A 57671-nucleotide genomic window follows, 5' to 3' on the forward strand; every position below is an offset into this window, starting at 1 on the left:
GTCCTGTGTTCGTCGAGGGGATTCAACGACCGGCCGGCCACCATCATTCCAGGGCCTGGGCACCCGCGGCCGGAGGCTGCGTGTCCTACTCGATCGTCCGCCTGATGTAACGACCCCCGGCCAGCCATGATTCCGCCGCCACGATGCCCCCGGTCACACCCGGAACCGGACATCCGGGCCGTGACCGGATGCCGCAACCAGGGGGCCGGGTGGAAGTCCACTCGACATCACTGAAACCGGGCCATCGACCCGACCCGGACACCCCGACTTCACCGAACCCGAGTCGATCAAGGAAACGGACATTCCGCGTACGCCGGGAAAGCCGGCGGCGGACGGCGGCGGTTTGTGTGGGCGGACGGCCGGGAACCCGGCTTGCCCGGCAGCGCGGCGCCCGGCGCGCCGCCCGACGAACGGACGCGACACCCCATGAACGACCGTCCGACCGTGGCCACCACCGTCCCCGACCTCAGCCTGCTCACCCTCGGGGTGGAGGAGGAGTACCTGCTGCTGGATCCGGACACCGGGGAGAGCCTGGCGGTCGCCGACCAGGTGCTCGCCGCCCTGTCCGGGTCCGCCCGCGACCAGAGCCGGCAGGAGTTCCGGCACAGCATGGTCGAGATGGTCACTCCCGTCTCGTGCGACCTCGGTGAGGTACGGGAGCACCTGGTGGCGCTGCGCCGGTCGGCGGCGCAGGCGGCGGAGGCGGCGGGCGCCCGGCTCGTCGCGGTGGGGGCGACCCCGGTGCACGAGCGGCACCGCAGCGTTCCGGACGAACCGCGCTACCACGCGATGTCGCGCCGCTTCGGGCCGGTCGCGCACGACCCGGCCGTGTGCGGGTGCCACGTACACGTCGGCCTGCCGGACCGCGAACTGGCCGTGCAGGTGTCCAACCACCTGCGGCCGTGGCTGCCGGTGGTGCAGGCGATCACCGCGAACTCGCCGCTGCACGACGGGCGGGACACCGGCCATGCCAGCTGGCGCTCGATGCAGCTGGAGCGCTGGCCGAGCATCGGCCCGACCCCGCACTTCGAGTCCGTGGCGGACTACGACGAGACGGTCTCCGACCTCATCGCCGCCGGCATCATGCTCGACGCCGCGATGGTCTACTGGTACGCCCGGCCGTCGGCCGCGTACCCGACGGTGGAGGTCCGGGTCGGGGACGTGTGCCCGACGGTGGACGACACCGTGCTGGTCGCCGGTCTGGTGCGGGCCCTGGTGGCCACCATGGTCGACCAGGTGCGGGCCGGGGTGGTGGCTCCCCGGATCCGGGACTGCCTGGTGTCCGCCGCGCACTGGCGGGCCGCCCACGACGGTCTCGACGGTGACCTGATCGACCTGCGCTCCGGCGGCGCGAAGCCGGCCTGGACCCTCGTCGACGAGCTGTTCGATACGGTCACGCCGGCCCTGGTGCGCCACGGCGACCTGGACTACGTACGGGCCCAGCTCGCCCGGATCCACGCCGAGGGCAACGGCGCGACGCGCCAGCGCCGGATCATGGCCCGGACGGCCGGCGACGTCCGCGCGGTCCTCGACCACCTCGCCGCGCAGACCCGGGCGACGTGACGCGTCAGCGGACGCCGTGCGACTGGAGCCAGAGCTCCAGCAGGCCGAGCTGCCACAGCTTGTTGCTGCCGGCCGCCGCCTGCGCCTGGTCGGGCGCGGCGAGCAGTTCCTCGACGTACGCCTGACGGAAGAGCCCGCGCTCCCGCGCGGCCGGCGCCCGCAGCGCCTCGACGACCAGGTCGCGGACCGGCCCGTCCACGTTGCGCAGTGCGGGCACCGGGAAGTAGCCCTTCGGCCGGTCGATGACCTCGGCGGGCAGCACCTCCCGGGCCACCTCCTTGAGCACGCCCTTGCCGCCCTGCGCGACCTTGTGCTCGGGCGGGCAGGCGGCGGCGAGCGTGACGAGGTCCTGGTCCAGGAACGGGGTGCGGACCTCCAACCCCCACGCCATGCTCATGCTGTCCACCCGTTTGACCGGGTCGTCGGGCAGCATGAGGTGGGTGTCCAGGCGCAGCACCGCGTCCAGCGCCGTGTCCGCGCCGGGGGCGGCGAGGTCCGCGACGACCAGCTCGCGACTGGCGTCGGAGTCGGCGGCGTACGCGGGGCTGACCACCCGGCTCAGCTCGGCGTGGTCGCGGTCGAAGAACGCGGACGTGAACACCGGCGCCGCGTCGTCGCGAGGGATCCCGGCCAGGGGCTGGTGATAGCCGTAGCCGGCGAACACCTCGTCCGCGCCCTGCCCGGACTGCGCCACCTTCACGTGCTGCGCGACCTGCTCGGAGAGCAGGTGGAAGGCGACCACGTCGTGGCTGCCCATCGGCTCGGTCATCGCCTCGACCGTCCGTCGGACGGCGGGCACCAGGTCGTCGTCGGCGAGTTGGATGCGCTGGTGGTCGGTGTCGTACGCGCGGGCGACCAGGTCGGAGTAGTGGAACTCGTCGCCGGTCTCGCCGCCCCGGCTGTCGAAGCCGATGCTGAACGTCCGCAGGTGCTCCTGTCCGGCCTCGGCGAGCAGCGCGACGATGAGGCTGGAGTCCAGCCCGCCGGAGAGCAGGACGCCGACCGGCACGTCGGAGACCAACCGCCGCCGTACGGCGGCGCGCAGCGCGTCGCCCACCGCGGCCCGCCAGTCGTCGGCGTTCCAGGCGGCGTGGGCGGGGTCACGGACGTAGTCGGGCCGCCAGTAGACGCGCTCGCGGCTGCGCCCGTCGGCCTCGACGACCCGTACGGTGGCTGGCGGCAGTTTCCGTACGCCGCGCAGAATGGTCCGCGGCGCCGGCACGATCGAGTGCCACGAAAGGTAGTGGTGCAATGCCACCGGGTCCACGTCGGTGTCCACGTCACCAGCGGCCAGCAGCGCCGGCAGCGTCGAGGCGAATCGTAGCCGGCCCGGCGTCTCGGCCAGGTAGAGGGGCTTGATGCCGAGCCGGTCACGGGCCAGCACGAGCCGTCGCCGGGCCCGGTCGACCAGACCGACGGTGAACATGCCGACCAGGTGGTCGACGAAGTCCTCACCCCACTGCGCGTACGCCACCAGGATGACCTCGGTGTCGCTGGTGGAGTGGAAGGTGTGCCCGGCGGCGCGCAGCTCCTCGCGCAGCTCCGGATAGTTATAGACGCAACCGTTGAAGACCAGCGCCAGCCCGAGGTCCTCGCGCACCATCGGCTGCCCGCCCGCGTCAGACAGGTCGATGATGGTCAGCCGCCGGTGCCCGAAGGTCACCCAGCCGTCGCTCCACAGCCCCTCGCCGTCGGGGCCTCGGGACCGCATCGCCTCGCTCATCCGGGTCACCGCGTCGGCGTCGGGGGTCGTTCCGTCGAACCTCGCCTCACCGCTGATGCCGCACATCGTCAGCGATCACCGGGCCTTGCGCAGCACGGCCTCACCGTCACACCACTCACTCCCCGTCGCACGTCGGCCCTCGTCGCGGACCGCCCGCGCGGGGGTCCGGTCCCGTCAATCGGACGGGCCGCGCGGGTACCCGCGGTCATCGCCGGCAAACGCGGCCACCGTCTCGGAACCTTCGCAATACCCGTCGCATTATTCGGCGGCGTCGCGGTCCAGGTGCCGGTAGACGGTGGCCCGGGAGACGCCCAGGCGGGCGGCGATCTCGTCCACCGAGTGCGTGCCCGTCGCGTGCAGCCGCCGCGCGAGCCCGACCTGCTCCGGGCTCATCGCGCGGGGCCGCCCCGGCCGTCGCCGGGTCGCCGGGCCGGCCCCGGGCGCGCCCCCGCCGGCCGGTTCCGCTCCGGCGTACGACCCTTCCCACAGCCGGCGTACGCCGTCGAGCATGCGGGCCCGCAGCACCTCGTCCGGCACGTCGAGGAAGAACACGATGGGGTCGCTGCACATCGCGATCGCCTGGACGGCGCGGACCCGCTCGGGCAGCCCGGCGTCCGGGCCGGCGGCGAGCTCGTTCGCGCGCATCATCACCCGCATCAACCGGTGGTACGTGTCGCCCCGGGTCATCAGCGCGAGGTCGTGGAAGAGCATGCCCAGCGGCCGGCGGTGCGTGAGCATAGTGTCCACCCAGCCCTCGACCACCGCCCAGCGGGCGCGTTCCGGTGCGAGCCTGTCGGCGGCGCCCAGCAACCCCTCCAGGTCGGTGAGCAGCGGCTCGACCAGCGCGGTGAGCAGGTGCTCCTTGGTGGGGAAGTGGTACAGGATCGCCGTCTTGGTCAGCCGCAGCCGCTCGGCGATCTGGCGCAGGGAGGTGCGCTGGTAGCCGTGCTCGGCGAAGAGGTCGAGCGCGGTGCGCAGGATGCGGCTGCGGGTGTCGTCGCCAGGTTCACCGGGCATGGCACCCAGGGTAGACCGTCCTGACCATCGGTCAGTACAGTGAGGGGTGTCGGCACCCGCATCGGCAGGAGGCGCCATGTCCGTCATCTCGATCGAGCACCTGGTCAAGACCTTCGGCGCGGTTCGCGCCCTCGACGGGCTCGACCTGCGGGTGGAAGCGGGGGAGGTGCACGGCTTCCTCGGGCCCAACGGCGCCGGGAAGTCCACCACCATCCGGGTCCTGCTCGGCCTGCTGCGTCGCGACGCCGGCGAGGTGCGGGTGCTCGACGCCGACCCGTGGCGGGACGCGGTGGCCCTGCACCGCCGGCTCGCGTACGTGCCGGGCGACGTCAGCCTGTGGCCCAACCTCTCCGGCGGCGAGGCGATCGACCTGTTCGGCGCGCTGCGCGGCGGGCTGGACCGACGCCGCCGCGACCACCTGCTGGAACGCTTCGCGCTGGACCCGACGAAGAAGTGCCGCGCGTACTCCAAGGGCAACCGGCAGAAGGTGGCCATCGTCGCGGCCCTCGCCACGCCCGTGGAGCTGTACGTGCTGGACGAGCCCACCTCCGGCCTGGATCCACTGATGGAGGCGGTCTTCCAGGACGAGGTCCGGCAGCTCGCCCACGCTGGGGCCACCGTGCTGCTCTCCAGCCACGTGCTCGCCGAGGTCGAGGCGCTCTGCGACCGGGTGAGCATCATCCGCGAGGGGCGCACCGTCGAGTCCGGCACCCTGACCGAGCTGCGCCACCTGGCCCGCACCACGGTGACCGTGGAGACCGCCCGACCGCTCACCGGCGTCGAGGCGCTGCCCGGGGTGCACGAGGTCCGGGCCGTCGACGGCCGCACCAGCCTGGAGGTGGAGCCGGCCCACCTGGACACGCTGCTCGCCCACCTCGTCGCGTTCGGCGTGACCGCCCTGACCAGCGCCCCACCCACTCTCGAGGAGCTGTTCCTGCGGCACTACGGCGACGCGTCGGCGAACGGGCACCGGGCCGAGGCGGGTGTCCGGTGAACGGCCTCGCCGGCACCGGCCGACTCGCCCGGCTCGCCCTGCGCCGCGACCGGATCCGCCTCGCCCTGTGGGTGCTGGGCACCCCCCTGCTCGGCCTCGCGCTCGCCGCCAGCGTCACCGGCGTCTACCCCGACGACGAGAGCCGCCTCGGGTACGCCCGCACCGCCGCCAGCAGCGTGGTCGCCCGCGCCTTCAACGGCACGATCGTCGGTCCCGACCTCGGCGCGGTGGTGGTGGCCGAGACGTACGTGACCCTCGCCGTGCTCGCCGCCCTGCTGAGCACGTTCGCCGTGGTCCGGCACACCCGGCAGAACGAGGAGACCGGGCGCGCCGAGCTGCTCGGCGCCGCCGTCGTCGGCCGGTACGCGCTGCTCGCCGCCGCCCTGCTGGTCGTCGTCGGCGCGAACGTGGTGACCGCCGCGCTGCTGGCCGTGGGCTTCGTCGCCTCCGGCCTGCCGGTCGCCGGGTCGGTCGCCGCCGCGCTGGCGATCGGTGGCGTCGGGGTGGCCTTCACCGCCGTCGCCGCCGTCACCGCACAGCTCTCGGTCACCTCCCGGGGCGCCAACGCCCTGGCCGCCGCGGCCGTCGGCGTCGCCTTCGCGCTGCGCGCCGCCGGGGACGTACTCGGGCGGCAGACCGACGACGGGCTACGGGTGCAGAGCGCCTGGCCGTCCTGGCTGTCCCCGTTCGGCTGGGGCAACCAGGTGCGGGCCTTCGGCGGGGAGCGCTGGTGGGTGCTGGCCCTGCCGGTGGCGCTGCTGGTCGCCGGGGTGGCGCTCGCCGTCCTCCTCGCCGGGCGGCGCGACCTGGGTGCCGGCCTGTTCGCGGCCCGCCGCGGCCCGGCGCGGGCGGCACCCGGGCTGCTCAGCCCGGCCGGACTGCTGTGGCGGCTGCACCGGGGGGCGCTGCTCGGCTGGGCGGTCGCGGTGGCGGTGCTCGGCTTCTCGATGGGCGTCGCCGCGGACGAGGTCAACGACATGATCGGCGAGAACCCGGCGGCCGCCGAGGCGATCGCCCAGCTCGGCGGCGGGGCGGACCTGGTCGACGCCTTCCTCGCCGCGATGCTCGGGCTGTTCGCGCTGACCATCGGCGCGTACGTCGTGCAGGCGCTGCTGCGGACGCGCAACGACGAGACCGACGGACTGCTGGAGGCGATCCTCGCGGCAGCGGTCGACCGGGTGCGGTGGTTGGCCACGCAGGTCCTCGGCGCGATCCTCGGCGCGGCCGCCCTGCTGCTGCTCGCCGGGGCCACCCTCGGCCTCGGCTACGGCGTGGTGGCCGGCGACCCGCTGGGCCGGACGGCCTCGCTGGGCGGTGCCGCCCTGCTGCGGCTGCCCGCGCTGCTGGTCGTCGCCGGCGTGGTGACCCTGCTGGTCGGGCTGGCACCGCGCTGGTCGGTGGCGCTGTCCTGGTCGGCGCTGATCGGGTTCCTGCTGCTCGGGCAGCTCGGCGCGGTGCTCGACCTGCCGCAGGCCGCACTGGACCTCTCGCCGTACACCCACGTGCCGTCGGTGCCGGCGGTCGACCCGACGGTGCTGCCGCTGGCCGCGCTGACCGGGGTGGCGATGCTGCTGCTGGCCGCCGGCGTCACCGGCTTCCGCCACCGCGACGTCCCCACCTGAGCGCGCGTTTTCGGCCTGCGCCTCTCGACTGGTGACGCTGTGGCGACTCGACACGCCGAGGATTCTCCTGCTGAGCCGTCACCGATCGGTGTGCCCTTGCAGATCCGCGCGCCTCATGGGGCTTGTCCACAGTAGGGTTGCTCGTCCACAGCTGCCCCGGTCGTCGTGGCGCGCGCCAGCGTCGCCGGGAACGCTGCGAGGCGTGAACCCGGTGCTGCGCGACCTCGTCGATCGGCAGGGCGGACTGGTGACGCGGAGGACGGCCTGCCAGGTCGTACCGGAGTGGACACTGGAGCAGGCCTGCTCGAGCGGTCGTCTGCTCCGGGTGCTGCCCGAGGTGTTCGTGGACCCGCGTCTGCTGGAGGTCCGACCCGCCAGCATCGACGGCGTGCCACTGATCGGCCGGCTGGCTCCGGAGGTGGCGCACCGCGCGGCGCTCGCCTGGGCGGACGGGCGTGCCGTCCTCAGTCATGTGACCGCGCTTCACGTGTGGGGGCTGCTCACGCCGGCCGCCGATGCTCCGCTGCACCTGAGCGCGCCGGTGGCCTCCGGCATCCGCAGCCGCCCGGGCGTCCGGGTGCACCGGTACCACGATCTGCTGCTCGAGCCGCCGTGCGTGGTGGAGCGACGTGGTCTGCCGGTGACGCGGCTGGAGCGGACGCTCGTCGACTCCTGGCCGCTGCTCGCGTCCGCCGATCGACGTGCGCCGGTGATCCGGGCCGTCAACGACCGGCTGACCACCGCCGAGCGACTGGGTGCGGCACTGACCCTCGCGCCGAGGCTGACCGGCCGTGCCGAGCTGCGGACCCTGCTGACGCGGCTCGCCGAGGGATGTCGCAGTCCCCTGGAGATCTGGGGCCACGAGCGCGTCTTCACCGGCCCCGACATGCCGGCGTTCCGTCGCCAGGCGGCGGTCCGGGTCGGTCGACGCACCATGTACCTCGACCTGTTCGCCGAGCGGGAACGGGTCGACATCGAACTCGACGGTGCGACGACGCACGGGGACCCACGTCAGCGCGAGATCGACCTGCGCCGCGACGCCCTGCTCGCCTCCGTCGGGATCCTCACGGTCCGCTTCGCCCACCGCCGCCTGGTGCACGAGCCGGACGAGGTACGCCGGGAGACCCGGGCGATCCTCGCCAGCCGGCGGTGATCAGGGCAGGCACCGCATCGGCTCAGCCGGGCTCGGAGTCCGGCTCGGCCGCCGACGACGTGTCCGACGGGCGGGGCGACGGCTGGCGCGGCAGCACGTCGGCGTCGGTCAGCGGCTCGAACAGGTCCTGGTGGCTGCGCCGCTGGCGCAGCAGCTCGGCGGTCCACTTGGCGGCGGACCGCTCCTCGGCCCGCACGTGCTCCCGGGCGCGGCGATGCTCCTCGTCGACCGTTGCCGACCCCGCGCCGCCGGGAGCATCGGCGACCTCGTCCAGGATCGACGCCCACCGCCGGGTGAGCTGCTCGGCGTACCGGGCCCGGCGCAGGTACTCCTCGTACTGGCACTCCAGCCGGACCCGCCGCTCCCAGTACGGCTGGAGGGTCCGCCGGACCCGCTCGTCGAGCCGTACCCAGGCGTCGGGCCGGCACGTCAGCACCACGTCGCCCCGCTCGTACCGCCAGGGATCCTGGCTTCGCAGGGCCCGCTGCAGCGCCACCTCCAGATCCGCCGCACGCGCCGGCGGGGTGCTGCGTGACCGTTCCGTCGCGAGGTGGGTCAGCCGCTCCACCGCCTGAGGCGTGAAGTACCGCGCGTACCAGGCCAGGACGTCCGGGCGTACGCCCTGGGCGGACCAGGTGAAGGCGGCGTGCACGGTGAAGGTGAACACGTGACCCTGCGCCGGCACGGTAATCGGGTTGCCCACCTCCCGCCGTTCGGTCAGCTCCTCGGGCGGGGCAGGGGACGTCTGGGCGGCCTGCACCTTCCCGACCGCGGCGGCCAGCTGGCGCCGGAGGAAGGTCAGCGCCTTCAACGCGCCGGCGCCCGTCGCCCGCGCGGCTGTCCGGCCGCGGTCGATCCAGAGTTGGTGACGCTTCGGCGGTGGCGGCTCCGCGGCGTCGGTCATGTCCCCTCCTGGTCGCGGAACTCCGGTCACCTCCCGTCGGGAGGCGGGGTTTCCTCGGCGCGGTAGTGCCGGCGGGCGATGTGTGAGGGGACGCCCATCAGTGCGGCGGCGGTGGGGTGGTACGTCGTCGACGTGCCGCCGGTGGTGCGCGCTCACGGTAACAAGGTGGAGGCGCCGAGACCGGCAGCCGCGCGGGACGGGTACCGCGAACGGCCACCTATCGTCCAGCTTCGATGCGCGACACCACCGGCAGGGAAGCAGATGCGGCCCCGGGCCGTCCGGTACGCCAACGACCGCTGTCGTCACCCTAGGATCTGCTGCATGCAAGAGGGCCGGTGGACGACGATCACCCCGTCGCAGTTCGCGCACGAGCGCGAGGCGCTGGCGCACGTCCAGGCGCTGCTGCACGACACCGAGCCCTACCGGGCCTGGTCGAACTTCACCTTCACCGCCCAGACCGGCCACCCGTACGAGGTCGACCTGCTCGTCGCCGGGCCGGGTGGGCTCTACCTGATCGAGATCAAGAGCCTGAACGGCCGACTGGTCTCCAGCGGCTCCAACTGGATCCAGCACGCTCCGAACGGCCACATCCGGACGTTCGACAACCCGCTGCACCTGGCCGACTTGAAGGCCAAGAAGCTCAAGTCGCTACTCCAGGCCGCCGCCGCGAAGCGGCCGGGGGTAAAGGTCAAGATCCCGTTCGTGCAGGCGGCGGTCTTCCTGTCGAAGCCCGGCCTGCAGATCGGGCTCTCCGAGCACCACCTGCACGGCATCTACGGCCCGGAGCCGAAGGCTGGTCACCAGCCGGGCCCGCTGCCGACGATCACCTCCCTGATCGAGCGTCCGCCGCAGGACGAACAGCAGCGGGTCACCAAGGAGATGTCCGCGGCGCTGCCGGGTCTCCTCGAGGCAGTGGGCATCGCCCGAAGCCGCAAGCACTACCAGATCGGGTCGTGGGAGCTGGAGCCCCGCCCGTTCGACCTCGGACCGACGTGGCAGGACCACCTGGCTCGGCACCGTGACCTGGAGCGCGAGCGCCGTCGGATCCGGATCTACCTGGTCGAGCGGAACGCCGTCCAGGCCGAGCGGGCCAGCATCGAACGCGCCGCCAAGCGCGAGATGCAGGTGCTGCACGGCATCAACCACCCCGGCATCGTCCGGGTCGACTCGATGGAGTCGCACGAGGCCGGTCCGGCGCTGATCTTCCGGTACGACCCCCACTCGATCCGCCTCGACCACTACATGGCCCAGTACGGCGACCGGCTCGACGCGCTGAGCCGACTCGCGATGATCCGCCAGCTCGCCGAGACGGTGGCGTACGCGCACCGGCGGCGGTTGCACCATCGCGCCCTGTCGGCGCGCAGCGTGCTGGTCAGCCCGGGACGTCGGCGGCGGGGTGGCAGCGAGGACGAGGCGTGGCTGACCCCTCAGCTGCAGATCAGCGACTGGCAGGCGGCGACCCGCGGTGTCGACGGGAGCGGCGGGGGCAGCAGCGGCGACCCCGTCACCCTGTCCACGCACGCGGCCTCGCACATCGAGCTTTCCGCCGAGGCGTACCTGGCTCCGGAGCTGACCGCGCCGAAGCCGGACGCAGTGGCGATGGACATCTTCGGCCTCGGCGCGTTGAGTTACCTGATCCTGACCGGCCAGCCCCCGGCGGCGAAGCGTGCCGAGCTGCTCACCCGGCTGACCCGGGACAACGGGTTGCGCGCCTCCGCGATCGCCGACGGGATCACCGAGTTCGCCGACGAGCTGATCCAGGCGGCCACCGCCCCGGTGCCGACCCAGCGCCTGACCACCGTCGCCGAGTTCGTCGAGATGCTCCAGGTGGTCGAGGAGGAGCTGACCGCCCCGCCGACGTCGGTGCACCCGGAGGAGCCGGAGCCCGAGCAAGTCGACCCCCTCGAGGCGCGCGGAGGCGACCAGGTCGGCGAGTGGAAGATCGTCCGCAGCCTCGGCACCGGCTCGACCTGCCGGGCGTTCCTCGGCTTCAACGAGCGCACCCGCCGTGAGGAGGTGCTCAAGGTCGGGCTCTCCGACGAGAAGGGCGCCCGGCTCGCGCACGAGGCGAGGGTGCTCGGCCCGCTCACCGACTCGCGGGTGATCCGGCTGGCCCGGCCGGAGCCGCTGCAGATCGGCAACCGCACGGTCGTCGTGCTGGAGCACGCCGGTGACCGGACCCTGGCCCGCAAGCTGCGCGACGACGGTCGGCTCACCGTCGACGAGCTGGAAACCTACAGCGACTACCTGTTCGGCGCCTTGGACTACCTGGAGGGGGAGGGCGTCTATCACCGGGACATCAAGCCGGACAACATCGCCATCCGGGTGCGCCCCAACCGCACCAAGCAGCTCGTGCTCTTCGACTTCTCGCTGGCCGGCGTCTCGGTCAAGGAGGTCACCGCCGGCACTCCCCGCTACCTCGACCCGTTCCTCGGCACCGCGAACCGGCCCGGCTACGACAAGCACGCCGAGTGGTACGCCCTCGGGGTCACCCTGCACGAGATGGCCTCCGGCGAGCTGCCCGTGTGGGGTGACGGCGGCACCGAGCCGCAGCTGACCGAGGGCCCGCCGGTGCTGGCCGTCGAGGCGTTCGACCCGGCGATCCGCGACGGCCTGGTGGACTTCCTCCAGCGCGCCCTGCACCGCGACCACCGCCAGCGGTTCGCCTCGCTCAAGGACATGCGCGACGCCTGGCAGCAGGTGTTCCGCCGCTCCGACGCGAGCGCCCCGGTCGGCACCGACCATCCGGAGATCGAGGCCGACGAACCGGACGAGAAGGCCGCCGAGGCCGCTCGTGACGAGGCGGCCACCAAGGCGACCCGGGCCACGGCTCTGGAGGCCGCCGGGCTCACCCCGCGCGCGGTCTCCGCCGCGCACCGGCTCGATGCCAGCACCGTCGGCGAGCTGCTCACCGTCGCCAACAAGCTCGCGCACCTGCCCGGTCTGGGGGCCAAGACCCGCCAGGAGCTGCAGCGCCGGGTGAAGGAGTGGCGCGGCCGGCTGGGGGAGCGGGAGACCATTCCCACCACGCCCGCCGCCCGCAGGGCCGCGACGGAGGAGGTCGCCACCGAGGCCGCCGCCGGCGACGGGGACCCTGATTTGGTACGCGTCGGGCTGGACGCGATCGCCACCCTGCTCGTTCCTGCCAGCCGGAACCCCAACGACGTCGAGGCGACCCGGCTGGCGCTGCACCTGCCCGACGCCACCGGCGCCCTGCCGGACCTGCCGCTGTGGCCGCAGCACCCGCAGGTGGCGAAGCCGCTGGGCGTCACCCCGGCCCGGATCGCGCAGATCATCGGCAAGCAGCGCAAGCGCTGGTACGACATCCCGGTGGTCGGCAGCGTGCGTACGCAGATCATCGACCTGTTGCGCGACGGTGGCCGGGTGATGGGCGTCGCCGAGCTGGCCGCGGCCCTGCTGAGCAGCCGCGGCTCGGTGCGTACCGGGGATGCGCTGCGCCTCGCAGTGGCGGTCGCTGCGGTGCGGGCCGCCGTGGAGGTCGACGCGCTCGCCGACGAGCCGCGCCTGCTGCTGCGCCGGCACGCCCGCGCCGACATCAACGGCAAGCCGCACCCGCGCGGTGACCGGCTGCTGGTGGCCCTCGAAGCCGGCGAGGACGACGCGCCGGACACCCCGGCCGCGCCGGCGCTGCTCGACTACGCCGACGCGCTCGGCAAGGCCGCCGACAAGCTCGCCGCCAGCGAGGTGCTGCCCAGCCCGGCGACGGTGCTGCGTACCCTCGCGGCGGTGACCGCGCCCGGCGGCGCGGCCGACGCGATCGACGAGCGGCGACGGGTGCTGCTCGCTGCGGTGGCCTCGGAGCGGGCCGCCGCGACCGCGCGGCTGGAGCTCTACCCGCGCGACCTCGATCCGGTACGCGCGCTGCGGTTGGCCCAGGCCGGCGTGGTGCCTCCGGCGACGTCCCCGGATGGGGGTCGCGGGCTGACGCCGGAGCAGGTGATCCAACGGGTGCGGACGCGCTTCCCGGAGCTGGACCCGCTGCCCCCACACCCGAAGCTGGACCGACTGCTCGCCGAGGCCGGCTTCGAGCTGCGCTGGGACCGCGACAAGTACGTCCCGCCGCCGCCCCGCAACGCCTCGTCCTCCATGTCGATCATGCAGCGGCGTCCGTCGGTGACCGTCGCGCCGACCCGGTGGACGGCCGAGTCGCCGGAACTGGCGGCGGCGATGCGGGCCGAGGAGCGGCTGACCGGGGCGCGGTCCGCGGGCGGGTTTCGGGCGCTGACGGTACGACTGTCCCGGTACGGCCTGGCGCTGGAGGAGCTGGTGCGGCGCTTCGACGCCCGGCCGGTCAACGTGGCGGCGCGTTTCCTTGATCACCTGCACGCCCTGGTCGACGCGCACCCCAAGCCGACGTGGGAGACGGTGGTCGGGGCGGACATCGCGCCGCCCGGCTCCCGGGGGGCGATCAAGCTGGGGGAGTACGTGGAGCGGGCCTGGCAGTTGACTGCGCCATCGCTGCGCGCGTCGTTGTCTGCGGACGCCGGGCCGGTGCTGCTGCACGACGCGGCGGTGCTGACGCGGTACCGGGCGATGGACCGGCTCTACGAGCTGGCCGACGCGGCGCGTAGTGGAGCGGGGGACGTGTGGGTGCTCTGTCCGATGGAGGATCCGGCGCTGCTGCCCAAGCTGGACGGTGCGGTGGTGCGGGTGGGCGACAACGAGTGGATCGCCCTACCGGACGCCTGGGTGGTCAACGCCCACCGCAGCGCCGTCACGGCGTGATTCGCAGACTGAATCGCGGGCGAATGTCAGCCCGTCGAGCCAGGATTTCAGGCGGTCGCGTCGTAGTCCGCAACGGGCCACGGGAGCGTGTAGTACCGCTGCTCCTTCGCCCGTACCAGGAGCTTCTGTAGGCGTTCGCCGCCGAGCATCTTGAGTGTGAACTGGCTGGGATCGCCCTGACGGACGTTCTCCACCACGTAGATCCAGAAGTCGGGGTTCTGAAGGGCCTCCTCGATCTGGCGGACTTCGAGCCACAGGTCGGTGCCCCTGGCCGACTTCCCGTAAGCCTTCACCTCGATCATCAGAGGTGGACTGGCTACGTCACCTGCGGCTCCGGTTCCCCGCACGTCGTGTGCCGTCCGTCCGGCTTCACCCTCTTTCATGATGACGTACCTGATCGCAGCTGTCTCAATTGCTCGGTTGCCCACGATCTCCATCGCTCGCTCCCATAAGAACCGTTGTGCAGGCACGGTAGTTCGCGGTCGCCGCCAATGGAAGGAGGCCAAGGATTTCGGCAGCAGGCCGCGACGTAGAGTTGACGTAGTCCCTCGCCACTTCCCTGAAGTCGTGGCGCTGCGCACCCGCCCTCGCCCAGATCCACCGATAGCATTCCGTCATGACGACGTCGGCGCGGCAGCGTGTTGCGGCTTTCTGGGACACCCACATCGCGGCGTGGCTGAGCGGTGAGGATCTGATGCCTTCGCCGCTTCCGGAGTGGTTCGAGTCCTACAAGGGCACTGGTCCGGGAAAGCCGACCCTCGATGGCTTCCCGGAGCCGTACCACGGCGATCTTCTCGGGTTGAAGCGCACGCCCCGGGTGGTGGTGCTCGGGCTGAACCCGGGGGAGTACCAGCGCCAGTTCCAGTCAAGGAACGGCATCTTCGCCAAGGAGATCGAGAAGCACGGCTCCTACAGCAACTGGGCGACGACCGGCCCCTACAACAGGTCGCCCTGGGAAGACGAGATGGGCATCAACCGCTACTACCAGGCGCGGCTGCGGTTCACCCGCAACTGGCTCCAGGACCCAAGCGCTGGTCACCCCGATCTGCTGATCTTTGAGAGCTACCCGTGGCATTCCACGTCGTTCAGGGGTCGTTTTCAGCCACCGCGGGAGGCCATCGAGCAGTTCGTCTGGCAGCCGATCGCCGAATTGCCGGTGCGTGACGTCTTCGCGTTCGGCAGATCGTGGCACGTTCTCGCCAAGAGGCTCGAGCTGACCGAGATGGGGGCCTTCGATGCAGGCGGCCCGGGATACGGCTCCTCGGCTGTGGGCCGGAAGGTGCGGACGCATGCGCTCCCCTCCGGCCAACGGCTGGTCGTCGTTTGGCAGCCCGGGTACGCCGGGCCGCCGAGCGCGGAGGAGACCGACCTCCTTCGCGATGCGCTCCGCGGGGCGCCGAGCGTTGTCGGTGGCGAAACTCGCCCCGTCCCAGGGGCGAGAGCGTCCAGTCATTCGACCCTCGATCCCACCTCGGCTGGCTAGCCATCATCATGACCCTCGCCAGCGACACTGCCGCGACCGCCAGACGTATCGACGAACTCGGTCAGTACATGGGTGAGCATGTCCTGTCGCCGTCCGGGGCATGCGTCTGCCGGAGGCTCGACAGCTGTCGACGGAGCGTGCTGGGCGACCGAGGTGGGGCGCCACGATCGGAGGCGGCGTTCACCGCCGCCCAGTTGTCGCACGTCGGCCACCACTACGACCTCGTGCTGGACGGGGTGCCGACGCGCACCCTGGTCATCGCCATGGAGACCGGGCGGGCGCGTGAGGGCGTCACGCTCAAGGAGCGCCACGCCGAGGTGATGAAGTCGGCGAGTCTTACCTTCACCGCGCGAAACCCGCACATGCGCGGTGTCACCAGTGCACTGCGGCTCGCCGTCGGCCGTGAACCCGGGGCCGATCGGGATGGTGAGCATCTCGATCTCGGTGGAACCCGTACCCCGGTGCACCTCTTCGACGCCTACGCCATGGCCAACATGCGGTTGTGCTCCGCGGTGGTCAGCGGCACCAGCAAGTCGCTGGGCAACCCGACGATGAGCCAGAACTGTGCCCCGCACATGGCGGCCACAATCAAGATCCTTCAGCCCACCCTCTGCATCGTGCAGGGCGTCGAGGTCTACAAGGCGCTCACCACACTCATGAGCCGCCGTCACCAGCTCGCGCCGCACCTGGAGCAGGCGCGGATCGCCGGCGTCGACACGCTCATCGCCGCGTTCACTCATCCGTCCGCCATGAGGTTGATCGCCCACTGGGGGCGGGTGACCAGCGCGCCGTACCTGTACGACACGGTCGCGCCGACCATCAAAACCGCGCACCGGCTGATCACGTCGAGATGACGCACCTCGACCAGCAGTACAAGCGGGCAGTGAGGATGGCACGGCGACCGTAGTCGCGGATGGGCTACCAGCCCGGGTAGCGCTCCCACCAGTGCGGGTCAGTCGGCGGTGCATAGCCGTTGCCGGACGGGCCGTCGACGAACTGGGTCATGAGGTCTCGCGCGAGAGTGTCGGCAACCCAGACCAGTTCCAGTCGGGAGACCAGGTCGACCGGTAGCGCGCCCACGCCGTGCGCCGCGCCAAGGATCGCACCTGCGGTGGCCGCGACGTGGCGGCCCTGCGGGACGGATGCGGCACACAGGAGGGCCTCTCGGACCTGCTCGCGTGCAGGGAACGAGGCAGCCACGTAAACGGCCCCGGCAAGCGCGGATGCCGCGCGGGCATCGGGGGCGAGACGGGCCAACTCAGTGGCCTCGGCCGGCTTCATCCGGGCGGCGGCCAACGCTTCGGACAGCAACGGTAGCCGAGCAGGCCGCTCAGGCCACGCCCCGCACTCGCGCTGGGCCCGTTCCACCGCCTCCTCGACCCGTTGCCCGGTACGGCAGTGCGCTACGATCGTGGCACCAACGGCGGCAGCGTCCATCGCCTCGGCGGCGTGGGTGATCGCAGCGACATCTGCCGCAAACGGGCCGGGCGGTGAACCCCACCAGTCGCAGAGGCCCGCTGGCAGGCTTCGGGTCAATCCGTGCGCGCCCATACTGGTGCCGACCGGTGTGTCAACCCGGCCCATTTGCTGGCCCTGTAGGGCGGCGACGGTGGCGGGTGCCGAACCGCGCCGAACTGACAGGACCGGCACCTGGGCCAACCAGCCGTCCGGCCAGGACTCCTCCTGCCACCGCTTAATGCCGGGGATGCCCTGCATCGCTGCCCAGCGCGTGTAGGCATGCCAGACCATGCCGGCCGGGTGCGTGTTGCCCTTATGCGCATCTCGAACGTGACCGCGGATGATGCCTTCCACGGTGAAGCAGGCGAGTTGACCGGCACTGGTGGCCCGCAGCGTGCCGCTCGCCGGCACGGCGCCGCCCGTTGCGCCGATCGCGTCACCGAGCATCAGCCCGAGCATGCAGCCCCGAGCGGTCGCGAGCTGCTCGGCCGTCACTTTGGTCATTCCGGGAAGCATAGGGGCGGGTAGCGCGGGACCGTCTCGGGGCCGGGGTGCTGGTGGCGGGGTGGAGGCCGGCGAGTTGGACGTAGACCTCGCGCTTGGCGGTCGCCTGACCGCGCCGGTTGAGCACGTAGCCGGTCAGCCAGATCCAGCCGTGGTACGTCGGCTGGTCGGACACCGAGACGACGCGGAAGGTCAGGGCGCGGCCCCCGGCGAACTGCACCGAGGCGCGGCCGTCGATCGTGAGCAGGTCGCCGGGAGAGGGGCGCGTGGTCACCAGTGGCCGGCGTTCGGTGGCCGGCACTCGCGGGCGTGCAGGGTCTGCCAGTCGCGCAGCGCCCGCTTGATCCGGTCGTTCTCCTGGCTGAGCATGCGTACCTGCTGGTGGAGGTCGGTCAGCTCGTCGGCCACCCGGGCCTGGAACTCGCGTACCTGATCGGGGTCAACGCCGCGCGGACGCGGGTCGAACGCGCGGGTCCGCACCTCGTGCGGGGTCAACCGGGCGGGGCGACCGGTCCCGTAGGGCTGGCCACCTCGATACACCTGGGCCACGTCGGTCCTTTCTTGAGCAGGCGGGGGCGCGGGAGGTCCCTGTGGTGGGTCTGGAAGGGCGGGCCGTCCGCATGCCGGCCGCGGGCGGCCCGCCCGCTCCGCCGCCGCAGCTCTGATCAGCGGTACGACAGCGGAGCAGTCCGAAGGGTCGGGACGGGCACGCGCACCCGCCCCGACCAGGGGGATGAGCCGAACTCGTTGCCACGCGAGGACCGGCCCGGGATCAACCATATATGCCTAAGTTGCCAGTGGCAACGCTTGGTTGTCTCGTGGCTGCGTGTCGTGATCAAATTGGCGTGCCACGCGAGGAGTGCCATGCCACAGACACCGGACTACATCCGGATCTCGGACGAGATCATCGGGGACCTGCGCAGCGGGAAGGTCAAGCCGGGGGACAAGTTGCCCTCGATTGCTGACATGTCTGACCGCTTCGAGGTCAGCTCATCGACCATCCAGATGGTCTACGTCCGACTGGAAGCGCTGCGAGTGATCCGGCGGCATCAAGGTAAGGGCATCTTCGTCACCGATCCAAAGACCTGGATGCGGGAACCATAGGTAGCGACCCGTCGGCCAGAACGGGCCTTACGGGTACCTCCGTCCCGTCCACGGGACGACTAGAGTCGTCGCGTGATCGACCGGAAGCTGCTCTTGTCCGACCTGCAGAAGCAGGTCAAGAACCTGGAAAAGGACCTGCGGGAGCAGGCCGAGTCGGTCGAGGAGGTGCGCCTCCGCCTGCGTGGTGAGTACGACCACGCCTTCAAGGTCGGGCGTACCGCCGCCACCTGGGCGGCCTGGCGGGACGAGCGGGTGACCCAGGTCGCCGTCGCGTGGGTGCTCGGCACTGTGTTCGTACGCTTCAGCGAGGACAACGGCCTGCTGCCCGACCCGTACCTAGCAGGTCCGGGGGACCGGCTGGTGCTGGCAGAGGAGGCCGAGGCGCAGTTCTTCCGTGACCGGCCCGAGGAAACCCTGCGCGGCTGGCTGGAGCAGGGCTTCGACGCCATCGCCGGCACCCAGGCCGGCAAGTCGCTGTTCGACAAGCGGCACAACCCGCTCTACCAGATCCCGCTGTCTCACGACGCGGCCAAGGAACTGATCGGCTTCTGGCGGCGGCGCGGCGAGACCGGTGGCCTGGTCCACGACTTCGCCGACCCGGAGTGGGACACCCGCTTCCTCGGCGACCTCTACCAGGACCTCTCCGAGGCGGCCCGCAAGACCTACGCACTGCTGCAGACGCCGGAGTTCGTCGAGGAGTTCATCCTCGACCTGACCCTCACCCCGGCGATCGCCGAATTCGGCCACGATGTGGTCAAAATGATCGACCCGACCTGCGGCTCGGGTCACTTCGTCCTCGGCGCCTTCCACCGTCTGCTGAAGGAGTGGGAGCGGCACGCCCCCAACCGCGACCCCCACGAGCGGGTACGCCTCGCCCTCGACGCCGTTCACGGCGTCGACATCAACCCCTTCGCGGTAGCCATCGCCCGCTTCCGCCTCCTGGTCGCCGCTCTCCGCGCCAGCGGCGTCAAGACCCTCGCCGACTCAGCCGGGTACGTATTCCCGATGCACCTCGCGGTCGGCGACTCCCTCATCAAGGCGCGTCAACTCCTACTCTTCGATGACCTTGAGGTGGCCGATCTTCAGTACAGCACGGAGGACATGCAAGACCACCCGAGCATTGTTGCGGACGGCCGGTATCACGTCGTCGTCGGCAACCCGCCCTACATCACCGTCAAGGACAAGGCCCTTAACGAGCTCTACCGCGAGATCTATACAGCCTGTGCCGGGACCTACGCGCTGTCGGTCCCGTTCGCGCAGCGGTTCTTCCAACTGGCGAAGTCGGCGGACGAAAACGGCAGGGGTGCCGGCTTTGTTGGCCAGATTACGTCGAACTCCTTCGCTAGACGTGAATTTGGGAAGAAGCTCATCGAGTCATTCTTCGCGCACGAGATCGACCTGACGCACCTAGTTGACACCTCCGGCGCCTATATCCCAGGACACGGGACGCCGACCGTCATCCTGGTTGGCCGGCAGCGAAAACGACAGGCTTCCCAGACAGTACGGGCCGTCATGGGCATCCGGGCAGAGCCGAGCGCACCAGCGGATCCTCGGCTGGGCGTCGTGTGGCAAGCGATTGTCGACCAGCTAGATCGGCCTGGCTCGGAGAGCGAATGGGTCAGCGTCGACGACATGGACCGGTCCCGCTTCGAGCGTCACCCCTGGAGCCTTGGGGGTGGTGGAGCCGCAGCACTGACAGAAGCGATTCAGGGTGCCACTGGCGAGATCCTCGTGCAGGAAATAGACGCGCCAGTTGGACGAGCGATCCGGGCAGGTGCCGACGAAGCCTTCATGCGGCCCTTGAATCGTGTACGAAGAACTGTCGCTAACCCTGCTGCGCTGCGGCCGTTGATGATCGGCGAAGCTGTGCGCGATTGGGACGCCAGTCCGGAGGACGGGATCTGGTACCCCTACGACGCGTCCCTTCGGGAAGACGGCCTCGCTGACGAACTGTGGCCTTGGCGGCGCCTACTCCAAGAGCGGCGGACCTTCCATGGCAACATGGCTGATGCCGGGCTCCGATGGTGGGACTACATGCAGCATACTGCCTCGGCCTATCGCACTCCTTTGTCGATCTCTTTCGCCGAAGTGGCGACACACAACCACTTCGTGATGGACCGAGGGGGGACGGTCTTCAAGCAGACAGCGCCGGTGATTAAGCTACCGGAAAGTGCGTCGGAGGAGGAGCACCTCCGATTGCTGGGCTTGCTCAACAGTTCGACCGCGTGCTTCTGGTTGAAGCAGGTCAGCCATAACAAGGGTCGGCCGGGCGCCGAGCAGGCGGGCGCCGACGAGCCTTGGGAGCACCGGTATCAGTTCGGCGGCGGCAAAATCGAACAGCTTCCGCTGCCGTCTGCGTACCCGCTTGAACTGAGCCGGGAGATTGACGGCCTGGCGCAGCGGCTTGCCACGGCGCGCCCGGCGGCGGTCGCGGCCTCCGGCGTGCCCACCCGGGAGCGGCTCTACGCTGCCGAGAGCGAATGGCATTCGGTACGGACGCGGATGATCGGGTTGCAGGAGGAGCTGGACTGGCAGGTCTACTCGCTTTACGGGCTGCTGGACGAGGAGTTGAATGCCCCGGTCGGCTCGGTGCCGGCGTTGACGCCAGGGGAGCGGGCATTCGAGATCCTGCTGGCCCGGCAGATCAAGGCGGGTGAGGTTGAGACGACGTGGTTCACGCATCACAACCACAAGTTCCAGCCGATCACGGAGCTGCCGGCGCACTGGTCGGATGAGTACCGGGCGGTCGTGGAGCGGCGGATCGCGGTCATCGAGGGCAACCGCAACATCGGGTTGATCGAGCGGCCGGAGTGCAAGCGGCGCTGGGCCAGCGAGGGCTGGGACGCGATGCAGGCGAAGGCGCTGCGCGACTGGCTGCTGGACCGGTGCGAGGCGCGGGAGCTGTGGTACCAGCACGTCGACGGGCTGGAGCAGCCGCGCCCGCTGACCACCGCCCAGCTCGCCGACGAGCTGCGCCGCGACGACGACGTGCTCACCGTCGCCAACCTCTACGCGCCCGGTCAGGATCTCGGCAAGGTGATCGCCGACCTGGTCGCCGACGAGCACGTGCCGCACCTGGCCGCGCTGCGCTACAAGGACTCCGGGCTGGCCAAGCGCGCCGACTGGGAGCAGGTGTGGGACCTGCAACGGCAGGAGGACGCGCTGCCCGACGAGGCGGCGAAGCGGGAGTTCCGCAAGGGCATCCCCGTGCCGCCGAAGTACACCTCGGCGGACTTCCTCAAGACCAGCTTCTGGAGGCATCGGGGCAAGCTCGACGTACCCAAGGAGCGGTTCGTCTCGTACCCGGGTGCCAGTCGCGACGGAGACCCGTCGCTGCTGGTCGGCTGGGCCGGCTGGGACCACCGCGAGCAGGCCCAGGCCCTGGCCACCCTGATCGTCGCCCGCGAGCAGGAGGACGGCTGGGCCGCCGACCGGCTGTTACCGCTGGTCGCGGGGCTGCGCGAGAACATGCCCTGGGTACACCAGTGGCACGGCGAGTTCGACCCGGAGTGGGGTGCCTCGCCGGCCGACATCTACGCCGGCTTCCTCGCCGAGACCACCAACCGCCTGCACCTCACCGACGAGGCGCTGACGTCGTGGCGGCCGGCGAAGGCCACCCGTGGCCGTAAGGCGAAGCAGTGAACAGAGCAGAGGGCATCGCCGTTCACCCTGCCCGCAGGTCAGGAGCCGACAATGGATAACGAGATCCAGCTGATCAGTGACGGCGACGGGCTGGCGGTCATCGGCGATCCGACGGCCGTCGAACGCTTCCTGGTATCTGAGGGTCTGCCGTCGAAGGACCTCGGACTGCACCGGCATGGATCTGTCCTCAGTGCCGGGGCTGCAGCCGCACAGGTAGGTTCCGAGATTGCCGCCAACTCGGGTCGCTGGGTGCAGCTGACCAAGGAGTCCGCGCAGCTCGTCCAGAAGTATGGGCTGATGCAGAGCAAGACTCCGGGCGTCAGCCATGCGATGGTGGGGCAGCCGGGCTCGATTACGTCGTGGCTCCAGATCGCGAAGGGGCCGGGGGCGATCGCGGGCAACCCGGCGATGCTGGCCGGCGCTGCGGGAATCATGGCGCAGGTCGCGATGCAGCAGAGCATGAAGGAGATCACCGACTATCTCGCCACAATCGACGAGAAGGTCGACGATGTGCTGCGCGCCCAGAAGGACGCGGTGCTGGCGCGCATGATCGGCGTGGGCTTCGTCATCGAGGAGGCCATGACGATCCGCGAGACGAGGGGTCGGGTCGACGAGATCACCTGGTCGAAGGTCCAGGGGGCGCCGACGACGATCGCGGAGACCCAGGCGTACGCGTTGCGCCAACTCGACGCGCTCGCGGAGAAGCTGGAGCGCAAGTCCGCGATCGGTGATCTCGCCAAGGCGGCCAAGGAAGCAGAGGCGAAGACACAGGAGTGGCTCGCTGTCCTGGCTCGCTGCTTCCAACTGCAGGACGCGATCGCCGTGCTCGAACTCGACCGGGTGCTGGACGCGTCACCGGGAGAGTTGGACGGGCACCGTCTCGGGCTGAAGACCGCCCGGCAGAACAGGCTGGAACTCATCTCACGGTGCACCGAGCGCCTGATGGCCCGCATGGATGCGGCTGCCAGCAGGGCCAACACGAAGGTGCTGCTGAATCCGATGGACTCCCCGGCCGTGGTGAAGTCGAGCAACCACGTCTCGATCGCCGTCGTCGACTTCCACGGGCGGCTCGGGATCGAGGGTGCTCGCCAGTCGTCGGAGGCGAGGCGATGGGCGGACGCGGCCAAGGAGGTGAGGGACAAGGCGCTGGAAACCGGAGCAGACGGTGTCGGTGCCGCCAGGCGCCTTGGTAACGACACCGTCGACCGGGCCAAGTCGGCGAAGGGCAAGCTCTCCGGCCTGATCGCTGAGCGAGCGCTCCGTCGGCGCGGCGACGACGAGGAACGCGACGAGGGTGGGCGGGTCAGGGACACCCGTGGGTGACGAGTCTCGACGCCGAGGAAGGCAGGATGGCATCACGACCCCCCTCCGGATACCAGATCAGGAAAGTGCACGCCACGCTGGGCAGGCTGCAGCGGTACACGCTCAACAAGCCGCTGAGGTTCCGCTGTGTCACCTGCCGGCGCACCACCATGTCCAGCTCCGTCGTGACGGTCTCGGGCGACTGGTCGCAGCTGCTCTGCGGCGGTTGTTACGGACGGCAGGCAGCACCGCAGTCCAGCACGGTTCGGACGCCCGCCCCTCGGGAACGGCGTGGACGGGCACAACCGGAGACGGAGGGGACCGCCGCCAGCCCACTGCCGCGAGACATGCTCTGGCTCGCCGCCATGCACCGGTCCGTTGCCGAGGGCAAGCAGCTCTCCCCAGCCGAGCAGGAGCTCCATCGCCGACGTGTCGGTGAGCCTTCGTCCATCGCTGCCATCCGGTATGCCGAGCTGCTTGTCGACGTGGAGGCCCGGGTCGCTCAGCTCGGCGGGGGTGCCGCCGATGAACTGGTCGCGACCCGCGAAGAGCTCGCACTCCGCCGGGCAGAAGCCGTCGACACTTTCCGTGCCGCCTGTCATGCCCGAAGTCAGCCGGCACCCGGTGGATCGTCCGAGGAACCGGTGGAGGCACGGGTCATCCGTGAAGTTGCCCCGCACACCTTCGAGAAGGCGTTCACGAAGGCGCTGCGTCGCCGGGGCGTGCGGGTCGATGCGCTCGAACCTCCGACATCCAACCTGTGGTCGTGGCTGCAGGCGCAGGACAAGCACCCACCCGAGCTGCCTGCTGAGGTGAAGCGCCTCAGGAAGCTCGACCTGGCCGACTTCACCCGTGAGGCCATGGCAGAGCTCAACCGGTGGGAATGTGACCAGTCGATGGCGCATCCCGCGGTGGCGGAGCAGTGGGCGGCGAGCACGGAGGAGATCGTCACGGAACTTGCGCACGCCCGCCGCTCGCTGGAGGCCGACCTGTCCGCCGGAAGGGACAAGGGCGTCGTGCCACGCCTTCGCCGAGCCGGCGAGGCGTACGCCCGGGGCAGCGCCCGCTGCCTGGAAGCCCAGCTCATGGTGGCCGACCTGCGGGCGCAGGCGAGTCACCTGCACCGGACCCGGAGAGTGCCGAAGGCGCGCGCCGACTCCGTAGCTGAGGCGACCATGGTCGTGGGGCAGGCCGACCCTACGCTGGCCAGGTACGTCGATCGGGAGATCGCACAGCACCGGCAGAGTTGCCCGAAGGAGGGCCACGGCGGGTGCGCGTCTTCAATAGCCCGAGTGGTGCGCTCACGCCTTCAGCCACTGGACCTGTCCGAGACTGCCACAGGCGAGCTTCGGGAGCGCGACGCCCACGGAGGGCCCGCCGAGGAGAATCGCGCGATTCTACCGCCGCAGGGTGCCCATGAGGCTGCTGCCGCCTTCTACCCAGAAGAGCCTGAACAGGTACCGGCCGGCGGCGTGGGTGTCGTCGACGCGATTCACACCCCCCACAGCAACGCCGACGATCGGTCCGAGGCGTTTGTCTGCGAAGCGGTCCGGCGGCAGGCTCCCCGCGACTCCGCTCATCTTGCGGCGGTGACGGCGGTCGACTTCGACAAGAGGACCGGAATCTTCGGGTACGCCTGGCTGACCGAGGAGGGGGAACTCCGCACCGGCACCGACCGTGCGGTCGACGCGCAGGACTGCGGCGTACAGGCCATCTGCCGCACCGCGCTCGACCTTGTCACTGCGACGTCATATGCCCAGGTCGTTAGTCGGGATGACCGGGCTGCGAACGTCGTTCGTCACGTCCTACGCGCGGGTCTCGTGCCTCAGGATCTCGGGTTCCCGGTCGCGGGACACACGCGACTCCTGCTGGCGGAAGTGATCAGGCACCGGAAGCGGCTCTTGATTTCCGTCGACTCCTGCCCGGAGCGTCACCGTGGGGCGGCCGCCGCCGCGCGCCTTGCCGACCTCGCGTCGAGGGCGGGTCGCGGTTCGGAGCCGCGCTCGGCTGTCCGGGCCGAGGCCGACCGGATCTCTCAGATTTTCGGGCGAGCGTTGGGCCCCCGACTGACGGCCCCCGCCGATGAAGATGATCACGCCTGGTGGCTGCCGGACGGACAAAAGGACGAGGATCTGGTGTGGCAGACGGCCCTGTACCGGATGCATCTCGAGGGTGGTTGGTGCGTACTTCCCCCCGGGGAGCTTCAACCCATTGAGGACCGACGACGACTGAAGCTTCGGATCGAACATCGGGAGCGAGGGCCGGCCCCGACCGCTGCTGTGCAAGACGTGACCTTGCGTCGGCGCGGCGGGCAGTGGGAGATAGGCGGCATCCAGTGGCCGGCGGATCTGCTGCCAGGGACGGTGGTCACCTTCAGGTGGCGGCGGGGCACCGCCCGCATCAACGCCCGCACTGCTCTATTGCCGCAGCCCGAGCGTGTGGACGACCTGGAGTACCAGCACCGCTACGACCGTCAGGTCGTCACCCGCGAGACAGCCCCCGGTGCCGACCAGGACCGGGATATTCCGGATCTCTCCGATGCGAGTTGGGTGATGCGGACGCTGCGCAAGTTGGGCTACCTCAGCGTGGACGGGGAAGCCATCCTCGCCGAGGACGCCTTGGTGCGGAACTGTCTGGAACTCGGGCTGCCGCCGCATCGCAAGGAGCGGATAAGTCCCGCCGTGGAACAGCTCCTCCGGACCGGCCGTCTGCACCGGGTGGAAGGCAGCGTCGACTACGACGGCCGCCCCTGGTATCCGCCCAGACCCGGCCATGTCCACACCCTGCTGCTGCGGTACGTCCCGCAGGTTCAGTCCGTGACGCCGCAGCGAAACACCGCCGGCGAATGGCACCCGCACCGCCGAGGTCACTGGGTGACGGGCTTCGTGCGGCGCCTCCCACCCGGCGCGCAGGCGTCGGCCGAGCAGATCGACGCCCACCGGGACGCCGTTCGTGCCTCGGAACTGGTGGACCGGGAGCTTCCCGAGGGCTTCACCTACGTGCGGCGGCACCGCCGCGCGCGCTGAAGGACGAGTCTCGCAGGTGGCCGTGTCGTCCGGGATGACCGGGCAAGCGGTCTGGACGAGTCCGGACGTGGTCGCCGGGTCAGTCGTTGCCGGCGCTAGGGGTGGAACCGTTGGAGGCCGGCCTTCTCGCCTCCGCCGACGCTGCTTGCCCTTGGGATGTAAACCGATCGAGCAGGATCTCGAAGGTGGTCGCCTTCTCGTATTCGTCGTCGCTACGCAGTTTCTCGGCGAACAGGTCATGTAGCCGCTGATTGTTCGCCTGCTGCTGGGCGATGAGTTCCTGCACGACGGCGGCGAGGCTCTCGTTGGTCATCTTGGCCGCACCTCCGGCCGCCGGGTTCTTCGTCAGCTCCTCCAGAATCGACAACCACTGCCGGCTGAGCCGATCGGCGTACTGAGCCCGCTTCATGTCGACGTCGTACTCACAGTCGAGCTTGATGAGTTGCTCCCAGTAGGGCCGGACGGCTCGCTTGACGCTCTCGTCGAGCTCCACCCACACGTACGGCTGGCAGGTGACCTGCGCACCACCGCGCTCGTAGCGCCACGGTCCTTTCTCGGCCAGCGCCCGCTGCAACTCCACCTCGAGATCCCTCGCCCGGTGGGCGGCGAAGTTGCGGGCGCGGGCAGCAGCCATACGGGTCAGCGCGCGAACGGCGTACGGCATGAAGTACTGCGCTGACCCGGTCAACATCTCCCGCGGTATCCCCTCGGATGACCAGACGAACGCGGCGCGGACGTGGAAGGTGAAGACGTAGCCGCGGGCCGGCACGATGATCGGCGCCGACACGTCTCGGCGCTCCGTCAACCGGCCGGGCGGTGGTGGTGCCGGCGGGATCGGCGCAAGGACCGGCTCCGGCCCCTGCAACGCCACGATCAGGCGACGCCATAGCGCCAGCACCCACGCCCCGAACCGGCGCCACAGTCCGACCCGCGGCTCCTCCGTGTTGAAGGGGTCCGTCATGTCACTGCTCCCTCATTGCGGTCTCGAGCCAGTCAGGAAGGCCGTTCGGGAACTCGGCCAGCCGTACGAGATGGAACTGCAGTCGGCGTCGTAGAGCCGGAACGGCCGCCAGGTCGGCCACCAGCGCACTGATCGACTTCCGGAAGGTGTCATCGGACTCGGCCTGGTGCAGCCACCGGCCGAAGATCGGCCACGTCTGGTGAGAGGTGGGTGAGCCGAACAACGACCCGCGCCAGAGCCGAGCGAGGTCGTTCGCGTCGACCTGGTTCGACGCGAGCTTCGTCATCAGGTCGAAGGGCGCGCGACGACGGTCGTCTAGGGTCCGTTGCGCCAGGCTCAGCAGGGCGTTACCGGCATGCCGTCGTAACTGACGGTCGTCCAACCACCGTGCCAGCTCGGAGACGATTTCGCCCTCCCAGCCCGGCGAGAGGGCATAGAGTTGATGGATACCTTCCGCGACCGCGTGGCTGTGCTGCTGCATGCGATCTCTGGCGATGCGGCGCAGATCTGCCAGGCTCCAGTTCAGGTCCGGCTGCTGCAGTCCGCTGGCGTAGACGAGAGCGGCCGCGTCCCGCTGGTAGTTGCGGTGGCCGCCGCTCCAGGCCCGCACCCGGCGGCGGACGAGGTGGTGCACCTGTCCACCCATGTCTGCGGCGACGACTGCCCGGGCTGCGGCTCGACGGGTTAGAGGCCGCGGTGAGGCCGCCCATCCGTCTATCAGGTCTGCACAGACCCGGTCGAAGTCGTGGTGCGCGAGCAGGCCGGCTGCCTCGGCGGCCGCACGGCGCACCGGCTCGTCGTCGGAGGCCACCAGGGTGTCGAGCCACTTGAGTAGCGCCGGTCGGGTGCTGTCGAATTCGTGCCATGCCTCGTCGATGATCGCCCCCCGCATGGCCCCGTCACGCAGCCAGGCCGAGCGGGAAACGCCACCGAGTGCACGCGCGGCCTTCTGGCCTTCCCGCCAGTCGACGTCGAGTGGTCCGAGCAACTCGGACACGGTGTACTGCAACGCCATCCGCCCCCAGTCCGGCCGCTTGGCCTGTCCGTCGATCTCCTCGAGCAGCAGGCTCGCGGCCTCGAAGACGTGGTGCAGAGGTTGCCGCGCGAAGACGGCGTACGCGATGCGGAAGGCGCGTTCGTGCTGGTCGGCCCGGCGCGGACGCCGATCTCCGCCGGTGGCCCGGCAACGGAGGATCTCGGCTGCGCGATCCCTGCGGTTTGGCTGGGACACCTGGACGATCTCGGCAAGTGCCGTGTGATCGGCGGGATGGTGATCCGCGACAGCCTTCGCCAGCCGTACCACCTCGTGGGGCCGGTAGGTGTGCTTGATGGCCGCGGTGAGGCCTCCGTCCTGAAGGTAGATCTCGACGTGCCGCTCCGTCTCCTCGTCGTTCAGGTCCGCGCGATCGCACAACTGGTGCCGCAAATGTTTGCGGAAGACCTCCACCGGGTCGGGGCCGTGGTGCGGCACCTCCGCGGGGTGCCTGTCACCGGCGCGTGACTCGTCGTCCCGGATCAGGAGCAGGCTGGCCGAGCGTCGCCGAAAGACGTCGGTCAGCAGACGCATGGCCTCAACGTGTCCGTCGCCGGGCAGGCGGAGGAGGTAACCATGATCTTCCTCGAGCCGGTTCGCCGTCTGCCGGAGGGCATCCGCCCTGATCTCGTCGGGGAGCAGCACCTCGTGCAGGCGGCTCACGTCGTGTCGTCGCGCCAGCGCGGCGCATGCCGTGCTGAACCTGCCGGTGTGCGGTCGGCCGGTCAAACAGGCGATCGGTCCCTCAGCGAGCAATGCCGAGAGCGCGCTGTCCGCCTCCGTCCCGGCGTAGACCTCGAGGAAGTGCGTTTCCTCAACTCTCCGGATCACCGGCTTGACGTCCGGTTGGCCGTGGTAGGTGATGTGGACGATGGTGTTGTGGCTGCCGAAGGCGTTCACCCCGGTGGCGCTGACGTGGGCGTAGCTGGCCGCGATGTTGGTGCCGTACAGGTCCTCGCCAACTCGTGGGTCCACCCGGAGCGAGCCGGGAGGGATCTCCTCCTCCTGCTCGCTGTCCGACTGGCGGCTAGCCTCCGCTTGTGCAGGCGGGTTGTTCACCGGATCCTGTGGTGGGGTGGTGGACGCACTTTCGCCGCTGGCCTGGGGTGCCGGCGCGCTGGCGGCATCTTCGGGCACCGATCCGCTCACGAGTTCAGCCGCCATGGATCGGTGTTGCCGGGCCCGCCCGGTGGGGAAATGATGTTGCCGTTTCCGTACGCCGTCACCCCGTGTGAGGTGATGTTGTGGAAGACCTGGCCGCCGCTCAATGGCTGCGGAGGAGGGACCCGGCGCCGCCGGTCGGCGGCGTCACCACCGTCCTCCTCCGGCCCTTCCGGACGGTGGCTCTCCTCGCGGTCGTCCAGCACCGTGTCGGCGATGTTCTCTCCGGGCACGTAGATCCAGGCGGTGGCCTCGAAATCCTTTCCCGGCACCTTCGCCGACACCCGCCTGAAGTGCTCCAACGTCAGATCCTGGTAGTGGCGGACGATGTCCTGATGGATCCGGTCCGAGACGATCAGAGCAACCGCAGCGCGGGGGAACAGCCGCAACGCCTCCTTGATCTGCGGTGAATCGATCAACCGGCAGACGGTCACGACCGCGCCGCCGGGGTAACCGTTCGCGCCGTCAAGATGAACCAACCCTTCGTGGATGCCGATCCGTAGTCGGATCCGCGCTTCCGGAACCAGGCCGCGATTGTGCTCACGCAGAAGGCGATCAACCGTTGGTGTCAGCCGGGACACCACCGTCCGCTCGCTCGTTCCAGCAGGCAGGATCGCAAGTTCTCCATCGCCGCCCTGCTGGATGAGCCAGTTGGCCCGATCAAAGCCCAGTTCCTCACAGGCTTCCGTCATGATCTTCTGAAAAGCCAGCTGAGCCCGGTACTGCAGGACGTTGTCCCGTCCGCTGTAACGCTCCATGTCCACGGCGACGAGCATGCGGCGATCCGGATCCGCGAAGTCAGGCACGCGATCCACCCTTCAACGACGACAGCGAGTTGTTCACCGTCATCTCTATCGGCTCGGCGCGCTGGAAATTCCATAGAAATACGGGTTGGGGCTTCATCATCGGGTGGACGACAACCCGTACTTAGACTCCTTTACCGCCCCGACGTCGACCTTCACTGGTGGCATGGGAAACCTTCGGCGTACGGGCAGAAAGTCTCACCTCGACCCGTGGCGTGACCTCCAAGTCGGCCTCGCCACGGCGGCTTCACTCCAGACCTCCATTCGTCATGCGGACACCAAGGCCCTCGCGCTGTTGGCGATCGAGGGCGGGGTGGCCACCGCGGTCGTGGACAGGGCTCTGCCACACCTGATCGGCCGTGCACCGATCGCCGTCCTACCGGCGGCGCTGCTGGTGATCCTCTTCGTCGTCGGGCTTGCGCCGGCCGCCTGGCTGCTCGTCCTGGCCCTTCGGCCCCGTATCGACGGTGCCGGTAGCGCCAACCGATTCGCCTTCCCGGATCTCGTCCGCGCAAAGGGAAGCCCGTCCGTGGCGTCGATCCGACGGCACAGGGACGATGTCTGGGGTCTCGTCACCGTGCTCGCTCGCATCGCGATGGAGAAGCACCTGCAGGTACGCCGGAGCCTGCCATGGCTCATGGTGGCGACGGCGTCTGCTGCGGGACTGATGCTCCTCTCGACCTGCTCGTCACCGGGCGCGCCATGAGCGAAGACAGCGATCAGTAGCGATCTTGAGGCACAATGTGAATGATGATCTCGTAGGTGGGACGGAGGCGGTGCGTGGACGACACGACCTGGCTGCCTGGAACCTTCCTCGGCCGACTCGACAAGACCGCTCGGGACCGTCTCCTGGCCGTCACGATCCGTCGCTCCGTCAAGGAGTCCCAGGTTGTGCTGCGGGAGGGTGCTCTCGAGTCCCATGTCATCCTGCTAGACGATGCCCTCGCCAAGGTCACCGTCGAGATGGCCGACGGTCGACAGGCGTTGCTGGCGATAAGGATGTCCGGCGACATCGTCGGTGAGATCTCCGCGCTGAACGGCACTCCGCGGACCGCGACGGTTACCGCCTGTCGATTTTCGATCGTTCGGATCATCCACCGTAACGAGTTCCGCGCCTTCCTGCGAGCCAATCCGGACGCCGCCATGGAGGTTGCCGGCATTGTGGCGGACCGGCTGCGCTGGGCGAACCGTCGACGGGTCGACTTCGCCTCCTACCCGGTCAAGGTTCGACTTGCGCGCGTGCTGTGGGAGATCGCCGCAGCGTACGGCCGGCGGAGCCGTGAGGGGCTCGTCATCAACGTGCGGCTCACCCAGAGTGAACTGGCCACTCTCTGTGGAGCCGCCGAGATCAGTCTGCACAAAGCGCTCGGAGGGCTGCGGGGAGCCGGCATCATCGCCACGGGCTATCGCGAGATTGTCATCCGAGACACCGATGGCCTACGCGCCGTCGCTGATCTTGAGGGCTTCGCCTGACGGTATAAGGCCTGTTTTAGCCAATCACGTGTCCAGCAGCATCCCGCCAGCCGTCGCCCGGCCTGCCGCAGGCCAACCAGTTCTTAGGAAACACTCCCCTGAGTCGCATAGGAAGCATTGCCCTGCCGTGGCAACCTGCTGACTGTGGGAACCTTCGTCGCGCAGCTTCCGGCCCTCATCGGCGTACTGGTCGGAACCCTGGGGACGATCCTGGCCACCACGCTCGCCGACCGTGCCCGATGGAAGCGAAGCCAAGACGTCCGCTGGGACGAACGGCGGCTTGACGCCTACGTCGAGTACGCCCGGACGATCAAGGAGATCCACGCGATCGCATTGCGAATGACCGCCGCTGACAGGCCCGCATCGCGTAGCCATCGCATTGATCGAGAGGTGGGCGTCGCGATGCTGGCCGAGGCGGACGTCCGCCGTACGCTGGTATGGGAGAGCATGCTCCTACTCGGCGATGAGCAGACGGTAGCTGCAGCTCGGACCTGGCGAGATGCCGTCTGGCAGGTGGAGCACTGCGCACGGGGGTTCGCGGACCAGCAGGTCGATGTTGCGAGCCTGCTCAACCGCGCTGATGAGGCGCGAGATGGCTTCTACCGTGCGGCTCGTTCGAGTCTCGGTGTGCGTGGTGGCTCAGTCGCGCAGTCGTCGATGCTGAGGAGAGAGTTCGCGTCCGGATGGCTGGCCGCGTCACCGACATCGGCGGGCCGTCAGGTATCCGACAACAAGGGCGCCTGGAACTAGCGCATCAGGTGCTCGTCCGTCACTTAAGGCCGCGCGGGCGATGCGATCGGGCGGTGATCGGTACGGTATGCAGCGTGTCTTCGCCCACTCCCGCGCCGCTGCTCCGGCAGTCCAGCGACATTCCGGAGCGCACGAGCACGAGCGTCGTGCTCGGGCTCGCCGCGGTGCTGACATCGTTGCGGCCGGCCAGAGCCGCCCGCGGCCGAAAGGCGAAGGCATGACGACCGTCGAACCGACCCCCGCCGCGCCCACCGCATGGTTGTTGCCGGACGACGTCGGCGAGCTGACCGATGGTCTGACGCAGCGGCAGTCCCGCCTCTGGCAGCTCACCAGCCCGGGCGAGTTGGCCGCGTGGGCGCTCGCCGAACCCGAGCCGGCGCCGCTCGACCAGGGGCCGCCCGCCTTCGAGGGTGACTGGAGGGAGGGACTTGACGGAAGCCAGCAGGCCGCGTGGGCGCTCGCCGGCTGGGTCACTCGGATGACCGTGCCTGAGGCCGCGGCCACCGCCGGTAGGCATTGGCTGCTGTCCCGGATTGACCAGGGCGGTGGATCACTGCTGCGGCTGACGGTGGGCGTCCTGGAGACCTTCGGCGTCTTGGAGCACGGCGCGGAGGTGTGGTTCCGGGTCCTGGCCGCGCCGCTCGACAGCGCCCTCGATGCCGGCGCGCTCGACGAGGAGGAGTGGGAGCGGCGCGGTGTCGAACTCCTACGGGACGGCACCAAAACCCTCGCCGAAGGCAAGTACCTGCTGCGCTGCCCGGACATCCGTACCGCGCAGTGGTTGCTGCGGCAGCCGCCGGTTATGGCCGGCGCGCGGATGCTCAACGGGTGGGTGGCCGCCGGGCCGTTCCCCTTTGCGAGCAGGTACCGGCCGGAAACCGCGGCACGCGCCTGGCTGGCGGCCGAGACGCTGCTCGATGCTGAGCCGCAGGCGGCGTCCCCCATCGGTGGCCGGGGCTTCGACCGGCCGTACGCTGGCTCGGCCTTACCCGTCGAACTGCCCGCGCAGCGGTTGTTCGACGCAGCGGCCTACCGGGCCGGGGTGATCGAACACGACCGACTCTGCCGAGCGTTGGTCGACCACCTCGCTGCGTCAGGGATACGGGTCGGGGCCGGACTCGCCGGGGTGAACGTCGACCTGGCTTGGCGGGACACCGGCGGGCGGCAGTTCATCGCCGAGGTCAAGAGCGTGGTCGGCGGCAACAAGGTCGAGCAGCTCCGGCTCGGCCTCGGCCAGGTCCTCGAATACCGGTACCGGCTGGCGGCGCGCGGCCTGCTGGTGACGCCCGTCCTGCTGGTGTCGGGCAACGAGGACCTGACATGGCGGGACATCTGCGCCGGCAGCGGCGTCACCCTGCTGTCCGGCGACACGAAGGCGAGATGGACGGTCGATCTTGAGGGTGCGGCCGTCAACTGACCTCGCGTTGCTGCGGAACCGCGCAGCGGTCGCAGTCCTCGCGGCCCGACCAACTCGTCATGCCGAAGTGCTCGGGTCCCACGATCTGGTGGCCAAAGTGTCGCCCGACCGACATCCGGAAGCTCCAGATCGCTTCGGCGTAGCGGTGGTAGGCGTCGTGGTAGTCGTTGGAACGGATGGTCGCGCCGGCACGGATGACGTCACGGATGCCGATAAGGCGGCGGAAGGCTGTCTCGCCCGCCGTTACCAGATCCGGCGTGCCGGACATCAGCAGTCGCTCGCGGGCCTGGTAGAGCCTGGCCTCCACGAGAGCGCGCCCGGCGGCCTGCTGGAGAGCTTCGGCGCTGGCCCCGGACTGCGCCACGTCGCGGAGGAGACCGTGCGCAGAGTCCAGCGCCAGCGCGAAGTCGATGCTGTTCCGCCACGAATCCACCTCGCGGTCCCGAGAGCGGCCGTCCTTCTCCCGTCGCAGATCGACCAGCAGTGTGCCGGACAGCGCGATGATCGCGCCCGCTGCCGTGCTCGCCAACGGCACCGAATCCATGGAGGACATCCTCACACCAAGCGTGATCGGATCTGAAGTGACGGGTACCTGACGATATCGACGCTCATGCGCGTCTCTTGTCGGACCTGGCCGCGAGACTGAGGCTCCCTCGACCCGGGAGGTGCCTCGTGCCGTACGTCAGGTCCCACACCAGGAAGAACGGAGCCCGGGTCCGGGCGCACTACCGTAGGCGGCGCCCCGGCAATGTTCGACGGAGGTCGACGGTGCGCCGAGTGTCCGGTGGTGGCGGGTCCTCCAACGGCCTGGGTCTGGTGCTGGGTGCCCTGGCCGTCCTCGTGGTGCTCGGGATGGTCGTCGAGTTCGTGACTCGGCATCCGTACTGGTCGGCCTTCCTGGCGACCCTCGTCGTCGCGGGGGCGGTCGCGGTGGGTTTTGCCGTGTCGAAGCAGCGTGCCCGCGAGCGGGCCGACCAGGCCCAGCGGGACAGGCTCATCGCGGTGACCGATGCGATGAGCGGGCCCGAGTTCGAGCAGTGGTTCGCACGCATCCTGGTCGCGTCCGGGTTCCGGCAGGTGACGGTGTGCGGGGGCTCCAGCGACCGGGGAGCGGACGTCACGGCGACCGCTCCCGACGGCCGCCGCGTGGTGGTGCAGTGTAAGCGGCAGAGCACCAGCAACCGGGTGGGGAGTGCCGCGATCCAGCGGTTCGCCGGCACCTGCCGCGACATCCACGGTGGCGAGATCTGCATGATCGTGACGAACAGTTTCTTCACCGCCGGCGACGGCATCGAGTTGGCCCGGCAGCTCAACATCACGCTGGTCGACCGGCACGCCCTGGAGATGTGGGCGTGGACGGGGGCGCCACCGAGGGTTCCATGACGTACGAGGGGATGCGACGTGGACAATCCCGGCAGGGTGTTCGGCGTAGAGGGTGAGTGGGACGACGACCTGACCGAACGCGGCTCTGTGTTGCCGACGCTGGAGTTGTTGGAGCGACTGAACCGGATTCGCTTCCTCCACCGGGATGTGGCCAGCCGTGGCGAGCTGCGCTACTACCTCGATCAGTGGCTGTCCGAGAAGTACACCGCCCACAGAGTCGGCATCTTCGCGATAGACAGCGGCCCCGGCAGCCTGTGACTGTCGCGGAACCAGCAGCTCGACCTGGCCGAGGTGGTCAGTTGGCTGGCGGGTCGATGCGCCGGTAAGCAGCTCTACTTCGACTGCAGCGCCATTCTCCGGATCTCCGACGCTGCCCTCACCGAGATTTTGGAGGGGACCGGAGCGACGATGGTGTGTGGTTTCATCAGGACCATCGACTGGGTGGACTCGGCCGCGTTCGACACGGTTCTCGTCGACCGCTCGCCAACGCTCGTAAGGCCAACAGCACCGAAGAGTTGGTGCGGACGGCCCACTGGATGCCGTTGGCCCAGCACCTCGGCTCCCGCATGATCTACCGGAGCGGTCACGGCCCGCGCATCCCGGCGATCAGGCGATCCGACCCAGCCGGGGGCTTGCGGCTCACCTCGAGGCCGCCAAACTGTACCGGTGAAGATGGCAACGTACCTCAGGACCACGACCGCGCGGTTTGAGGAGGTGGCCCCGACGTTGTGGGGCCCGCCCAGCGACGGGGACGAGCACGGCAGCCCCACCGGCGGCCAGCAGAGTGTGATCCTGGAGCAGTACAAGATCTATGTGGAGATGGCGGACCGGGTCAGTGCCAGACGCGGTTTGACGAACACCTTCTTCCTGAGTCTCAACACGCTGATCGCCACGGTGGCCGGGATCGTCTGGAGCGACCGTGCGAACGTCGACGTCTGGTACCTGTCCGTTCCAGTGGCCGCGCTGCTGCTCCAATGTGCGGCCTGGTTCTGGCTGCTTCGGTCCCACCGCCAACTCAACTCGGCCAAATACATTGTGATCGGAGCGCTGGAGGAGCGGTTGCCGGCGTCGCCGTACTGGCGGGCGGAGTGGAAGGCGCTCGGCGAGGGCCGCGATCTGTCCAGATACTGGCCCCTGACCCACCTCGAGCAGTGGATTCCCGTTTCGTTCGCCTTGGTGTACGTGACCGGCTTCATCCTCGCGATCCTTGCCTGACCTCCGCCGTCCGGCGCATTCCCCCGATGCTGTCGGCTTTTCGACAATTGCCTCAAGGTCGTCTCGTCGGTCAGACTGGCAGCCGACTCAGGGCGAGGGTGAGCAGCGGATGCCTTACCTGTTCTTTTTGAGCTATTGCGGCGACGACGGACGCGGTGGATACGTCACTGACTTCTACGGCGACCTCTGCGACGAGATCAGGAGGCGCACCACCGAGCCCGAAGAGGACATCGGCTTCCAGTACGTGGGCATGCGGGACGGGACGCTGTGGCGCCCCACCGTCTCCGACAGCCTCGGCACCTGTCGAGTCTTCGTCCCCCTCTACTCGCCGCGCTACTTCCGCGCCCGGTTCTGCGGGCAGGAATGGGGGATCTTCGCCGAGCGGCAGCGACTCTACGAGCAGCAGCACGGCCACGTCCCGGAACTGATCGTCCCGGTGCTCTGGGAGGACGTCTTCGCGAGCGGCCCCGGACGGATACCGAAGGTCGCCGAGGACATCTGGACCAAGAACGAGGACCTGGCCGCACCGTATCGGACCTCCGGGCTGCGTAAACTCGTTCAGCACAAGACCCGGTACCGCGACGCCTACCACGACGTGGTCGACCGCATCGCCGAAGTGATCATCAGCGTGGCCGAGCAGTACCCATTGCCGGTCAGTACGGGACCGATCGACTTCGACACCGCTCCCGACGTCTTCCAGCCGGACGGTTGCGAGCCGGGCAGTGCCGTTCCCGACCAGCGGCTGGGGGAGCCGTCCGGCGGTGGACCACGCCACGTCCACCTGGTGGTGGCGGCGCCGACGGCGGCCGAGGCCGCACAGGAGCGCACGAACGTCGACCGCTACGGAAGGCGCTCGGAGGACTGGACGCCCTATCTTCCCGCGGCTGCGAAGCCCGTGGTGCGTTACGCGATGGCGGTGGCCGACGAGCAGGATCTGACTCCGCACCCGGTCGGCGCCGACGACGGGCTGTCCACGTTGCTCGAGGAGGCAGAGTCGGAGGGCGAACTGGTGGTCCTGCTGGTGGACGCCTGGGCGACCCGCATCCCCGCCTACGCCGAAGCGCTGAGGCCCTACGACGACCACCTGTACGGAAACTGTGCGGTGCTGCTGCCGTGGAACCCGACGGACGAGGAGTCGGAGTCGCAGGCCCCGGCGCTCGGGGCGTCGGTGCTCTCACTGTTCAAGAAGAACGCCCGCATCCCCCATCCGACGTTCCGTGGCTCGCTGCACTCGGTCGACGAGTTCAAGCAGGCTCTCCGTGAGGTGCTCATCAAGACGCAGAGCTTCGTGTTCGAGCAGCACGCAGTCCCGGAGCTGGTGAACGCGGGAGCGTTCGTTGCGCGGCCGCAGCTCGAAGGGCCGGGTGGGGCGTGATGGGAACGGAGTCGGCCGACGGTCGGATCATCACCTTCTACTCCTACAAGGGCGGAACCGGCCGATCGATGGCACTGGCGAATGTCGCCTGGATTCTTGCCAGCAACGGTCATCGCGTCCTCGCCGTCGACTGGGACCTGGAGGCACCCGGTCTGCACCGATACTTCCACCCCTTCCTGCCGGACCGTGAACTCAGCTCCACGCCCGGACTGATGGACATGCTGTGGAGCTATTCCACCGCGATGATGGACACCTCCCGGGGCGACAACGAGCAGTGGCGAGAGGCCCACGCCGACGTGCTGGACCACGCCGTCTCCCTGCGATGGGCCTTTGCCCGCGGTGGGGTCGTGGACCTATTGCCCGCGGGCCAGCAGGACCGTTCCTACGCCACCCGCGTGATGTCGTTCGACTGGGACAACTTCTACAACCGGCTGCATGGCGGGTCCTTCGTGGAGGAAATGAAGCGCAGCATGCGTCGGCACTACGACTACATACTCATCGACAGTCGGACCGGCCTGAACGACACCTCGGGGATCTGCACGGTTCAGCTCCCTGACACTCTGGTCGTCTGTTTCACCCTGAACAACCAGAGCATCGCCGGCTCGCTCGCGGTCGCCGACTCGGTCCGCCGGCAACGTGACGCGTCCGACCTGCGGATCCTGCCGGTGCCCATGCGGGTCGAGGATGGCGAGTCGAAGCGGCTGGAGGCGGCGCGCAGCTACGTGCGATCCGGATTCCGGCGTCTGCTGAGCGGTTCCAGCGCGGAAGAGCGGGATCGCTACTGGGGTGACGTCGAAATCCCATACAAGATCTTCTACGCCTACGAAGAGATCCTGGCGACCGTCGGCGACCGCGCGCACCAGGAGGGTTCGCTGCTGGCAGCCTACGAGAGGCTCACCAGCCATGTGACCGACGGGCGGGTCGGGGCGGTCGTGCCGCTGGACGACGCCGAGCGGGAAGCGTTGACCAAGCGTTTCTGGCGACAGGCCGTCGGCGGCGGGCTCTACGACTTCTTCATCAGCCATGTGCGGTCCGACCAGCGATGGGCCGAATGGATCGCGGCGCATCTGGAGCAGGCGGGCTACCGGGTGTGGGTGCGGTCGTGGGATGTGCGGCCGGGGGCACGCTGGCACGAGGAGATCGAGAAGGCAATCCTGTCCAGCGACGTGACGCTCGCACTGCTGTCTCCCGCATCGGTCCGGTCGGCCGAGGTCCAGCAGGAGTGGCAGCTTGCCCGGGAGGTCGATCCGGGCGGCGAGGCCGCCCGACTGGTGCCCGTCCAGGTCGTCGAATGCGTGCCGCCGCTGGCGCTCCGGGAGCTGACCGGCATCGAACTCGTGGGTAGCGACGGGGGCACGGCTCGGCGGCGCCTGCTCTCGGCGGTCAAGCGGATCCAACCCCCGTCCGGCGGCCATCGCTATCACCGCGAGCACCGCTCACCCGACGGCTTTCCCGGGCGACTGCCCGAAGTCTCGAACCTGCCGCCGAGACCACGGGACATGGTCGGACGGGACGACGAGATCTTCGAATTGTGGGCCGGCTTCCAGGAATCCCGGGGCACCGTCCAGGCGGTCTGCGGGCTGGCTGGCGTCGGCAAGACCGCACTGGTGCTGGAGTACGCACACCGCTTCGCGCACGAATACGACCTGGTGTGGTGGATGCGCTCCGGCGAGGCGGGCGGCGTTCCGGCCGGGCTGACGGAGTTGTCCGTGACACTCGACCTGCATGCCGGGCGCGACCTGACCAGACCCTCCGCAGAGCTCCTGTCCGAGCTCCGGCGCCGTAGGTCGCTCCTTATCCTCGACGACGTCGAAGATGATCCCGACTGGCTCACCTCTCTGTCGTACGGGCCGGATATCCTCCTCACGTCCCGGCGCCGTGGCTGGGGCCGGGACGTCATCGAGCGCGATCTGCCCCTGCTGTCGACCGGTGAGGCGGTAGCGCTGCTCCGGGGAACGCTGCCAGCCCTGTCGGACGGCGATGCCGGGGTGATCGCCCGGTTGGTGGGAGGGCTGCCGCTCGCGCTCGCCATGGTGGCGTCGGCGCTGAGCGCCGGAACGCCCGTCGCAAGCATCATCCAGTCATTCAGCTCACCGGGATGGGGCGCCCCCTACGAATCGGTGCTCGCGTCGTACTGGAGGTGGGCGCGGGATCGATTGAGGAGCGAGTCGACGGCGGCGACCGAACTCCTGCGCATCGTCGCCTTCTTCGCGCCCGATCCCGTCCCGTACAGCGTCCTCACCAAGACCCCGGCCACCGTGGATGACCCGGAGCTGCGGAAGGCACTGACGCGGGACTCGGGGTTCGCCGACATCCTCACCGCCCTGCACCGTTACAGCCTGATCGAGCGGACGGACGAGAGCCTGCGGGTGCACCCGCTGGTCCAGGCCGCCGTCCGTGCCGACATGACGTCCACGGAGGCGGAGTCCTGCCGACGGCAAAGTGAGCGCCTCCTTGCCTCGGCCCGGCTCGGGGATCCCAGCGATCCGGGTAGCTGGCCCCGCTACGGACAGCTCTCCGCGCACGTGCTCGCCGCCGACTGGGTCAACGGGGCGGCGCTGCGTGCGCTGGTGCTGCTCCTGTGCGGATACCTGTCCGCCAGCGGTCAGATCGAAAACGCTCGGGCATTGGCCAACACCGTCGTGCGGCGTTTCACCGAGCTGTTGGGCGCGGAGCACCGGGACACCGCTTCCGGCATGCACGTCCTGGCCACCCTGGCCTGGGAGGCCGGCGATCAGGAGGAAGCCTGCGACCTGGCCAGCCGGACCTGGGAGTTGCGGCGTCGGCTACTCGGCACGCAACACCGCGAAACGCTCGCCACGTTGAACAACCTCGCCGTCATGTTGTGGAGCATCGGGAAGCAGGACGAGGCGCTGGCCCACAACGGCATGGTCCTGCACGATCGACGCGAGTTGCTCGGTGCCGACCACCCGGACACCGTGGTGGCGCTGGGCAACCGGGCCAGCATGCTGTACTGGCTGGGCCGCGTCGACGAGGCACTCCGTTGCGAACTGACGGTGTACGAGAAGCGCGCGTCAGCCCTCGGTGAGCGACACCCGGCCACTCTCGCGTCGCTGGGCAACATCGCCAGCCTGCAGGAGCGCATGGGGCGAACGGTCGAGGCCACGTCGACATACCAGCGGCACGCCGAGCGTTCCGCCGAGTCTCTCGGTGGCGAGCACCCCGATACGCTGCGGGCACAATTCTGTCTGAGCCGCACCAGATTCCACCTGGGAGAAGTGCTCGGCGCGCGGCAGCTGCTCACCGACACCCTGGAACGGCAGCTCCGGGTGCTCGGCTCGCACCACCCGCAGGTGAAAGCGTCCCGAGCGCTGCTGGCCGAGATCGCGACGAGGCAGCGTGAGCGAGCTTGACCGAGGAGGAATCCGGTGGATACGACCATGATCGCCCTGGCAAGCCAGGCGGGGCAGGCTCTGGTGCGGACCATGGCCTCGGAGGCCTGGCCGCTGATCCTCCAGAGACTGACCACCTTGTACGCGCGCATTGGTGAGAGCCGGGCGAACGAGGTGATCGACGCCCTTGAGGACTCACGCCGGTCCGTACTCAACGGGGGATCGACGCCTGAAATGGTGGCGAACCGCTGGCAGGGGCGGTTCGAGGCGCTTCTGGAGGTGTATCCCGAGCAGGCGGAGGAACTGCGCGAGGTGGTCGTTCGCGCCACCTCGGCGGTCGACGCCGAGTCCGGCCGGCCGTTCACCGTCGGAGGTGGAGTGATCCTCGGCAACAGCCAAATCATCGCGCGCAACTCCGGTGGCGGCACGATCTGGCCCTGATCTGGCCATTGACCGGTAGGTCAGCAACTACTGCTCAGACTCACCAGCGTGCGGCGGACGCTCAATGACAACCGCTCATGGCGTAGCCGACAGCGCGCCTTCCGGGCCGCCTCGGAATCGGCGGTCAGGCAGCGTGCGAGGCGTGCACACACCTCATCAACCACCACCGGATCGCTGAGATCCTGCTCGTCGGCCCCAAGCGACTACGCCAACCGGCGACGGGCACCCGACTCGACCAGTTCCAGCGTGCTGACGCGCGGACGCAACATCAGCGGTCGGTTCGATACCAGCACGATCAGGCCGATTTTCATAGGTACGTCAAGGCTGAGCGGATCGAGGACGCGCACCCTCGCCCTCTGACGGGTTTGGCATACCGCTGCGCCACCTACCGCCGGTTGTCCTCGTGCCAGACATGCCGTCCAGCCGCATCGGCCTTGTCGAAGATGACGTCCTCCTTGCGCGCGGCGAACTCCGTCTCCATACCGAAGAGGTCGTGGGCACGCTTGCGTTGCACCTGAACCGCCCCTGTACGACTGATGAAGACGCTCTCCCCGACGGACGCGAGGAGATCCACGCCGGGGAAGCCAGGCACCGGATAGATGTTCTCCGGCGCGATCGGGTACAACCGGTCGGTGCGCACGCCCGGCCCCACGTGGCGAGGTGGTGACCAGTGGTCGTCTCCCCAGTGGAGGTCCTCGATTCGGTTCAGCGCATCCGACATTTGGCGATATGCCTCCAGTCCGGTGCGCGCCGGCGGGCGGCGCCCCACCTCCGACAAGGCAGACATTATCCGTCCGAACCGGCTGTTATGCGTTCCTTGGTTCGGCGGCAGAGGGCTCCGAGGCGCTACTGGCGCGGGTTTTTCGGGTGTGGCCTGAATGCCCTGCGAGGCTGTTCGCCAGAGACTTTCCGCGGTCACCTCCCGCAGCTCGGCTGTCACCCGGAAAATGCGCCTCAACAGCTCCTGGCTGTGCTGACGGAGAGGCGGAAAGACGCGGTCGTTCTTGTCTGTGTAGCGAATCAAAAAGGTGAGGTGCCGGTCGTCCATCCGGCCCTGCTTCTTCAACAGGATGAAGGCCAGCGCCTGCATCTTGTCCACCGCGCGCACGAACCGTGCCTCCGGTGTAAGCAGCTTCAAACTCTCCATCAGCAATGCGAAGTGGACCTTGGCCACCGGCGGACGCAGCTGGTCGGTGAACCATTCGATGGCCGCGCTCTCCTGTTGGAACTTGTCGGCTTGGCGAGCGGGGTTGAAGGCATGTCCCTGATCACCGGTGCCGTCGATGCCGAGTGGATTGGCATCGCCGGTGACGATTTCCATCTTGTCGTGCAGGACCGCCAGCTCGACCGCGTGACCGCGGTGGATGTAGGGGAAGTTCGGTGCGAGCAGGATTACCGCGTCCGCGACTGTCCAGCTGTGCTCGGCGACGGTCTCCATCCGTGGGAAGTCTTCCAGGCGGTCGGCTGCCTCTGCGGCGGCGGTCTCGAAGTCCCAGTACGGCTGGTGCACGTACCGTCGGATGCGCAGCAGCTGAAACGCCCACAGCATCAGGTCGATGTCCCGGGCGACAGCCTCCTGCGACAGAGCAGGCGTCCTCTGGTCCAGCTCTTCCAGTGGCTGTTCGGTCACGGAGTCCGTCCAATCATCAGTCTGTCCTCGAGTAGCAGTCGTATCTCCTCGGCAACTGCCATGATCTTCCCGACCGGGAAGGTGAGCTGTTGTAGACCCGCGACGTTGCTGAAGTCCTCGCATCCCTCCTCGAGCAGGATGATCGCTCGATCGAAGCCGAGGCGCCCCTGGAACAGGCCGAGCTCGTGTACGACGTTCTGGCGGGCGCGAAGGGTCCCGTCACGCTGCTCGTCCTCACCCGTGAGAACGAGGAAGGCGAAGTCGCACTGGTGCAGCATGTGACTGAGTCGATCAACGACGGTCAGGCCGGCGACCGGGACACGGTTGAACTCCTCCCAGCCGAGCTGAAGCCGGTCACGGATGAAGTCTCGCAACTGGAGCCAGAGGAGTGAACGTCCGTGGCCGATGAAGATGGTGGGCGCTGCCAGTGTCATGCCAACCCTCTCGTCCATGCCAGCTGTGGTCTGCAGAGATGATGAACCCGAGGGCGGTGTGCGGGTCAAGACCTGGCCGCCAAACCCAAGGTCGGCTACCACGCGCAATGCCTCTAGCCTGGCCTTCCGGATGGTGGTCACGCTGCGGCGGATGTTGATCGTTCGGGCCGCGATTTGTCCAATGTCCCGCATCTTGTCGGCGCGGCGTTCAGGAGAGTGCTCGAACTCCGCAAACTTTGGCATGAGGACGCCGCTGAATGCTCCCGACAGGTACGGAAACTCCTTCAACTCGATCAGTTCCTCCGGGTCGCCGGGTTGTAGGAGGAAGTCGATCCCCATCCAGCCCAGGAACCGGTGGAGTGCGCCCAGGTCCAACACTAGGTCGGGGTGGCTGTGATGAAGACCGCAGGCGATCCTACCGAGGGTGCGGTCCCGTCCGATGATGGACACGCGGTACTCGTCCACATGGCTCAGCACCCAGTAGTGGGCGAGTGCGCGCTCGAATGCCTCAGTCGCTGGCCCATCCGTGCGCACCCGCATCGCGTTGACCCGCTGAACCACGTTCCACAGAAAGGCATGATCCCCGAGCCTGGCGGGCAGAAGAGCCGCGCGGTCGATTAGCTTCGGGAAGCGATATCGTTCATCGAGGAACCGCATGCCCTGTCCGAGTTGACGCTCGCCGTAGCGGAATTCGTGCCGACGGGGGTCCTCACGATGTGGAGGCCCGGTGAGCCTATCCACGTCCTCCGTCCAGTTGGCCAGCATGTCCAAAGTGGTGTTGTGTGAGCGAGAGTGGATATGCGGTGCGATCGGTTGCAGGATCTCATGAACCTTGCTCTCCTGCCACTCCGGGTGTAGGCCCGTACCTCTAAAGTGGATCAGCTTGCGCTGCACGAGTTCGTCGACACTTCCCGTCGAGCCGACGTACTCGACCAAGCCGTGGGCAGAGATCGACGCCAGCGGTTCGATCAGGTCGATGCCCACAGGGGACTGCACCAAATCCACGGCAGGAATGATCAGGGGAGTGTCGGAGACCAGCGAGCCGGCCCAGAGCATGCGGTACAGGTGACGGACCAGCTCGCGGTGTTCGAACCGTTGAGGTAGTCGATGCAGTGCCAGAATTTGATCATTGAGGAAGTGGATGAACATCCGACTCCCCAAGGCCGCGTCGTAGGGCTTCGCCGATGGCTTCAGCCATCAGGCCGGCCGTCTGCTCGGAAGGGAAGGTGATTCCTGTCCACCAGCGCTGGAATCTCTTGACCAGTTGCGCTGCGTGGCGGTCGACGAGGCGTTGCCTGCGTGCCACCGCGTCGCGGTCGGTGTCGTCGGCGCGCTGAATCGGTATCGCGTTAGCGCAGCACGCGGTCGCTGGCCACGGCCGGCCGCAACAGGAGCAGACCCTCCGCTCTGCTAGCCGCTGTTCCAGCGTTGCTCTTGACGCCGTCAGGTGGACACCGGCCACGCGCGCGGTGGGAATCCCGGCCGCATTGAGCATGGTCGGTATGGCGAGGAACTGTGCCGGGGTTCGAGGATAGCCGTCGAACAAGGTCGGAGACCCGCCCGATTTTCTGGCTTCCGTGAGGAGGTGCCGGTACATAGCTGTCGGAATCGGCGCGCCGCTCTCGACGAGCCGGCGAGCGGCCTGTCGGTCCTGCGGCCTCTCGGCCTTCGCGGCCAGCGCGCGAAGGACCTCACCCGCGCGAAAGGTGGGTGCGTTCCAGGTCGCAGACAGGCGTGCGCAGAGGGTGGTCTTGCCGACTCCGGGCGCACCTATCACGAAGAGCGCGAGAGGCCGACCCGTCTCCACCGGTGGCGATCGCCGCGTTACGGTGTGGCGGGAGTGTGGCGGAGACAAGCGAACCTCCTACGCCGGCCCTCTTCCTGTGCAAGCTAACATCTCTCGTCGTTACCGCCAGGCTGACCGAAATCAACTCATCCGCGTATGGGTTCGTCTTTCCGATTGGCCGAAATTGCGAGGACAGATCTCTTGGCGTAGCGACCAGAGCTGAGCCATATTCATGGCGCAAGAAGCGCCTTCCCCGAACGAGGCAGGCTACCCGCCGATGGGTTCGCCGCGACGCGGTTGCACTCGAGAGTTCTGCTGGTCGACCGGATGTTCCTGCGGTGCGCCGCGCGGGTCATACGCGTGACGGCTCGATCGGTACGGTATGCAGCATGTCTTCGCCCAGCCCAGCCCCGCTGCTCCGGGAGTTCATCGACATCCCGGAGCGCACGAGCACGAGTGACTTCGTGCTCAAGCTCGCCGACAGTGTCGCCGACGCCGATGCCACCCTCCGCGACTACGTCGTCACGGATCGGCTGCTGGGTAACTTCGACGAGGCGCTCGGGCTGATCCGCTCCGCGGTCGAGGGGCACGCCTCCAAGGCCGCCTACCTGCACGGCTCCTTCGGCTCCGGTAAGTCGCACTTCATGGCGGTGCTGCACGCGCTGCTGCGCGGCGAGGCCGCCGCCCGGGGCCGGGACGAGCTGGCCCCGCTGGTCGCCAAGCACAGTGTCTGGCTGGACGGGCGGAAGTTTCTGCTCATCCCGTACCACCTGCTCGACGCCCGCTCGCTGGAGCAGCGTGTGCTCGGCGGCTACGTCGACCGGGTCCGCGCCCTGCACCCCGACGCGCCGATCCCGGCCGTGCACCGTACCGACGCGCTGCTGGACCAGGCCGCCTCGCTGCGGGAGAAGATCGGCGACAAGCAGTTCATCGACGGCCTGCCCGGCGGGGACGTCGAGGACGAGTGGGGTGAGAGCGAGACCTTCTGGACGTCCGAGCGCCTCGACCAGGCGTTCGCCGGCGCGTACTCCGACGAGCTGCGCCGCAAGCTCGTCAACGACCTGCTGACCAGCTGGAACAAGGGCTTCTTCACCAACGCCCGGGAGGACGCCGAGGCGTTCGTCTCGCTCGACCGGGGCCTCACCGAGATCAGCCGGCACGCCAAGGAACTCGGCTACCACGGCCTGATCCTCTTCCTCGACGAGCTGATCCTCTGGCTGGCCAACTCGATCGGCGACCAGCAGTTCGTCTCCCGCGAGATCCAGAAAATCACCAACTTCGTCGAGGGCGGCGACACCCGCCGGCCCATCCCGGTGGTCAGCTTCATCGCCCGCCAGCGGGACCTCCGCGAACTCGTCGGCGAGGAGGTCACCGGCGCCAACGAGCTGAGCTACCAGGACACCCTCAACCTGGCCAGTGGTCGGTTCGACGTGATCAAGCTGGAGGACCGCAACCTGCCGGAGATCGCCCGCCGCCGGCTGCTCAAACCCCGCGACACCACGGCCGCCGCGGCGATCGGCAAGGCCTTCGACGCCACCACCAAGGTACGCCGGGAGGTGTTCGACACCCTGCTCGGCACGGACTCGGGCAGCGGCGCCGACATCGACGCCTTCCGGTCGACGTACCCGTTCAGCCCGGCGTTCCTCTCCACCCTCGTGCACGTCTCCAGCGCGCTGCAGCGCTCCCGGACCGCGCTGAAGCTGATGCGCCAACTGCTGGTCGACCGCCGCGACACGCTGCGCCTCGGCCAGCTCGTCCCGCTCGGCGATCTCTACGACGTGATCAGCAGCGGCGGCGACCAGCCCTTCACCGAGAAGCTCAAGGCCGAGTTCGAGATGGCCCAGAAGCTCTACGACCTGAAGCTTCGCCCCTACCTGCTCGGCCAGTACGACCTCACCGACGACGATCTAGAGGCTGCCCGCCGGGGCACCGCGCTGCCGGGCGACGTGGCCGGACGGGTCCGTGCTTTCACCGGCGACGACCGGCTGGTGAAGACGCTGCTGCTGGCCGCCCTCGCGCCCAGCGTGCCGGCCCTGCGGAACCTCACTGCCCGGCGGCTGTCCGCGCTCAACCACGGCAGCATCACCAGCCCGATCCCCGGTGGTGAGGTTGCCCAGGTCAACCGGAAGCTCACCGACTGGGCCGGCCGGTTCGCCGAGATCCGCATCGGCGAGGGCGACGACCCGATCGTCTCGCTGGAGCTGGTTGGCGTGGACGTCGACAGCGTCCTGGCCACCGCGAAGCACTACGACAACGAGGGCGCCCGCAAGCACATCGTCCAACGGCTGCTCTGGCAGCAGCTCGGCGTGCCGTGGAGTGACTCGTTCTTCGCCGAGGCCCCGCTGAGCTGGCGGGGCAGCCGCCGCGTCATCGAACTGGTCTACGGCAACGTGCGGGACGGCAACGACATCCGCGACGAGGCGTTCCACCCGAACGACCCGACCGGCTGGCGGATGATCACCGACTATCCGTTCGACGACGGCAATCACGGCCCTGCCGACGATCGGCAGCGGGTACAGGACCTGATCAGCCGTACCGCCTCCCGCACGGTCTGCTGGATCCCCGCCGCACTCACCGTCGAACGCCGCACCGAGCTGGGCAAGCTCGTCATCATCGACAAGCTGCTCGAGGGTCAGCGCTTCGACAGCCACGCCGAGCACCTCAACCCCGACGACCGGCGCCGCGCGCACGGCGCGCTGACCAACCAGCGCAGCGCACTGCTGGCGAAGATGCAGGCCGTGCTCCGCCAGGCGTACGGGCTGGCCGCCAAGCAGCCCACCGACGTCGTCCTCGGCTTCGACGACCACCTGCAGTCGCTCACCCGCGCGCTCGAGCCGAAGCTGCCGATGGGCGCCACCTTCAACGACGCCCTGCGCAGCATCGGCGACCAGATGCTCGGCCAGCAGTTCCCCGCCCACCCCGACTTCGACCCCGACCGCAAGGGCGACCCGATCCGTCTCGCCGACGTCAAGGTGGTGCTCGATTACGTCCGCCGGGCCGTCGAGTCGCCGGAGGGACGCGTCGAGGTCGACCGTACGCACCGGCAGACCGTGCGGCGCATCGCCAACCCCCTCGGCCTGGGCACCATGCACGAGGCGGCGTTCGTCATCGAGGGCGGGTGGGTCCAGCACTTCCAGCGCAAGGCATCCGGCGAGGGCATCACGGGCGAGCTGCGGGTCGGCGACCTGCTCCGCTGGATCGACGACCCGAGTCCCCGTGGCCTCGACCCGATCGTCGCGCAGCTCGTCGTGGCGACCTTCGCCGAGCAGACCGACCGCGCCTTCTACCTCCACGGCAGCGAGGTGATCCCCGCTCCCGAGCTTGGGAAAATCACCGCCGACCACACCCTGCGCGAGGAGCGGCTGCCCAGCGAGGAGGACTGGCAGGCGGCGCGAGCCCGCTCGGCCGCCATCTTCGGCGTCCAGCCGCTCGACCTGCGCCGGGGCCGGCTGGTGGCGCTCTTCGGCCGCGACCTGACCACCCAGGCGAACCGCCACCGGGATGCTGCCCACGGGCTGCTCGCCCGCCTGGATCAGCATGCCACCTGGCTGGGCATCGACAAGGAGGCCGGCACCGGACGGCTGGCCACCGCCCGCGCCGCCGCCGACCTGCTGGAGGCGCTGTTCAACGGCCGGTCGGCGGTGGAAACCGTCGAGCGGCTCGCCCGCGCCGAGCTCGCCGGCCCGGCCGACCGGACCGGCAAGAGCATCATGAGCGCCGCCCAGGTCTCGGCGGCGCTCGCCGCCGCGCCCTGGGACACCTTCGAGATCGTCGCCGGGCTGGCCGAGCCTCACGCGGCCGAGGCGGCGGCGATTCTCGGTGAGCTTCGTCGCGTCGCCCAGGCCGACGAGCTGACCGCCCCGCTCGCCCCGGCCCTACGCCGTGCCCAGGCCGACTCCACTGCGCTGATCCGCCGCGCCACCACGCAGCGGGTCGAACCGCCGGTCAAGAATCCGCCGCCCGAGGTCATCGTGGATCCGGGTCAGACACACCTCGTGCCGGTACCGCGCGGCGGCGTCAGGGTCACGGCCGCGAGTCTGGGGCAGGCGGTGGAGGAACTGCGTGCCTTCGCCGCTGACCAGGGAGACGCCACCATCGAGGTGACCTGGAGAATCGTGCCGTGACTCAGGCACCCGCACCTTCCCAGGCACTGCGGATCAACCCGGTGGCGCTGCGGCAGAAGGTGATGCAGCAACTCGACCGGCACCGCAACGGTGACGCGTACCCGGTGATGGTCGTGCGCGCCGAGCCGGCCTGGCCGCACGACCCGGCGATGCTGCTGCCGGGCGGACGCCCGGCCCGGGTGGTGCCGTGCGTGTCGCCGCTGGCCATCTGGGAGCACCTCGCCGCCGACCGCGACGACGAGGTGCTGGTCCTGCTCACCGACATCCCGGAGTCCGACCTCGGCCACGGCGTGAAGAGCCGGATCTTTCGACAGCGGGTGATCACCCTCGAGCCGTGGGACCTGGTCGTGGACGCCTTCGGCGCGCAACTGCCCGACAGCGCCCTGGAGCGGGAAGGGTGGGCCGGTGAGGCGCTGCTCGACGCGATGCCGCCCGCCGGCTGGCCGAAGCTCACCACCGCCGTGCTCACCCGCGACGTGGCGCTGCGGCACCTCGCCGCCGTACGCCTCGGTCTGGACCGCCGGGGTGGCAGCCCCGACGACCTGGACGTGACGACGCTGCTGCGGTGGAGTGCCGAGCCCGGTGCGGTCGAGGCGTTCGGACTGCTCCGGGAGGGCGAGCGTGACGGCCTGGCCCGGTGGGTCATCGAGCAGTTCGGGCGGCCCGCCAAGGCGCTCTTTGCGCTCGTCGCCGCCGGGCACGGCGGCGACGCGCTTCCGCTCGGACTGGTCTGCGACGCCCTCTGGACCAGCACCACCGCCGAGGCGGTACGGGTGCAGGGACGTATCGACCAGTACTTCGGCAACCTCGACGACGACGCCACGCTACGCGGGTTCGCCGACGCCACGGTCCAGGTGGCCGGTGCGATGCTGACCGCCCCGGATCGGGAGACACGGTTGCAGGCACACGCGGTGCTGGACCGGGCGGAGGAACTGCTCATCCAGTTCGGCGCGGTCGGCAGCGCTGGTCACAGCCCGATCCTGCGTACCGGCTTCACGCAGCGGATCAACGCCGCCGCCGAGGCGCTCCTCGCCGGCCTGAGCAAGCCGGGGGCCTCGGCGCTCGATGCGGCGGTAGAGAGTCTCGCGGACCATCGGCTGGCCGACGCGGAGGCCGGACGGATCCGCCGAATCCGGATGGCCCACCGGCTCGTCCGCTGGCTCGACGTCGAGGTGACCCCGCCCGCGAGCGTCGCCGACGGCGTGGACCGGCAGATCGCCGAATGGGGTTGGGTCGATCTCGCGCTCCACCATGTCTGGGCCGGCGAGGACGTCCACCCGCAGCTGCAGCGCGCGTTCCGCGAGATCCACGAGCGGGCACAGGCGCGGCGCCGAGACCTCGATGCCGCGTTCGCTAACCGTCTCGCCGCCTGGGCCACCGCCGGCCCCGGCAACGACGGCGACCTGCTCACCGTCGAGAACGTCCTTTCGCGCGTCATCGACCCACTGGTCCGCGCCGACCGGCCGGTGCTGCTCGTGGTGCTCGACGGCATGAGTGCGGCCGTCGCCGTGGAACTCGCCGACGAACTCACCCAGCACTGGGTCGAGTACGACCCGATCGCCGGTTCCGGTCCAGGCCGTCGGCGCGGCGTGGCGGCCGCGCTGCCCACCCTGACCGCCGTGTCGCGGACGTCGCTCTTCGCCGGTGCCCTGCGCAGCGGTACCCAGGAGAACGAAAAGCGGATCTTCGCCGAGGGCCGGTGGGGCAAGGGAGCCCGGGTCTTCCACAAAGGACCCGCTCGCGGCGGGGCCGGCGAGGTTCTCGCCGCGGATCTCGCTGCGGCGATGTCTGACCGGACGCACCTGGTAGCCGTCGTCATCAATACCGTCGACGACTCGCTCGCCCACGGTCGTGAAGGCGACGAGCCGGGATGGCAGCTCGGCGACATCGGGTTCCTGCGCAGCCTGCTCGACCTCGCCCGGTCCACCGGGCGGGCGGTCGTCATTACCAGCGACCACGGGCACGTGCTGGAGCGCGGTGGTGAGCTGGTCAAGGCGACCGACGTCGCCTCGGCGCGACACCGCACCGGAGCCGGCCCGGCGGGCCCGGGAGAGGTCGAGCTGAGCGGTCCACGGGTGGTCGCCCCCGGAAACCGGATCATCGCCCTCTGGGACCCGATGCTGCGCTACAGGCCCAGCAAGGCGGGCTACCACGGCGGCGCGTCGCTCGCCGAGGTGACCATCCCGCTACTGGCCTTCCTGCTGCCGAACGTGACGGACACCCCGGCCGGCTGGATGCCGGTGGAGGCACGCCGGCCCGACTGGTGGCAGGCGGAAGCGTCCGTCCCTGTCGTGGCGGCCCCGCCTCCGCCGAGGCTTCCGGCCCCGAAGTCGCGTCGCAAGGTGCCTGCCGTCACCGGAGACGCGCTGTTCGACGTACCGGAGGCGACGCCGGCGCCCGCTCCCGACCCCGCGCCGACCGGCGGTGACTTCGTCACCGCGCTGCTGAACACCGAGCTCTTCAAGGCCCAGCACGGTCTGACACCGCGTCGCGTAGAGCTCGGGAAGATCGAGGCGGCTCTGAGGGCCCTGGTGGAGGCAAAGGGTGTGCTGGCCGTGGCGGTGCTGGCGCAGCGGGCCGGCGAGATGCCGGGCCGTGCCGTCGGGTTTGTCAGGACGCTTCAACGGATCCTCAACGTGGACAACTACGCGGTGCTCTCGTTGATCGACAACTCGCGGACCGCCCGGCTGGACATCGCGCTGCTCCGGGAGCAGTTCCAGCTGCCTGGGGCGCACTCATGAGCAGCGTCAGTCCCGCCCGACGGCGGGAGGTCATCGATGCGCTGCGCCGGGGTGCCGTGCCCTCCGCCGGGCTGGACCTCTTCGCCGTCGGCCTCGACCGGTTCGTCACCACCGTCGGCGAGGACCTCGGCACGGTCGCCGCGGGTGGCTCGGTCTTCAAGGCCGTCCGCGGCGAGTACGGCTCCGGTAAGACGTTCTTCGCCCGATGGATCGCCGAACGGGCCAAACAGGCCAACCTCGCGACCGCCGAGGTGCAGATCTCGGAGAACGAGACGCCGCTGCACAAGCTGGAGACCGTCTACCGTCGGCTCACCGAGCGGCTGACCACCTCGACGTTTCCGCCCAGCGCGATCCGGCCCGTGGTGGACGGCTGGTTCTACGCCCTGGAGGAGGACGTCCTGGCGGCCGGTGAGGTCGCACCCGACGACGCGGAAGCCCTCGACCGGTCCGTCGGCGCGCTGCTCGACCAGCGGCTCGCCGAGGTCAGCCGTAGCGCACCCGCCTTCGCCGCCGCGCTGCGTGGCTACCGTGCCGCCACCACGGCCGGTGACGCCGCCAGCGCGGACGCCGTGCTGGCCTGGCTCGGTGGGCAGCCGCACGTCGCCGCCTCCGCCCGCCGGCTCGCCGGGGTCCGTGGCGATCTCGACCACTTCGCTGCGCTCAGCTTCCTGCAGGGCCTGCTCGCCGTCCTCCGCGACAGCGGCCACCCCGGCCTGCTGCTGGTGCTCGACGAGGTGGAGACGTTGCAGCGCGTTCGCTCCGACGCCCGCGACAAGGCGCTCAACGCTCTGCGGCAGCTGATCGACGAGGTGCACTCCGGTCGCTTCCCCGGCCTGTACCTGATCATCACCGGAACACCGGCGTTCTACGACGGCCCGCAGGGCGTGCAGCGGCTCGCCCCACTGGCGCAGCGGCTCGCCGTCGACTTCGCCACCGACGCGCGGTTCGACAACCCCAGGGCGGTCCAGATCCGGCTCACCGGGTTCACCCCCGATTCGCTCGTCGAGCTGGGTGGCCGGGTGCGTGACCTCTACGCCCAGGGATCCGCTGCCCAGGGCCGGATCCGGACACTGGTGGATGACGCCTACCTGGCCGAGTTGGCCCGTACGGTGGCCGGTGGTCTGGGAGGCAAGGTCGGTGTCGCTCCCCGTCTGTTCCTCAAGAAACTGGTGGGGGAGGTGCTCGACCGGGTCGACCAGTTCGACGACTTCGACCCTCGACAGCACTACGCCCTGACGCTCTCCGCTGCCGAGATGACCGATGTCGAGCGCAACGCGACCAGGGCTGATGAGATCTCCCTCGACCTGTAGGAGACCTCATGAGCGCAGCTGACCTTCTGCATCCGGTGGTTCTCCATCATGTGGTCAACACGCTGCAGTGGCCGGCGCTGCGGCCGTTGCAGGAAGCTGCCGTCCGACCGCTGCTGGGCGGCGAGGACGCGCTGCTGCTCGCACCGACCGCCGGAGGCAAGACCGAAGCCGCCATGTTCCCCCTGCTGTCCCGCATGGCGGAGGAGAACTGGGCCGGCACCACCGTGCTCTATGTCTGCCCCTTGAAGGCGCTGCTCAACAACCTCCTCCCTCGGCTGGAGACCTACACCGGCTGGCTCGGCCGGCGGGCCGCGCTGTGGCACGGCGACGTGACGATGGGCCGCCGTCGGGCGATCCTCCGGGACCGTCCGGACATTCTGCTCACCACGCCCGAGTCACTGGAGTCCATGCTGGTCAGCGCTGCCGTGGACCACGAGACCTTCCTCGGTCAGGTACGGGCGGTCGTGGTCGATGAGGTTCACGCGTTCGCCGGTGACGACCGGGGCTGGCATCTCCTGGCGGTCCTCGAGCGTCTGACGAAGGTGACGGGGCGCCCGGTGCAGCGCGTCGGTCTCTCCGCGACCGTCGGCAACCCGGACGACCTTCTCGCGTGGTTGCAGGGCTCTGGACGCCACCGTCCGGGCCGGGTGGTGGCGCCGGGGGTCGCAGCGGACGTTGCTACGACCGCCCCGGCGGCGCGCCCTCCCGGGGACATCGAGGTGGACTACGTGGGCTCCGTGCACAACGCCGCCAAAGTCATCGCCGCCCTGCATCGCGGACAGAAGCGGCTGGTGTTCTGTGACTCGCGGGCGCTGGTCGAGGACCTCGGGCAGCGGCTACGGGCACTTGATGTCACGACATTCCTGTCCCACGCCTCCCTCTCGCTCGATGAGCGCCGGCGGGCCGAAGAGGCGTTCGCGCAGGAACGCGACTGCGTCATCGTCGCCACCAGCACCCTGGAACTGGGCATCGACGTCGGTGACCTCGACCGCGTCATCCAGATCAACGCCCCACGTACCGTGGCGGCGTTCCTGCAGCGGCTCGGCCGCACCGGCCGGCGGCCCGGAAGCAGTCGGAACTGCCTGTTCCTGGCCCTCGACGGGGACGGACTGCTGCACGCCGCCGGGCTGCTCCACCTGTGGGCGCAGGGCTGGGTGGAAGCCGTCACCCCACCACCGGAGCCCCGACACATCGTCGCTCAGCAGATGTTGGCGCTGGCGCTGCAGCGGCACCGCGTCGGTGACCGGCTGTGGTCGCAGGAGTGGAACGGCCTGGCCCCGTTCGACCAGAGCGCCGAGGTCATCGTGCGGCACCTCGTCGGCAACGGGTACCTGGACGTCGATTCGGGAATGCTCTTCATCGGGCCGGAGACCGAACGACGGTTCGGGCGCCGACACTTCATGGACATGCTCGCGGTGTTCACCGCGCCACCGGAGTTCACGGTGTTGTCCGGCCGCACCGAGATCGGGCGGACCGACCCGGCCCTTCTGACCGCGCGGGTGCAGGGCCCGAGACTGCTGCTGCTCGCTGGGCGGAACTGGCGGGTCACCTACATCGACTGGAAGCGCCGGCGCTGCTTCGTGGAGCCCGCGGAGTCCGGCGGAAAGGCGATGTGGATGAGCGGCGGTTCGCCGCAGGGGCTGTCGTACCGGATGGTCCGTGCGATGCGGGACGTCCTCCTCGGCGACGATCCGCCGGTAGCCCTCACCGGGCGCGCCCGGACCCGGCTGGCGAGTGTTCGGGAGGACGCCGAAGCGTCCGTCCACCCGGGCGGCACGCTCGTCACCCGTGACAGTGACGGCGAGATGCGGTGGTGGACGTGGGCGGGCTTTCGGGCCAACGCCACGCTCATCGCCACCCTGAGCGAGGTGGCGGACCCGACGCAGCGGTACGACGACGCCTGGATCCGGCTGAGGCCGGATGCCGGTCGGGAGATGATGCGCCTCGCGACCTCCGACGCCCGCGAGCGGATCTGCCTGCCGGACGTGAACGAGAAGGCTCTCGACGGTCTCAAGTTCAGCGCCGCACTGCCCGAACGGCTCGCCATGGCGACTCTCGCAGCCCGACTGGCTGATGTCACGGCCGCCCGGGCAGTGCTCGCCGAGCCCGTCCGAACGGCTTACTTCTCGGCCTGAACGGGCTGGTCGAGGATGGAGCTGAAGCGCTCCTCGGCGAGGTCGAGCTGGTCGAGGATGTGCTGTTTCACCGGTGCCGACAGCGGCGTGTCCGGCCGGGTGACGAGGTCCCGGAAGACCGGCACCAGGGGCCGGTACTTGCGGGCCGAGGACACCACCTTCGGCCCGACGGTGTGGATGACGCCCACCCCGTTGTCGGTGAAGTCGGAGACCTTGATGACCCGTGCCCAGGGCTCCCGGTCCAGGCTGGCCGCCACGTGCTCGCGGTACTGGGTGTGCTTGTCCCGGCCCGGGTCGTACGCCGGGTTGGTGACCGCACCGACCAGCCGGGCGACCCGCGGGCCGAACCGGTCGGCGAGGGCGGCGAGCGCGGCGGCCGTGCGGTCCGCGCCGGGCCGGTCGGCGGCCAGCTCGTCGGGGTGGTCCTCGACGGCGTCGTGCAGCAGGCCGGCGACGATCACGTCGACCTCGCGTACCTGGTAGTGGTGCATCATCCGGATCGACACCCGCAGCAGGTGGTTGAGGTACGGCTCGCGGACCCGCCGGTCGTCGCGGTGCAGGTCGGCGGCGAGGTCGAGGGCCTCGGTGAGGCGGGTCCGCGCCGGCTCGTCGAAGGCCTGGATCTCCAGCCGGAACCGGGCCAGCAGGCCGGGCTCACCGTGGATCTCGGTGATCGCGTGCATCGGCATGGTGGCGAGGTGCGCGGGGAACTCCATGGCCCACTTATAGCCGATCTTCACCATCCCGCGGCCGGTGCGGTCCGCCTTCCGACGCACGCCGGAGGTGGCGGGGAGGCGCCCGGCACGGTCCCCGGCGCGGGGGAGGCGGGCCGGCGGCCGGATGGGTGAGGCTGGAGCCCGCCGACGCGGAGGAGACCGATGACTCCCGCTCAGCACGCCGCGCGCAGGATCGAGCTGCATGTCCGGATCGGCCGCACCCGCTGAGCGTGCTGCACGCGGCCGGCGTGCGATGCTCGGTGTCGACCGACGACCCGGCGCTGTTCGACATCACCCTCACCGACGAGTACGCGGTGGCGGCGGGGCTGGGCGTCGACGGCGCCGCCGCGTACGCGGCCGGGCTCGCCGGCATGCTCGGGACCGACGCCGACCGCGAACGGCTGGTGGCCCTGGGCGACGTGGCCCACGGCGGCGACCGGCCGGGCGTGGGACGGCCGGACGCGACGGTGCGGCACTAGGCTCCGGTCATGATCTCGGTCTCCTGCGTGCTGCTCGTGGACCCGGACGGGCGGCTGCTGATGCAGCTGCGGGACGGCGACGCCCAGTACCACCCGGACGTGTGGGGTCTGCCCGGCGGTCACGGGGAGCCGGGGGAGACCCCGGAGGAGACGGCCGTGCGGGAGCTGTGGGAGGAGACCGGGCTGCGGCCGGTCGACGCGCTGGCCCCCTTCGCGGTGCAGGAGGTCCCCGAGGTGGGACGGGTCAAGCACTACTTCTGCGGTCCGACCCGCGCCCGCCAGGAGGACGTGGTGCTCGGTGAGGGCGCCGCGCTCGTCTTCCTGACGCCGGAGGAGGTCCTGGACGGCCGCCCGTACACGCCGGGCACCGCCGAGGTGCTGAACCGCTTCCTCGGGTCGCCGGTGTACGCCGCGCTGGCCGCGCGAGCCGCCGCCGGCTGACGGCTGCCCGTCGGCGGGCGGCGGTCAGGCGGACGCGGGGGGTCGCCAGTCGGTGTGCCGGGCCATCCCGCGCAGCGCCGCCCGGGCCGGCGTCATCCGCAGGGCCGTGTTCCGCAGGGCCACCGCCGCCGGATGCCGCAGCTGCTGGCCGAAGCGCCCCGCCTGCCAGGACGCGCGGGCGACGGCCTGGCTGCGGGGTCGCCGCCTGAGGTCGTACGCGGCCAGGGCGCCCGGCACCTCCGCGGGCCGTACGCCCGCGCAGGCCGCGC

General features: G+C 69.7%; 43 protein-coding genes and 1 pseudogene (1 of these 44 running past the window's edge). 28 read left to right on the forward strand and 16 right to left on the reverse strand.

The window, feature by feature from the left end:
* Positions 1–426: 426 nt before the first annotated feature.
* Entirely contained in the window at positions 427–1563 is a 1137-nt protein-coding gene (locus ACTMSW_RS19435) for a carboxylate-amine ligase (protein ID WP_441182044.1), read from the forward strand.
* A 4-nt stretch (positions 1564–1567) separates the two neighbouring features.
* Here the strand turns inward: ACTMSW_RS19435 and ACTMSW_RS19440 are convergent, their stop codons facing one another.
* Positions 1568–3352 (reverse strand): N-acetylglutaminylglutamine amidotransferase, encoded by a 1785-nt coding sequence (locus tag ACTMSW_RS19440; protein WP_441182045.1) that lies wholly within the window; start codon positions 3350–3352, stop codon positions 1568–1570.
* A gap of 192 nt (positions 3353–3544) precedes the next feature.
* On the reverse strand, positions 3545–4303 hold the full coding sequence (locus ACTMSW_RS19445; protein WP_441182046.1) for a TetR family transcriptional regulator: 759 nt from the start codon (positions 4301–4303) through the stop codon (positions 3545–3547).
* 76 nt (positions 4304–4379) lie between these two features.
* Between ACTMSW_RS19445 and ACTMSW_RS19450 the strand changes: the two genes are divergently transcribed.
* The 3 genes from ACTMSW_RS19450 (at position 4380) to ACTMSW_RS19460 (ending at position 8072) form a co-directional block, all read left to right on the forward strand.
* Positions 4380–5297, forward strand: coding sequence for an ABC transporter ATP-binding protein (locus ACTMSW_RS19450; protein WP_441182047.1), 918 nt, complete (start codon positions 4380–4382; stop codon positions 5295–5297).
* Complete coding sequence (locus tag ACTMSW_RS19455) at positions 5294–6919, forward strand: ABC transporter permease (RefSeq protein ID WP_441182048.1); 1626 nt, start codon at positions 5294–5296, stop codon at positions 6917–6919. The genes ACTMSW_RS19450 and ACTMSW_RS19455 overlap by 4 nt, the downstream gene beginning before the upstream one ends.
* Before the next feature lie 202 nt (positions 6920–7121).
* Positions 7122–8072 carry a DUF559 domain-containing protein gene (locus ACTMSW_RS19460; RefSeq protein WP_441182049.1) on the forward strand — a complete coding sequence of 317 codons (951 nt, stop codon included), beginning with the start codon at positions 7122–7124 and terminating at the stop codon, positions 8070–8072.
* Positions 8073–8094: 22 nt separating this feature from the next.
* Here ACTMSW_RS19460 and ACTMSW_RS19465 read toward each other — a convergent pair whose 3' ends face one another.
* Complete coding sequence (locus ACTMSW_RS19465; RefSeq protein WP_441182050.1) at positions 8095–8976, reverse strand: hypothetical protein; 882 nt, start codon at positions 8974–8976, stop codon at positions 8095–8097.
* Positions 8977–9297: 321 nt separating this feature from the next.
* Here ACTMSW_RS19465 and pglW point away from each other — a divergent pair, with 321 nt between their 5' ends.
* Positions 9298–13722: a BREX system serine/threonine kinase PglW gene (pglW, locus tag ACTMSW_RS19470; protein WP_441182051.1), complete on the forward strand. Its 4425-nt coding sequence runs from the start codon at positions 9298–9300 to the stop codon at positions 13720–13722.
* Positions 13723–13769: 47 nt separating this feature from the next.
* On the opposite strand, the gene ACTMSW_RS19475 is transcribed toward pglW, so the two are convergent.
* Entirely contained in the window at positions 13770–14159 is a 390-nt protein-coding gene (locus tag ACTMSW_RS19475) for a protein NO VEIN domain-containing protein (protein WP_441182052.1), read from the reverse strand.
* Positions 14160–14338: 179 nt separating this feature from the next.
* On the opposite strand from ACTMSW_RS19475, the gene brig1 reads away from it, so the two are divergent.
* Positions 14339–15205: an anti-phage DNA glycosylase Brig1 gene (brig1, locus tag ACTMSW_RS19480; RefSeq protein WP_441182053.1), complete on the forward strand. Its 867-nt coding sequence runs from the start codon at positions 14339–14341 to the stop codon at positions 15203–15205.
* Positions 15206–15342: 137 nt separating this feature from the next.
* Entirely contained in the window at positions 15343–16059 is a 717-nt protein-coding gene (locus tag ACTMSW_RS19485) for a hypothetical protein (RefSeq protein WP_441182054.1), read from the forward strand.
* 64 nt (positions 16060–16123) lie between these two features.
* Here the strand turns inward: ACTMSW_RS19485 and ACTMSW_RS19490 are convergent, their stop codons facing one another.
* Genes ACTMSW_RS19490 through ACTMSW_RS19500 form a run of 3 tightly spaced genes read right to left on the reverse strand, consistent with a single transcriptional unit; the run spans position 16124 to position 17716 of the window.
* Positions 16124–17167, reverse strand: coding sequence for an ADP-ribosylglycohydrolase family protein (locus tag ACTMSW_RS19490; protein WP_441182055.1), 1044 nt, complete (start codon positions 17165–17167; stop codon positions 16124–16126).
* Positions 17100–17441, reverse strand: coding sequence for a hypothetical protein (locus ACTMSW_RS19495; RefSeq protein ID WP_441182056.1), 342 nt, complete (start codon positions 17439–17441; stop codon positions 17100–17102). The genes ACTMSW_RS19490 and ACTMSW_RS19495 overlap by 68 nt, the downstream gene beginning before the upstream one ends.
* Positions 17438–17716 carry a DivIVA domain-containing protein gene (locus ACTMSW_RS19500; protein ID WP_441182057.1) on the reverse strand — a complete coding sequence of 93 codons (279 nt, stop codon included), beginning with the start codon at positions 17714–17716 and terminating at the stop codon, positions 17438–17440. The genes ACTMSW_RS19495 and ACTMSW_RS19500 overlap by 4 nt, the downstream gene beginning before the upstream one ends.
* A 315-nt stretch (positions 17717–18031) precedes the next feature.
* Between ACTMSW_RS19500 and ACTMSW_RS19505 the strand changes: the two genes are divergently transcribed.
* The 4 genes from ACTMSW_RS19505 (at position 18032) to ACTMSW_RS19520 (ending at position 26241) form a co-directional block, all read left to right on the forward strand.
* On the forward strand, positions 18032–18271 hold the full coding sequence (locus ACTMSW_RS19505; RefSeq protein WP_354972484.1) for a winged helix-turn-helix domain-containing protein: 240 nt from the start codon (positions 18032–18034) through the stop codon (positions 18269–18271).
* Positions 18272–18343: 72 nt separating this feature from the next.
* Positions 18344–21913, forward strand: a complete 3570-nt coding sequence (gene pglX, locus ACTMSW_RS19510; protein ID WP_441182058.1) for a BREX-2 system adenine-specific DNA-methyltransferase PglX — start codon at positions 18344–18346, stop codon at positions 21911–21913.
* 51 nt (positions 21914–21964) lie between these two features.
* Positions 21965–23236 (forward strand): hypothetical protein, encoded by a 1272-nt coding sequence (locus tag ACTMSW_RS19515; protein ID WP_441182059.1) that lies wholly within the window; start codon positions 21965–21967, stop codon positions 23234–23236.
* Positions 23233–26241 carry a hypothetical protein gene (locus ACTMSW_RS19520; RefSeq protein WP_441182060.1) on the forward strand — a complete coding sequence of 1003 codons (3009 nt, stop codon included), beginning with the start codon at positions 23233–23235 and terminating at the stop codon, positions 26239–26241. Before ACTMSW_RS19515 ends, ACTMSW_RS19520 begins: the two co-directional genes overlap by 4 nt.
* Positions 26242–26320: 79 nt before the next feature.
* On the opposite strand, the gene ACTMSW_RS19525 is transcribed toward ACTMSW_RS19520, so the two are convergent.
* From ACTMSW_RS19525 to ACTMSW_RS19535, 3 genes are read right to left on the reverse strand one after another with little or no spacing between them, the layout of a single operon-like run.
* Positions 26321–27202, reverse strand: a complete 882-nt coding sequence (locus ACTMSW_RS19525; protein WP_441182061.1) for a hypothetical protein — start codon at positions 27200–27202, stop codon at positions 26321–26323.
* Between the two features lies 1 nt (position 27203).
* Positions 27204–29384: a hypothetical protein gene (locus tag ACTMSW_RS19530; protein ID WP_441182062.1), complete on the reverse strand. Its 2181-nt coding sequence runs from the start codon at positions 29382–29384 to the stop codon at positions 27204–27206.
* Positions 29381–30172 (reverse strand): hypothetical protein, encoded by a 792-nt coding sequence (locus ACTMSW_RS19535; RefSeq protein WP_441182285.1) that lies wholly within the window; start codon positions 30170–30172, stop codon positions 29381–29383. Before ACTMSW_RS19535 ends, ACTMSW_RS19530 begins: the two co-directional genes overlap by 4 nt.
* 133 nt (positions 30173–30305) lie before the next feature.
* Between ACTMSW_RS19535 and ACTMSW_RS19540 the strand changes: the two genes are divergently transcribed.
* The 5 genes from ACTMSW_RS19540 to ACTMSW_RS19560 all read left to right on the forward strand — a co-directional run bounded on the left by ACTMSW_RS19540 (position 30306) and on the right by ACTMSW_RS19560 (position 33839).
* On the forward strand, positions 30306–30905 hold the full coding sequence (locus ACTMSW_RS19540) for a Pycsar system effector family protein (protein WP_441182063.1): 600 nt from the start codon (positions 30306–30308) through the stop codon (positions 30903–30905).
* 74 nt (positions 30906–30979) lie between these two features.
* Entirely contained in the window at positions 30980–31672 is a 693-nt protein-coding gene (locus ACTMSW_RS19545; RefSeq protein WP_441182064.1) for a Crp/Fnr family transcriptional regulator, read from the forward strand.
* Between the two features lie 144 nt (positions 31673–31816).
* A complete protein-coding gene (locus tag ACTMSW_RS19550; protein WP_441182065.1) occupies positions 31817–32422 on the forward strand; it encodes a hypothetical protein in 606 nt (201 codons plus the stop codon).
* Between the two features lie 74 nt (positions 32423–32496).
* Complete coding sequence (locus ACTMSW_RS19555) at positions 32497–32643, forward strand: hypothetical protein (RefSeq protein ID WP_441182066.1); 147 nt, start codon at positions 32497–32499, stop codon at positions 32641–32643.
* Complete coding sequence (locus ACTMSW_RS19560; RefSeq protein WP_441182067.1) at positions 32640–33839, forward strand: hypothetical protein; 1200 nt, start codon at positions 32640–32642, stop codon at positions 33837–33839. The genes ACTMSW_RS19555 and ACTMSW_RS19560 overlap by 4 nt, the downstream gene beginning before the upstream one ends.
* Here the strand turns inward: ACTMSW_RS19560 and ACTMSW_RS19565 are convergent.
* Entirely contained in the window at positions 33832–34383 is a 552-nt protein-coding gene (locus ACTMSW_RS19565) for a hypothetical protein (protein ID WP_441182068.1), read from the reverse strand. The genes ACTMSW_RS19560 and ACTMSW_RS19565 overlap by 8 nt on opposite strands.
* A gap of 224 nt (positions 34384–34607) precedes the next feature.
* Here ACTMSW_RS19565 and ACTMSW_RS19570 point away from each other — a divergent pair, with 224 nt between their 5' ends.
* From ACTMSW_RS19570 to ACTMSW_RS19595, 6 genes and pseudogenes are all read left to right on the forward strand, one after another.
* Positions 34608–35222, forward strand: coding sequence for a restriction endonuclease (locus ACTMSW_RS19570; protein ID WP_441182069.1), 615 nt, complete (start codon positions 34608–34610; stop codon positions 35220–35222).
* 18 nt (positions 35223–35240) lie between these two features.
* A pseudogene (locus ACTMSW_RS19575) lies at positions 35241–35932 on the forward strand (DUF6642 family protein).
* On the forward strand, positions 35895–36437 hold the full coding sequence (locus tag ACTMSW_RS19580; protein ID WP_441182286.1) for a RipA family octameric membrane protein: 543 nt from the start codon (positions 35895–35897) through the stop codon (positions 36435–36437). Before ACTMSW_RS19575 ends, ACTMSW_RS19580 begins: the two are co-directional and overlap by 38 nt.
* A gap of 109 nt (positions 36438–36546) precedes the next feature.
* Positions 36547–37812: a TIR-like protein FxsC gene (locus ACTMSW_RS19585; RefSeq protein WP_441182070.1), complete on the forward strand. Its 1266-nt coding sequence runs from the start codon at positions 36547–36549 to the stop codon at positions 37810–37812.
* Positions 37812–41186, forward strand: coding sequence for an FxSxx-COOH system tetratricopeptide repeat protein (gene fxsT / locus ACTMSW_RS19590; protein ID WP_441182071.1), 3375 nt, complete (start codon positions 37812–37814; stop codon positions 41184–41186). Before ACTMSW_RS19585 ends, fxsT begins: the two co-directional genes overlap by 1 nt.
* A 15-nt stretch (positions 41187–41201) precedes the next feature.
* Positions 41202–41606: a hypothetical protein gene (locus tag ACTMSW_RS19595; RefSeq protein ID WP_441182072.1), complete on the forward strand. Its 405-nt coding sequence runs from the start codon at positions 41202–41204 to the stop codon at positions 41604–41606.
* 385 nt (positions 41607–41991) lie between these two features.
* Here ACTMSW_RS19595 and ACTMSW_RS19600 read toward each other — a convergent pair whose 3' ends face one another.
* The 3 genes from ACTMSW_RS19600 to ACTMSW_RS19610 are packed head-to-tail and all read right to left on the reverse strand — an operon-like array spanning position 41992 to position 45477.
* Positions 41992–43236, reverse strand: coding sequence for an HD domain-containing protein (locus tag ACTMSW_RS19600; RefSeq protein WP_441182073.1), 1245 nt, complete (start codon positions 43234–43236; stop codon positions 41992–41994).
* Complete coding sequence (locus ACTMSW_RS19605; RefSeq protein WP_441182074.1) at positions 43233–44819, reverse strand: TIR domain-containing protein; 1587 nt, start codon at positions 44817–44819, stop codon at positions 43233–43235. Before ACTMSW_RS19605 ends, ACTMSW_RS19600 begins: the two co-directional genes overlap by 4 nt.
* A complete protein-coding gene (locus ACTMSW_RS19610) occupies positions 44797–45477 on the reverse strand; it encodes an adenylate kinase family protein (protein WP_441182075.1) in 681 nt (226 codons plus the stop codon). The genes ACTMSW_RS19605 and ACTMSW_RS19610 overlap by 23 nt, the downstream gene beginning before the upstream one ends.
* Positions 45478–45845: 368 nt before the next feature.
* On the opposite strand from ACTMSW_RS19610, the gene pglY reads away from it, so the two are divergent.
* Genes pglY through ACTMSW_RS19630 form a run of 4 tightly spaced genes read left to right on the forward strand, consistent with a single transcriptional unit; the run spans position 45846 to position 55766 of the window.
* A complete protein-coding gene (gene pglY / locus ACTMSW_RS19615) occupies positions 45846–49580 on the forward strand; it encodes a BREX-2 system ATPase PglY (RefSeq protein WP_441182076.1) in 3735 nt (1244 codons plus the stop codon).
* Complete coding sequence (gene pglZ / locus ACTMSW_RS19620; protein ID WP_441182077.1) at positions 49577–52321, forward strand: BREX-2 system phosphatase PglZ; 2745 nt, start codon at positions 49577–49579, stop codon at positions 52319–52321. Before pglY ends, pglZ begins: the two co-directional genes overlap by 4 nt.
* Positions 52318–53631, forward strand: coding sequence for a BREX system ATP-binding protein BrxD (brxD, locus tag ACTMSW_RS19625; protein ID WP_441182078.1), 1314 nt, complete (start codon positions 52318–52320; stop codon positions 53629–53631). Before pglZ ends, brxD begins: the two co-directional genes overlap by 4 nt.
* A gap of 8 nt (positions 53632–53639) precedes the next feature.
* On the forward strand, positions 53640–55766 hold the full coding sequence (locus ACTMSW_RS19630; protein WP_441182079.1) for a DEAD/DEAH box helicase: 2127 nt from the start codon (positions 53640–53642) through the stop codon (positions 55764–55766).
* Here the strand turns inward: ACTMSW_RS19630 and ACTMSW_RS19635 are convergent.
* Positions 55751–56482, reverse strand: coding sequence for an HD domain-containing protein (locus tag ACTMSW_RS19635; protein WP_441182080.1), 732 nt, complete (start codon positions 56480–56482; stop codon positions 55751–55753). The genes ACTMSW_RS19630 and ACTMSW_RS19635 overlap by 16 nt on opposite strands.
* Positions 56483–56610: 128 nt before the next feature.
* Here ACTMSW_RS19635 and ACTMSW_RS19640 point away from each other — a divergent pair, with 128 nt between their 5' ends.
* Both ACTMSW_RS19640 and ACTMSW_RS19645 read left to right on the forward strand, forming a co-directional pair.
* Complete coding sequence (locus ACTMSW_RS19640) at positions 56611–56961, forward strand: hypothetical protein (protein WP_441182081.1); 351 nt, start codon at positions 56611–56613, stop codon at positions 56959–56961.
* 9 nt (positions 56962–56970) lie between these two features.
* A complete protein-coding gene (locus ACTMSW_RS19645) occupies positions 56971–57402 on the forward strand; it encodes an NUDIX hydrolase (RefSeq protein WP_441182082.1) in 432 nt (143 codons plus the stop codon).
* A gap of 24 nt (positions 57403–57426) precedes the next feature.
* Here the strand turns inward: ACTMSW_RS19645 and ACTMSW_RS19650 are convergent, their stop codons facing one another.
* Positions 57427–57671, reverse strand: the 3' portion of a protein-coding gene (locus ACTMSW_RS19650; RefSeq protein WP_441182083.1) for an FAD-dependent oxidoreductase. Its footprint extends 919 nt past the window's final position; 245 of the gene's 1164 nt are visible here — the last part of the coding sequence; its start codon lies off the right edge, out of view; it ends in the stop codon at positions 57427–57429.

The sequence above is a fragment of the Micromonospora sp. BQ11 genome, from assembly GCF_052068135.1.
Taxonomy (GTDB): domain Bacteria; phylum Actinomycetota; class Actinomycetes; order Mycobacteriales; family Micromonosporaceae; genus Micromonospora.

Coding starts and splice junctions, on each gene's coding strand:
- ACTMSW_RS19435 (WP_441182044.1), top strand. CDS start 427: ATGAACGACCGTCCGACCGTGGCCACCACCGTCCCCGACCTCAGCCTG.
- ACTMSW_RS19440 (WP_441182045.1), bottom strand. CDS start 3,352: ATGTGCGGCATCAGCGGTGAGGCGAGGTTCGACGGAACGACCCCCGAC.
- ACTMSW_RS19445 (WP_441182046.1), bottom strand. CDS start 4,303: ATGCCCGGTGAACCTGGCGACGACACCCGCAGCCGCATCCTGCGCACC.
- ACTMSW_RS19450 (WP_441182047.1), top strand. CDS start 4,380: ATGTCCGTCATCTCGATCGAGCACCTGGTCAAGACCTTCGGCGCGGTT.
- ACTMSW_RS19465 (WP_441182050.1), bottom strand. CDS start 8,976: ATGACCGACGCCGCGGAGCCGCCACCGCCGAAGCGTCACCAACTCTGG.
- pglW (WP_441182051.1), top strand. CDS start 9,298: ATGCAAGAGGGCCGGTGGACGACGATCACCCCGTCGCAGTTCGCGCAC.
- ACTMSW_RS19475 (WP_441182052.1), bottom strand. CDS start 14,159: ATGGAGATCGTGGGCAACCGAGCAATTGAGACAGCTGCGATCAGGTAC.
- brig1 (WP_441182053.1), top strand. CDS start 14,339: ATGACGACGTCGGCGCGGCAGCGTGTTGCGGCTTTCTGGGACACCCAC.
- ACTMSW_RS19490 (WP_441182055.1), bottom strand. CDS start 17,167: ATGACCAAAGTGACGGCCGAGCAGCTCGCGACCGCTCGGGGCTGCATG.
- ACTMSW_RS19505 (WP_354972484.1), top strand. CDS start 18,032: ATGCCACAGACACCGGACTACATCCGGATCTCGGACGAGATCATCGGG.
- ACTMSW_RS19515 (WP_441182059.1), top strand. CDS start 21,965: ATGGATAACGAGATCCAGCTGATCAGTGACGGCGACGGGCTGGCGGTC.
- ACTMSW_RS19525 (WP_441182061.1), bottom strand. CDS start 27,202: ATGACGGACCCCTTCAACACGGAGGAGCCGCGGGTCGGACTGTGGCGC.
- ACTMSW_RS19535 (WP_441182285.1), bottom strand. CDS start 30,172: ATGCTCGTCGCCGTGGACATGGAGCGTTACAGCGGACGGGACAACGTC.
- ACTMSW_RS19560 (WP_441182067.1), top strand. CDS start 32,640: ATGACGACCGTCGAACCGACCCCCGCCGCGCCCACCGCATGGTTGTTG.
- ACTMSW_RS19565 (WP_441182068.1), bottom strand. CDS start 34,383: ATGGATTCGGTGCCGTTGGCGAGCACGGCAGCGGGCGCGATCATCGCG.
- ACTMSW_RS19580 (WP_441182286.1), top strand. CDS start 35,895: ATGGCAACGTACCTCAGGACCACGACCGCGCGGTTTGAGGAGGTGGCC.
- ACTMSW_RS19585 (WP_441182070.1), top strand. CDS start 36,547: ATGCCTTACCTGTTCTTTTTGAGCTATTGCGGCGACGACGGACGCGGT.
- fxsT (WP_441182071.1), top strand. CDS start 37,812: ATGGGAACGGAGTCGGCCGACGGTCGGATCATCACCTTCTACTCCTAC.
- ACTMSW_RS19605 (WP_441182074.1), bottom strand. CDS start 44,819: ATGTTCATCCACTTCCTCAATGATCAAATTCTGGCACTGCATCGACTA.
- pglY (WP_441182076.1), top strand. CDS start 45,846: ATGTCTTCGCCCAGCCCAGCCCCGCTGCTCCGGGAGTTCATCGACATC.
- brxD (WP_441182078.1), top strand. CDS start 52,318: ATGAGCAGCGTCAGTCCCGCCCGACGGCGGGAGGTCATCGATGCGCTG.
- ACTMSW_RS19630 (WP_441182079.1), top strand. CDS start 53,640: ATGAGCGCAGCTGACCTTCTGCATCCGGTGGTTCTCCATCATGTGGTC.
- ACTMSW_RS19635 (WP_441182080.1), bottom strand. CDS start 56,482: ATGGAGTTCCCCGCGCACCTCGCCACCATGCCGATGCACGCGATCACC.
- ACTMSW_RS19645 (WP_441182082.1), top strand. CDS start 56,971: ATGATCTCGGTCTCCTGCGTGCTGCTCGTGGACCCGGACGGGCGGCTG.